Source organism: Cohnella sp. (assembly GCF_041641335.1).
GTDB lineage: Bacteria > Bacillota > Bacilli > Paenibacillales > Paenibacillaceae > Cohnella.
On sequence record NZ_JBEPYQ010000047.1, the window covers coordinates 1 to 48,971 of the forward strand.

At 58.8% G+C, this 48,971-nt stretch carries 42 protein-coding genes and 1 tRNA gene; 13 read left to right on the plus strand and 30 right to left on the minus strand.

The annotated features are described in order from the left end of the window. Together ACESLM_RS16210 and ACESLM_RS16215 are read right to left on the minus strand one after the other, a co-directional pair. The coding region (locus ACESLM_RS16210) for an extracellular solute-binding protein (RefSeq protein WP_372632626.1) at positions 1-2,316 on the minus strand (2,316 nt) is incomplete at its 3' end. Further along, positions 2,313-3,446, minus strand: a complete 1,134-nt coding sequence (locus ACESLM_RS16215; protein WP_372632627.1) for an ABC transporter ATP-binding protein — start codon at positions 3,444-3,446, stop codon at positions 2,313-2,315. The genes ACESLM_RS16210 and ACESLM_RS16215, both read right to left, overlap by 4 nt. A 240-nt stretch (positions 3,447-3,686) precedes the next feature. Here ACESLM_RS16215 and ACESLM_RS16220 point away from each other — a divergent pair, with 240 nt between their 5' ends. Next, a complete protein-coding gene (locus ACESLM_RS16220; RefSeq protein ID WP_372632628.1) occupies positions 3,687-5,078 on the plus strand; it encodes an extracellular solute-binding protein in 1,392 nt (463 codons plus the stop codon). A gap of 24 nt (positions 5,079-5,102) precedes the next feature. Continuing rightward, the gene (locus ACESLM_RS16225; RefSeq protein WP_372632629.1) at positions 5,103-5,483 is read left to right on the plus strand and encodes a RidA family protein; all 381 of its coding nucleotides are present in this window, start codon (positions 5,103-5,105) and stop codon (positions 5,481-5,483) included. 83 nt (positions 5,484-5,566) lie between these two features. On the opposite strand, the gene ACESLM_RS16230 is transcribed toward ACESLM_RS16225, so the two are convergent. The 12 genes from ACESLM_RS16230 to ACESLM_RS16285 form a co-directional block, all read right to left on the minus strand. Then, positions 5,567-6,322, minus strand: a complete 756-nt coding sequence (locus ACESLM_RS16230; RefSeq protein ID WP_372632630.1) for a LamG domain-containing protein — start codon at positions 6,320-6,322, stop codon at positions 5,567-5,569. Continuing rightward, positions 6,319-7,113 carry a creatininase family protein gene (locus tag ACESLM_RS16235; protein WP_372632631.1) on the minus strand — a complete coding sequence of 265 codons (795 nt, stop codon included), beginning with the start codon at positions 7,111-7,113 and terminating at the stop codon, positions 6,319-6,321. Before ACESLM_RS16235 ends, ACESLM_RS16230 begins: the two co-directional genes overlap by 4 nt. A gap of 28 nt (positions 7,114-7,141) precedes the next feature. Beyond that, positions 7,142-7,972: an SMP-30/gluconolactonase/LRE family protein gene (locus ACESLM_RS16240; RefSeq protein ID WP_372632632.1), complete on the minus strand. Its 831-nt coding sequence runs from the start codon at positions 7,970-7,972 to the stop codon at positions 7,142-7,144. Positions 7,973-7,996: 24 nt separating this feature from the next. Then, positions 7,997-8,746: an SDR family NAD(P)-dependent oxidoreductase gene (locus ACESLM_RS16245; protein WP_372632633.1), complete on the minus strand. Its 750-nt coding sequence runs from the start codon at positions 8,744-8,746 to the stop codon at positions 7,997-7,999. A gap of 1 nt (position 8,747) precedes the next feature. Next, complete coding sequence (locus tag ACESLM_RS16250; RefSeq protein ID WP_372632634.1) at positions 8,748-11,069, minus strand: FAD-dependent oxidoreductase; 2,322 nt, start codon at positions 11,067-11,069, stop codon at positions 8,748-8,750. A gap of 88 nt (positions 11,070-11,157) precedes the next feature. Further along, positions 11,158-13,392 carry a hypothetical protein gene (locus tag ACESLM_RS16255; protein WP_372632635.1) on the minus strand — a complete coding sequence of 745 codons (2,235 nt, stop codon included), beginning with the start codon at positions 13,390-13,392 and terminating at the stop codon, positions 11,158-11,160. A 21-nt stretch (positions 13,393-13,413) separates the two neighbouring features. Then, positions 13,414-14,517, minus strand: a complete 1,104-nt coding sequence (locus ACESLM_RS16260; protein WP_372632636.1) for a hypothetical protein — start codon at positions 14,515-14,517, stop codon at positions 13,414-13,416. A 268-nt stretch (positions 14,518-14,785) separates the two neighbouring features. Then, on the minus strand, positions 14,786-14,947 hold the full coding sequence (locus ACESLM_RS16265) for a hypothetical protein (RefSeq protein WP_372632637.1): 162 nt from the start codon (positions 14,945-14,947) through the stop codon (positions 14,786-14,788). 884 nt (positions 14,948-15,831) lie between these two features. Beyond that, entirely contained in the window at positions 15,832-16,800 is a 969-nt protein-coding gene (locus ACESLM_RS16270; RefSeq protein WP_372632638.1) for an NAD(P)-dependent alcohol dehydrogenase, read from the minus strand. Positions 16,801-16,891: 91 nt separating this feature from the next. Then, positions 16,892-19,489 (minus strand): winged helix-turn-helix domain-containing protein, encoded by a 2,598-nt coding sequence (locus ACESLM_RS16275; protein ID WP_372632639.1) that lies wholly within the window; start codon positions 19,487-19,489, stop codon positions 16,892-16,894. Between the two features lie 392 nt (positions 19,490-19,881). Further along, positions 19,882-21,588, minus strand: a complete 1,707-nt coding sequence (locus ACESLM_RS16280) for a GMC family oxidoreductase N-terminal domain-containing protein (RefSeq protein ID WP_372632640.1) — start codon at positions 21,586-21,588, stop codon at positions 19,882-19,884. Then, positions 21,581-22,228, minus strand: a complete 648-nt coding sequence (locus ACESLM_RS16285) for a hypothetical protein (RefSeq protein WP_372632641.1) — start codon at positions 22,226-22,228, stop codon at positions 21,581-21,583. Before ACESLM_RS16285 ends, ACESLM_RS16280 begins: the two co-directional genes overlap by 8 nt. A gap of 226 nt (positions 22,229-22,454) precedes the next feature. Between ACESLM_RS16285 and ACESLM_RS16290 the strand changes: the two genes are divergently transcribed. From ACESLM_RS16290 to ACESLM_RS16300, 3 genes are read left to right on the plus strand one after another with little or no spacing between them, the layout of a single operon-like run. Next, entirely contained in the window at positions 22,455-23,984 is a 1,530-nt protein-coding gene (locus ACESLM_RS16290; protein ID WP_372632642.1) for a spore germination protein, read from the plus strand. Further along, on the plus strand, positions 23,981-25,165 hold the full coding sequence (locus ACESLM_RS16295) for a Ger(x)C family spore germination protein (protein WP_372632643.1): 1,185 nt from the start codon (positions 23,981-23,983) through the stop codon (positions 25,163-25,165). Before ACESLM_RS16290 ends, ACESLM_RS16295 begins: the two co-directional genes overlap by 4 nt. Before the next feature lie 23 nt (positions 25,166-25,188). Further along, on the plus strand, positions 25,189-26,277 hold the full coding sequence (locus ACESLM_RS16300) for a GerAB/ArcD/ProY family transporter (protein WP_372632644.1): 1,089 nt from the start codon (positions 25,189-25,191) through the stop codon (positions 26,275-26,277). A 395-nt stretch (positions 26,278-26,672) separates the two neighbouring features. Here the strand turns inward: ACESLM_RS16300 and ACESLM_RS16305 are convergent, their stop codons facing one another. The 6 genes from ACESLM_RS16305 to ACESLM_RS16330 all read right to left on the minus strand — a co-directional run bounded on the left by ACESLM_RS16305 (position 26,673) and on the right by ACESLM_RS16330 (position 29,186). Then, positions 26,673-26,915, minus strand: a complete 243-nt coding sequence (locus ACESLM_RS16305; RefSeq protein WP_372632645.1) for a hypothetical protein — start codon at positions 26,913-26,915, stop codon at positions 26,673-26,675. 250 nt (positions 26,916-27,165) lie between these two features. Next, positions 27,166-27,253: transfer RNA gene (locus ACESLM_RS16310), tRNA-Leu, on the minus strand. A 157-nt stretch (positions 27,254-27,410) separates the two neighbouring features. Continuing rightward, positions 27,411-27,809, minus strand: coding sequence for a carboxymuconolactone decarboxylase family protein (locus ACESLM_RS16315; protein ID WP_372632646.1), 399 nt, complete (start codon positions 27,807-27,809; stop codon positions 27,411-27,413). 82 nt (positions 27,810-27,891) lie between these two features. Continuing rightward, complete coding sequence (locus tag ACESLM_RS16320) at positions 27,892-28,107, minus strand: hypothetical protein (protein ID WP_372632647.1); 216 nt, start codon at positions 28,105-28,107, stop codon at positions 27,892-27,894. Positions 28,108-28,194: 87 nt separating this feature from the next. After that, a complete protein-coding gene (locus tag ACESLM_RS16325) occupies positions 28,195-28,530 on the minus strand; it encodes a hypothetical protein (RefSeq protein WP_094045897.1) in 336 nt (111 codons plus the stop codon). A gap of 83 nt (positions 28,531-28,613) precedes the next feature. Continuing rightward, positions 28,614-29,186 (minus strand): xanthine phosphoribosyltransferase, encoded by a 573-nt coding sequence (locus ACESLM_RS16330; protein ID WP_094046026.1) that lies wholly within the window; start codon positions 29,184-29,186, stop codon positions 28,614-28,616. A 253-nt stretch (positions 29,187-29,439) separates the two neighbouring features. Here ACESLM_RS16330 and ACESLM_RS16335 point away from each other — a divergent pair, with 253 nt between their 5' ends. Both ACESLM_RS16335 and ACESLM_RS16340 read left to right on the plus strand, forming a co-directional pair. After that, positions 29,440-30,168 (plus strand): hypothetical protein, encoded by a 729-nt coding sequence (locus tag ACESLM_RS16335; RefSeq protein WP_372632648.1) that lies wholly within the window; start codon positions 29,440-29,442, stop codon positions 30,166-30,168. Positions 30,169-30,349: 181 nt separating this feature from the next. After that, on the plus strand, positions 30,350-31,426 hold the full coding sequence (locus ACESLM_RS16340; protein WP_372632650.1) for a YkvI family membrane protein: 1,077 nt from the start codon (positions 30,350-30,352) through the stop codon (positions 31,424-31,426). Here ACESLM_RS16340 and ACESLM_RS16345 read toward each other — a convergent pair. The 3 genes from ACESLM_RS16345 to ACESLM_RS16355 are packed head-to-tail and all read right to left on the minus strand — an operon-like array spanning position 31,410 to position 37,120. Continuing rightward, complete coding sequence (locus ACESLM_RS16345; RefSeq protein WP_372632651.1) at positions 31,410-34,619, minus strand: AAA family ATPase; 3,210 nt, start codon at positions 34,617-34,619, stop codon at positions 31,410-31,412. The two genes, ACESLM_RS16340 and ACESLM_RS16345, sit on opposite strands and share 17 nt — an antisense overlap. 18 nt (positions 34,620-34,637) lie before the next feature. After that, positions 34,638-35,921: a metallophosphoesterase family protein gene (locus ACESLM_RS16350; RefSeq protein ID WP_372632652.1), complete on the minus strand. Its 1,284-nt coding sequence runs from the start codon at positions 35,919-35,921 to the stop codon at positions 34,638-34,640. Between the two features lie 5 nt (positions 35,922-35,926). After that, on the minus strand, positions 35,927-37,120 hold the full coding sequence (locus ACESLM_RS16355; protein WP_372632654.1) for a glycosyltransferase family 4 protein: 1,194 nt from the start codon (positions 37,118-37,120) through the stop codon (positions 35,927-35,929). Between the two features lie 110 nt (positions 37,121-37,230). Between ACESLM_RS16355 and ACESLM_RS16360 the strand changes: the two genes are divergently transcribed. The 3 genes from ACESLM_RS16360 to ACESLM_RS16370 all read left to right on the plus strand — a co-directional run bounded on the left by ACESLM_RS16360 (position 37,231) and on the right by ACESLM_RS16370 (position 39,707). Beyond that, the gene (locus ACESLM_RS16360; protein WP_372632655.1) at positions 37,231-38,418 is read left to right on the plus strand and encodes a GGDEF domain-containing protein; all 1,188 of its coding nucleotides are present in this window, start codon (positions 37,231-37,233) and stop codon (positions 38,416-38,418) included. A 61-nt stretch (positions 38,419-38,479) separates the two neighbouring features. After that, positions 38,480-39,430 carry a D-2-hydroxyacid dehydrogenase gene (locus tag ACESLM_RS16365; protein ID WP_372632656.1) on the plus strand — a complete coding sequence of 317 codons (951 nt, stop codon included), beginning with the start codon at positions 38,480-38,482 and terminating at the stop codon, positions 39,428-39,430. Between the two features lie 184 nt (positions 39,431-39,614). After that, positions 39,615-39,707, plus strand: a complete 93-nt coding sequence (locus tag ACESLM_RS16370; protein ID WP_106359402.1) for a sporulation protein YjcZ — start codon at positions 39,615-39,617, stop codon at positions 39,705-39,707. A gap of 81 nt (positions 39,708-39,788) precedes the next feature. Here the strand turns inward: ACESLM_RS16370 and ACESLM_RS16375 are convergent, their stop codons facing one another. Beyond that, the gene (locus ACESLM_RS16375) at positions 39,789-40,586 is read right to left on the minus strand and encodes a Cof-type HAD-IIB family hydrolase (RefSeq protein WP_372632657.1); all 798 of its coding nucleotides are present in this window, start codon (positions 40,584-40,586) and stop codon (positions 39,789-39,791) included. Further along, entirely contained in the window at positions 40,583-41,422 is an 840-nt protein-coding gene (locus tag ACESLM_RS16380; protein WP_372632658.1) for a pseudouridine synthase, read from the minus strand. The genes ACESLM_RS16375 and ACESLM_RS16380 overlap by 4 nt, the downstream gene beginning before the upstream one ends. Before the next feature lie 149 nt (positions 41,423-41,571). Here ACESLM_RS16380 and ACESLM_RS16385 point away from each other — a divergent pair, with 149 nt between their 5' ends. Continuing rightward, positions 41,572-42,075 (plus strand): thioredoxin family protein, encoded by a 504-nt coding sequence (locus ACESLM_RS16385; RefSeq protein ID WP_372632659.1) that lies wholly within the window; start codon positions 41,572-41,574, stop codon positions 42,073-42,075. Beyond that, positions 42,075-42,530, plus strand: a complete 456-nt coding sequence (locus ACESLM_RS16390; RefSeq protein WP_372632660.1) for a PCYCGC motif-containing (lipo)protein — start codon at positions 42,075-42,077, stop codon at positions 42,528-42,530. Before ACESLM_RS16385 ends, ACESLM_RS16390 begins: the two co-directional genes overlap by 1 nt. A 172-nt stretch (positions 42,531-42,702) precedes the next feature. On the opposite strand, the gene ACESLM_RS16395 is transcribed toward ACESLM_RS16390, so the two are convergent. The 4 genes from ACESLM_RS16395 to ACESLM_RS16410 form a co-directional block, all read right to left on the minus strand. Continuing rightward, positions 42,703-44,274, minus strand: a complete 1,572-nt coding sequence (locus ACESLM_RS16395; protein ID WP_372632664.1) for a catalase — start codon at positions 44,272-44,274, stop codon at positions 42,703-42,705. A 160-nt stretch (positions 44,275-44,434) separates the two neighbouring features. Beyond that, positions 44,435-44,869 (minus strand): DUF309 domain-containing protein, encoded by a 435-nt coding sequence (locus ACESLM_RS16400; RefSeq protein ID WP_372632661.1) that lies wholly within the window; start codon positions 44,867-44,869, stop codon positions 44,435-44,437. 60 nt (positions 44,870-44,929) lie between these two features. Then, the gene (yjbM, locus tag ACESLM_RS16405; RefSeq protein ID WP_094045859.1) at positions 44,930-45,733 is read right to left on the minus strand and encodes a GTP diphosphokinase; all 804 of its coding nucleotides are present in this window, start codon (positions 45,731-45,733) and stop codon (positions 44,930-44,932) included. Between the two features lie 11 nt (positions 45,734-45,744). Continuing rightward, the gene (locus ACESLM_RS16410; protein ID WP_372632662.1) at positions 45,745-46,839 is read right to left on the minus strand and encodes a quinone-dependent dihydroorotate dehydrogenase; all 1,095 of its coding nucleotides are present in this window, start codon (positions 46,837-46,839) and stop codon (positions 45,745-45,747) included. Between the two features lie 310 nt (positions 46,840-47,149). Here ACESLM_RS16410 and ACESLM_RS16415 point away from each other — a divergent pair, with 310 nt between their 5' ends. Next, on the plus strand, positions 47,150-47,293 hold the full coding sequence (locus ACESLM_RS16415) for a hypothetical protein (protein WP_198960654.1): 144 nt from the start codon (positions 47,150-47,152) through the stop codon (positions 47,291-47,293). Between the two features lie 19 nt (positions 47,294-47,312). Here ACESLM_RS16415 and ACESLM_RS16420 read toward each other — a convergent pair whose 3' ends face one another. After that, positions 47,313-48,785: a L,D-transpeptidase gene (locus ACESLM_RS16420; RefSeq protein ID WP_372632663.1), complete on the minus strand. Its 1,473-nt coding sequence runs from the start codon at positions 48,783-48,785 to the stop codon at positions 47,313-47,315. Positions 48,786-48,971: the final 186 nt, after the last annotated feature.

A 48,971-nucleotide genomic window follows, 5' to 3' on the forward strand; every position in this document is an offset into this window, starting at 1 on the left:
CTTGCGGTACCAGTCGGTCCACTGCTTGAAGGCGGCGACTCCCTCTTCCGAAGTCAGATCCGGCCGCAAGCCGTCCTCCTCGTAAAACTCCGCTCCGTGCTGATAGAACGGGATATGGAAGTTTTTCTTCGGCAAGTTGAACGTCAGCCCGTTCTCCTGAAGCGTGGGGAGAATGCGCGCGACGTCGTCCCACGTATCCGGCGGCTTCAGGTCCAGGTCCTCGAAAATGTCGGTGCGGTAAAACATCATATAGTAGTTTTGCGTCTCGGGCAGGCCGTAGAAGCTCCCGTTATATTGGTAGGAACGCATCAGGCCCGGATTAAAGCGGTCGAACACTTCCTCGAAGCCGGGATAGCCGCTCAAGTCCTCGGCCGCTCCTCGCATGGCGAAGTCGACCGGGGTTTCCAGCGGAACGCCCAACGCCACGTCGGGCTGATCGCCGGCGACGTTGCCCAGCAGCAGCACGTTCGTATTCGGCATCAGGTTGATGTTCACCCGGATGCCCGTCTTCGGAGTGAAGTCCTGCTGCACCATCAAGTCCAGCAGATCCACGTAATCTTTGCCCCGCTGCACCCATACGGTCAGCGTTTCGTCGTCATCCCTGACGTTCGTGTCGTATTCCTGGAAGAACGAACGGACGAAATCGGCCGTCGAATAGCGCACCTTGCTCCATGAACCGGGCACCTTCAAGCCGGGATCGGCGTCGGGCGTGCGGACGACCAGGTAGTCCAGCTCCATCGCCTGCGATTCGATCGTCTGAATCCACGTATTCAGGCTCGTGCGCACCGTCCCGAATTCCGTAACGCGATTCGGAATGTCGTTAAACCGGTCGAGCAGCTTCTGCAGCCGATCCGCGTTAACGAGAAGCGCCGTAACCGAGTCGGTGTTCGCCTGGTTAAGTCCGTTCAAATACTCGCAAATATGCAGGAGCCGATCGATCAGCGCCTGCAGCTCCGCCTCCAGCCCAGGGTCGAATTTGCGCAGATCCCAAGTGCGGGCCGTATCGACGTTCTGATCGCTGCCGTAGCCGTAGTTGCCGGTAATCGCGCGAACGTCCCGCTCCATCCGGAGCAGCCGGTCTCCGATGTCGAGCAGCGATTCGGTTACCGGACGAACGGCCGATGTATCCACCACCATCTCGATCAGATGCTTGCCCTCTTCTAAATAGAAGAGATAGGGCTTGCCGTCCTCGGCGGCGATGGGAGCGATCTCGAACGCCTTGTTCGGCGCGAACCGGTAGCTCTGCATTTCCCGGAACGGAACCTCGCCGTCGATCAGCACCGTCCGGTACGCGCTGGATTTGCCGTTAAAGCCTTGATAATACTTCGCATCGATCGCGTAATAGCCCGACTTCGGCACCGCGATCTCCCATCCGACCCGTTCGCCGGGCTTGGTCCAGCTCGTGCCTCCGATTGCGTTGTAGACGATTTTCCCTTGCGGATCGGGAGAAATGTAGGGTTCGGACTTGCTCTGAAGCTGAATGGTGACGGAGGACTTGAACGCGTAGCGCTCCGCCTCGACGATGCCGTGCCAAGACTCCCCGCCGTTCGTACCCGAGGGGCGGTCCTTCAAGTAATCCTCGTAGGCGGGCGCCTGCCGCGGCGCAACCAGCTTGATCGAATGAAGCGACAACGGCCCTTGCCCGCCGACAAGCCGCAGCGTATGCTCGCCCGCCGTCAGCGCCCACCGGAGCGGCTCGGAACTGACCGCGTAATTCGCCGCCTTCTCGGCCCGCCAATCCGCCAATTCGTCCTGCACCGGCCGGATCTCGTTGCCGATCGCGTTGCGCTCGTACGGATAGACGCTATCCTTCCAGAGCCGGTCGAAGCTCACCCGCTCCGCCTCGGCGAACGGATACGCGCCGTCGATCTGAATCCCCCGCACAACGGACGAGAATCCCGCTTTAAGCGGTGTGTAGTCCAGTTCAAGCTCGTAGATGCCGTCGCGAGGCGCCTCGATCCGCCATTCGACCCAACCGCGCGAATTGCTCCAATCGAGCACGTCCGCTCCCTTCGCCTGATCGCGGCGGCGATCCAGCTGCGCTTCGGGGGCGGCCGAGGCGTAATCCTTCGCCATGACGATCGCTTCGGCGCCCTCGGCCGGCTTCAGCGCTTCATACTCCGCGCTTTCGATCCATTGAATATAAGGAGCGGGAGCGCCCTCCGAAGCTCCGATGCCGGATAACACCTTCTCCGCGCCGAAGACGGGATAGGCCTCCGTGTCCCCTGAACCGGATCGCCATAGCAGCGAGAACGCGGCTCCCAGCAGGACGATGCCGCCAACGAAAACAAGGGTCCGCGTTGTTTTCCGCCTCACGGATTTCCTCCTCCCCGCGATGTCAGGGACAAGCCGCTGTCGCGATCGAAGAAATGGGCTTTATCCATCCGAATGACGAAATTCGCCGAATCGCCCGGCTCGATCGGCGTATGGGCTTCCGCGCGGGCGGTCAGGCTCTCCTCGCCCATTCGCGCGTACAAGTAAGTATTCGAGCCAAGCGGCTCCCTCATATATACGGAGGCGCTTACACTCCATTCCGCATATCGCTGGACCGCCCCGGCTTCGCACAGCACGTATTCCGGGCGAATCCCCAGCACGACCGAGCGCAGATTGCCTTCCGCCGAATGAAGATAAGGATAGTAAGATTCCGGTATGCTCAGCTCCAGCCTCCTGCTGCGGAAGAAGAAGCGGTCGTCGATCGAGATGATCGAGCCGGAGACGAAGTTCATCTGCGGCGTCCCGATAAATCCGGCCACGAACAGATTGCTGGGCTCGTCGTACAGCTGCTGCGGCGGAGCCACCTGCTGAATCCGGCCGTCCTTCATGACGACGATGCGCGTGCCCATCGTCATCGCTTCCGTCTGATCGTGCGTGACGTAGACCATCGTTGTTTGCAGTTCCTTGTGCAGCTTGCTGATCTCCATCCGGGTCTGCGTACGCAGCTTGGCGTCCAGATTGGACAACGGTTCGTCCATCAGGAATACTTGCGGCTCGCGAACGAGCGCCCTTCCAAGCGCGACGCGCTGCTTCTGTCCCCCGGACAGCTGGCTGGGCTTCTTCGTCAGGAAGTGCGAGATTTCCAGCATCTTGGCCGTCCGGTTGACGCGAAGCTCGATCTCGCTCTTGGCCACCTTATGCAGCTGAAGCCCGAGCGCCATGTTCTCGAATACGGTCAAATTCGGATACAGCGCGTAATTCTGGAATACCATGGCGATATCGCGATTTTTCGGGGAGACGAAATTCATCAGCTTCCCGTCTATGTAGATATCGCCCTCGGACACCTCCTCCAGTCCCGCCAGCATGCGCAGCGTCGTCGACTTGCCGCATCCGGACGGGCCCACCATGACCAGGAACTCCCCGTCTTCGACTTCCAGGTGAAAGTCTCTGACCGCCGGGTCCGGCTCTCCTTTATAATATTTGTACACGTGGTTAAACGTCACGTTCCCCATCGCCCTTACCCCCACGATTTATGTTGAAAACGTTTCAAGTACGTGAAATAATGATATCAAATAAAATAACGATCGTAAACCGATATCTTTGCGTTTTTATTTTGTATGTGAATTTTATTCCTTGACATGAAAATGTTCCATGATACAATTTAAGCATGATAACCCTTTCATAAATTAAAAATGTATTCGCTGTTCGGCGCACGAGGGTTCATTATTATCCTATTCAGGGAGTGTCTGCTCATGAAATTGGGGAAAAGGTTCATCCGGCATTACCGTTTGGCAAGCTTGATCGCAATTATCGCCTTGCTGCCGCTGTTGGGCGCTTGCTCGGGCGGAGGATCGGGAGGTAACGCCTCTCCATCCGCTTCGAGTCCGCCCGCGTCCAGCTCGCCTGCCGCAAGCGCCTCCGAGTCACCGAGCGAAACGCCGGATGCCGAGCGCGAGCCCGTCACGTTAACGGTGCTGGCCTGGTTCATCGGTCCTAACCAAGCGTTGTTCGACAAGTTCCACGAAATGTATCCTTGGATTACGATCGAATCGAACACGAACATCGACAAGGCGGTCGTCAACAACGTCATCGCCGGGGAGAAGGCGGATCTCGTCTTCCTGGACGCGGGTTTGTCCCAATGGCTGTCCGGAGACCTGCTGGAAGAGCTGACTCCGTACATCGAGAAGGATCCCCGGATCCAAGGAGCGGTCATACAGGACGGCTTCATGGATGCGTTCAAGACCGGCGGCAAGCAATGGGTGCTTCCTTATGCCGACATTCCGATGTGGGTCATCGTGAACAAGGAGATGCTCCATAAGTACGGCTTGGAAATGCCCGGTCTCGACTGGACGTACGACGACTTCCTTGAGATGGCGAAGCAGGCGACGGATCCGGCCGCCAACGACTGGGGCGTCAGTGGCATGATCGACGAGTTCACGAACATCCTGACGATGGCCAACGGCAGCGCGCCGAACTATCGGTATATGAATGAAGACAGGAGCGCGAGTCTCGCGAATACGCCTGCCGTGTTGGAAGATTTGAAGTGGTCCCAGGAGCTGACGACGAAGTGGCACGTACGGCCGAGCGATATCGAGAGAGAGAAACTCGGCATGCAGGGCGATCCCGTGGAAGTGTTCCTGCAAGGCAACTCCCTGTTCACGCTCGGCGCCGACTGGTACTTGGAGACGCTCAAGAAAGCGGATTTCGAATGGGATGTGCTGCCGATGCCGGTGGGGAAAGCCAAGCAGGCTACCATTCACCAGACCGGGCTGATCTCCATTCCGAAAGCCTCCAAGCATAAGGAAGAAGCTTTCTTGTATCTCAGCTTCCTCTTCAGCAACGAAGCGCAAAAAACGATGATCGAAAACGGAAGCGGCTCCTGGGTGCAAGATCAGGAATTGCACAACTATTATGCGCAGGCGCCGGTATGGCAGGGCAAAAACGTCGACGCCGTACGCCGCAGCTCGGAAATCTGCTGTTACTCGCCCGACGCGAGCATTGCCGATCTTGTCACGCTGGTCGACACCGTCAACGGTCCGATCGCCAGCATGATTACCAAAGGCGGTGACTTCAGCAGCCGGATTCCCGCGGTTGAAGCTTATAATCTGAAAGCGGCGGAAACCAGAAAAGCGCTTGGCTGGTAAAGCGACAGGGGAGGAGCAGGTCTGTTGAATACGAATCTGAATTACGGAATGGATGAAGTCCCCTTCTCTCCCGCTACGCCGACGGATTCGCTCCTGTTCGTGTCAGGACAGGGAGCGACCGATCCGGTAACCGGGGAAGTGACCGCGGACGATCTGGAAGGCCAGACGCTGATGACCATACGGAACATTTCGAAAATACTGGCTCAATCCGGATTAACGCTGGAGGACGTCGTGAAAGTGAACATTTATTTGAAAAATCGCGCCGACTACGAATTGTTTAATCGCATATACGCCCGTCTCTTCCCTCGGCCTTATCCGGCACGAACGCTCGTCTATTGCGACCTCAACTTCGACTTGCTCGTAGAGATCGACGTCGTTGCCCAGCTTCGCAAGAGCACTGATTAATGATGGATGGATAGCACGGAGTGCATGGATCCCGAACGGGATTCATGCACTCTCTTTTTTCTATCCCGGGCGTAACCTCTCGTTCACCCGTGAAGCTGCGCAATCTCCCTCTCGCCAAGAGCCCGGTTGAATACAGCCAGACCTCCGAGCTGTCCGGCGAAGAAGTTGCCGATCTCGCCCGAACGGTCCACGGCGCCCACGGTGAAGTCGGCCCCTGCCGGGCCTCCGTCGAACAGGCCGCCTTCGTACAAATAAGGATTAAACCGCTCTCGCTCGTCCAGCTTGCCGTTCAGATAGGAACGGGCGTGTTTTCCGTCATAGGTGAAAGCGACGAATTGCCATCTGTCGAGCGGCACCGGCGTCTGGCCGATGGAGGCGTCCATGCAGTACAAGTACCCGGGCGTCGGTCCCCCGATCGACGAGACGTGGCCGCATACCTGGTCTCCGCTGTTCCAGATCGCCAAGTTCAGAAACAGCCCGTACTGCCGCTTCTCGTCCGTCTCGTTCCATATTCCGGCGATAAACTCGCAATGGCTCTGCGCCGTCCTGCGCCGCTTCACCCATGCCGCTACGGTGACCTCGACGTCGCAACCGGAGAGGTTCAAGCCTTGCGCTTGTTGGCGCGGAACCCTGAGCCAATCCCCTTCGCGCAGACTGGCGCTGTACGGGCCGAATACGCCGTCCTCCGCCCGTTCGATCGGACCGGACATCTCCAGCAGCTCGTAGCGATGCGGTCCCGGACCGTGAGAGACTTTGCTCTCCCCGGCAGGCTCCTGGAAGTCCCAGAAGGCGACCAAAGCCGAATGACCCTTAATAATAGAAGAAATAGAGTTGGTCATTGTCGCTCTCGACCCCCTTTCTCTCCTCGCTCCATCGCTTCGTAGACGTTCACGAGCCAAGCGGCCGTGCAGCGCACGATCGCTTCCACGTAACGCTCTCCCCGCTCCTTCGTCGCCCGGATCGGCGCGTCGGTATAGCCGTCCGCTCCGGTCAGCTCGCCGTGCCGGCCTATAAACGCGCCATGCGGGCCCGAATTGATCCAGGCCCGCTCCTCATGCTCGGTCGCTATCCGCCCGGAGTCGACCAGATCCTCCCGCACAGCCATCACCGCCGAAGTCTCGAAGCCTCCCGCGTGGCCCGGAACCATGCCGACCTCGTCGGCGTTTTCCTTGAGCAGTTCCTCTCGCGACAGGCTCCAATAGGAGGCCGAAGCCGTCCACACCGGATGCCTCACCGCCAGATCGCTCGCCGTCTGGTGCATGATCGGCTCGTTGCCGCCGTGTCCGTTCAGGAACGCGATTTTGCGGAAGCCGCCCGTTACGAGGCTCTCCCCGATGTCGCGCAGCATATGCAGATAAGTGGCGGAGGAGAACGACAGCGTCCCTCCGAACCTTAAGTGATGATCCGAGCAGCCGATCGTCAGCAGCGGGCAGAGCAATATCGGAATCTCGCGCGAAGCCTGCCCGACAGCGCGAACCGCCACCGCTTCCGTAATCAGACTGTCCGTATAGACGGGCAGATGCGGGCCGTGCTGCTCCGTCGCGGCCAGCGCCACGACGGCCAGACAGCCCGCTTCCACTTTTTGCTTAAGCTGCTCCCGCGTATGCTCGTGAAACCAATACGAGTTCATCGTCCATCGCCTCTCCTTGCGCCGAGAATTAAGCTTGCTTCCACATTCCCCAGCAGCGGCCGGGATGCTCCACGGTAAACTTCTGAATATTTCCGATATCCGATACGGTTACATAGCAGGTTTTACCGTCCGGGCCTCCGAAGGTCAAATTGGTGCAATCCGTCCCCTTCAGCCCGATCTCTCTGAGCAACTCTCCCTCCGGCGAGATGACGGCGATGACGCCTTTGCCGAACCGGGTAACGTACAGATTGCCGGCCATGTCGCAGCGCATCCCGTCCAGCAGATGATCGGGAAACTGGGTCAGCAGCCGCTTGTTGCTCACTTCTCCCGCGGCAGTCAGATCGTAGGCCCATATTTTGCGCTGCACCGTCTCGTTCACATAGAGCACGTCGTCTTCCGGACCGACCTCGATGCCGTTCGTCGTGCCCATGCCCGCCTCCAGCAGCTTCACCGTTCCGTCCGGATCGATGCGCCACATATTGCCGGTATGGTCGTCCCAATTCGGATCGCTCGCATAGATGACGCCGTTTCTGGCGATCGCGATGTCGTTGGGCTGATTCATCCGCGGCTCATGGGCGTGAACGGACACCTCCCGCGTCTCCATATCCACCTTAAGAATGTTGTGGCCCGTAAAATCCGCGATAAACATATCGCCCGCACGGTTAAAACGAATGCCGTTGCCAATGCTTCCTGTAGGCAATTCGACGAAGATGCTTCCTTCTCCTTGCGGAGTCACCCGGCCGATCGTCCCCGACCGCGCATAATTGACCGCGTACACGTTGCCCTTCCCGTCGCAGGCCGGACCTTCGATTCCAGCGGTAAAGCTGCCGGGCGGCGTAAGAGCTCTCGCTTCATTCATGCCGCTCACCCTCCTGTCTCGTTTCTAATGGAATCCCCCGTCTACCTTGTAGCTCGCACCGGTAACATAAGAGGAAGCGTCGGACAGCAGGAACGCGGCGACCTCGTTAATCTCGTCCGCGCTTGCGCTGCGTCCGAGCCAAGCTCTCTGCCGGATCGCGTCCCTTTGCTCCCCCGTTTGGTTCGCCACCCCCTCCTTCGTATCGAAGTCTCCGGGCACGAGCGCGTTCGCGCGAATGCCGTATTCCGCATAGTCGGCGGCGATGACGCGCGTCATCTGCTCGACTCCCGCTTTGGCCGCCCCGTAGGCGAGGCATCCCGGCGACACGACTTGCCCCAGAATCGAGGAAGTGTTGACGATGGAGCCTCCGCCGGAACGAATCAGCAAGGGAAGCGCGTACTTGTTCAGCAGGAACGTGCTCGTCAGCGTCCCCCGGATGGCGCGCTCCCATTCCTCCAGCGACATCTCGACGGCCGGCTTCCAACCGCTTGTGTATACGTTGTGATAGGTTCCGTCCAAACGGCCGAACACGCGCTCCACGTCGGCAATGACCGCCTTGACCTCCTCCTCGTCGCACATGTCCGCCTGCCTGAGCTTCAGGCGGCGCTCCCCGTAACGTTCCTGCAATTGCGCGATGTCGGGATAGCGCTCCAGCGGCGTGAGATCGCAGCCGTAAACCGTAGCTCCTCGCTCCAGGAACATGACCACAGCCGAGCGGCCAAGCGTTCCCAGGCAGCCGGTAATCAGAATCACCTTATCCTGCAGCGTGTTCATCTTAATCCCCTTCCTGTCTCTCGTTCGGAATGTCGGTATCGGGCGGATAGCAGCGGATTTCATAGATTGCGGCGGACGGGTCTCCGTTCGTCTCATGTACGACGACGCGCAGCCGTTCGGCGGCGATCGGCTGCGCGAACGGAATGACGAGCCTGCGCTGGTAGTTGTCATTCAACTCCGCAACCTTCTCCCAGCCTCCGTCGGCATTAGCCTCGATCGTCAGTTTCTTCGGACATTGCGGGTCTCTGTACAGCGCCGGGTACTGCATATACCCGCGCAGCAGATGGCCGGGCAGAGTCAGCTCGACCGAGCCTATCCCGACCGGCTCCAGCCACGTCAGCTCCAGCCATTGGGGCAGCGCTTGGGACGGATCGGAGCGCCACAGGTTCGTATAGCGGTACGGCCTCGTCACGCCGCTGAGCGCATTGGCCGCTTCGTAGCACCTTTGCGGCGGCTCGACTTGGAGGCTCATCATGACGCCGTTTCCGAGCTTGCGCATTTTGCCTTCGCCGATCTCGTAGGCGCTTACGTGTCCGGGCTCAAGCGAAGACGCCGCATGCCATTGGACATGCGGGTTAGCCAGCAGATCCAGCCTCACGTAGCGGCCGCGATACTGCTGCACGTCGAGCTGCAGCGGCCATTCGATCCACTGCTCCTGTCCGGCCGGAACGGTCAGCGAGGCCGAGGCGAGCGGTTCCCCCGGAGAGACCCGATAGTCCCACAGATGGTCTACGGCATAGAATCGGGCCTCCACCTGCTGCGGCTCGCCGGATTCGTTGCTTAAGTTCACGGCCAACATGTCGAGGCGATCCGCTCCGACCGCGATCCATTGCCCGCGCCTTGCCGTCAGCGCATCTCCTTGTCCGGGTGCGGGTTCGGAGGAAGCGAGCGCCGCTTCGCTGCTCGCGCTAGCCGTCGCCCGTCTGGCCAGGTCGCGTTCGTCCTCGTTCCTCGCGTTCAGGAGGAAGCAGCCGTCGCGCAGCAGCGTCTGCTGCACCTTGCCGATGCTTCTGTCCGGCACTTCGCGAACGCGTATGCCTTCCCGCAGGGCAATCGCCGCGGCCGTGCCGGCGGCTTGGCCCATTAACGCGGTCGTCCCCATTACCCGCACCGTGCCGAGAGCGGCATGAGTCACGCTGACGTTGCGTCCGGCCATCATCAGATTGTTCATTCCTTTGGCGATGAGGATGCGCAGCGGTATGCCGAAAGGCCCGACATAGCTTTTCGCCATATAGCTCTGTCTCTCCGGCGCCTCGACCGCGGACTTCTCGCTCACCTCCGCGAGCAGCCCTCCCGGCTCGTGCAGGTCGATGAACCAGCCTCCGTAAGCCGCCTCGTCGGGAAATACCGTTCGCAGCAGCGGGTCGTGCTCCGTCATCCAATATTCGCCGACGATCCGGCGGCTCTCCCGCTTGCCCGGCACCTGTCCGATCCAGTCCAGCGCGTAATTCCGCGCTTCCTCGCGGACGACGGGGTCGCGGTTTTTAATATAATCCCAGATGCCGAGGGCATGCCGGGTTAACTCGTGGCGCAGCGTTTCGTTGTCATGGATCGTATGCCACGGCACGGACAACTCCAGCCACCAGAAGCCGCTGTACGGATTTACCCCCCTGCCCCGCTTCCAGAAGAAATCGGGATCGGCGTAACGAACCGCCCAATCCGGAGCCGTGAACGGCACCGGGCGGCCGACGTCTTTCGCCTTGATATGGATCGAGCTGCCCATGACCGCTTCGCTGGCCTGCTCAGGAGCGTGCGGTTCTCCGAACTCATCGCGGCTTTCCGTTCCGTAGCGCCACTCGCAGCCGGCCAGCGCGGCGACGACGCCGTCCCCGGTACAGTCGATGAACGTCTCCGCGCTCAGGCGAAGCTCCGTCTCCGCATTCCCGACGCGCGCCACGACCGCCTCCACCGTCCGCTCGTCGCGCATAACGACATCGATGACGGCGGAATTTAATCTGATCGTCAAACCGGGCGTCGATACGGCCATATTGTACATGACCATATCCCAGACGCTGTTGATATAGCCGTTGTCGAACACCGGGCTCTCGTGATTGATCGCACGCTCCTCGATCAGCAGCTCGGAGATGATGCCCGTCTCGCGCGCGTAGGCATGAAAGCTAGCCGCCCCTTGCGGGGGAACGCGTATTTCCGACGAACTGTTGCCGCCGAACACGGGCCGATCCTGCACAAGACACACTTGCGCCCCATGTCTTGCCGCGGCCACCGCCGCGCAAAATCCCGCCAGACCGCCTCCGCACACGACGATATCGTAACGCTCCTCAACGATGCGCGGGCCTCCCGCCGTCCTCTGCCATGCGTTCACTTTGCTACCTCCGTGAATTCAAGATTCGACGCAGAAACCGCTTCTTAAACCGCTTCGCGATCCGATTTGGTCTGTTCGAACGGTTTCTTTATGGAAAAGAGACGCCCCGATAGCGGATAACGCAGCCGTACAGCTCGGCCGAGCCGACGTACAGCGTATCGTCGCCGCGCTCGTACGCAAGGCGGGAGAGGTGATGAATGTTGCCGAACTCGGTCGGCAGCGAGTTCAGCTCCCGATTGTCCTTGATCATACGCGGCCGACCCAGGTCGACGAATCCGCGATCGCGGGAGAAATAAAACACGTGACCGGCCTCCTGCTCCCCGCCGTAGACGCCGATCGCTTCGCCATCGCCGATGCGCACGAAATCGCGAAGCTGGCCGCTGGCGTACAGTCTGCCGTACACCGTTCGCTGGCGCAAATCGGGAGTCAGCGTAAACAGCAGGCCGTCCATCGTGCCGGCGACGATCGTGCCGTCCGCCAGTACCGTTCCGCCCGTCAGCAGCGCCTTGAACATCCGTCCGCGGATCGACGCCGCCTTCACGGCCAACGTCTCGGCCCGCTCTTCCGCGAGCGAATAGACGATCAGCTCATCGTTCTCCCCGCTTAGCAGCAGACGGTCATCGTCCAGCGGAAGCAACATCCCGTCGTTCGGCTCGATCTGCAGCCCCTTGAGTTGGCGGAATCGTCCGTCCCTGCCGATAAGATAGACGGCTCCTTCTCCGTCGCTGCCCAGCAAGCTTCCGTCCACAGTCGCGGCATGAAGCCGGATCAGCTTAGGCCCTTCATCCCCTGCCCATTGCTCCGCTCCGCCTCCGATCGGATCGACCAGCAAGATGCGTCCGTCCGTCGTCAGGACGGCTGCCCTGCCGCCGCCGAACGGAATGCAGCTCGCCGGACCTCCCCCTTCATAGAGAGTGCGAATCCGCGACGGCCGATCTTCACCAAACTCGGACTCCGTCGCAACGATGCTTCCGCGCCCTCCGAGCGTACACAGCTTGCCGCCGGAGACATGCAGATGCCGAACAGCCGTGTCCTTCCAGTCCATCGTTTGGTGCAGAGGCAGCGTGCTCGTCTCTTTCGCCTCGATATGCATGAAGGCGGCGCTGCCGACCCCGTTGTAATCCGGCTCGAAGTACGGCCGAAGCTTCGCATCCGGCGCATCCGCCCCTGGAGGCTCCAGCTTGCCGACGTCGACGGCGAGAATGTACGGAGAAAACTCCCCGCACACGTCCACCATATGAAGCAGCCCTCGATCGTCGAAAATCATCTCGCAAATGTATTGCGAATCTTTGCCGCCCCAAGTGATCAGTCCGAGATTTTCCGGTCGGCCGCCGCCGAGCAGATCCCAGCGCACAAGCCGGATCGGGCAGTATTCGTCGTGCGTCTTCAGCCCGTAGTAGAGAACGAAGTTGCCATCCGCGGCGAATCCCCCGATGCCGTAGCCGTTCACGGACGGCACGTCGGCGGGCAGAATCGAGCCGTGCCGGGTCGCCTCCAGCGTCTCCGGGTCCAGCTCGATAATCTCCCCGTCCATATTGCCGACGAGCAGCAGCGTATTCCGCGGCGTATGAAGCGCGAAAATAAACTGCCGCCGGTGCTTCGTGCCGCTCGGAGGAAGGAAACGCAGCTTCAGATCCTCGATCTCGTCCTTCTCGGGATCGTATCTCCAGAAGCCTCCGGAATAGGAGCTGCCGTACAGCCGCCCTTTCGCGTCCTTCACCAGACGGCAGGAAGAGAACTCGGAAACTTTGCCGTAATCTTTTACCTCGTTCGTCTCCAGGTCGATTCGATAGAAATGGCCTCTCATATAGCCGAGAAAATAATAGAATCGCGGATCGTTGCCGAGCATGCCCCCGTAGATGCTCTCCCGCGGCACGGGAATGCCCTTGATCTCCGCCGCGTTCGTGTCCGGATCGACGAGCATGAGAATCGAACCGGGGTACCCCTCCCACGGATGCTCGTAGTGCTGCTCGAACATCCACTGCCGATGGCCGGGCGCCGGAGCCGTATTGTGCGTCGCCATAATAAGCCGCCCGTCCGGCATGAAGTCGATGCTTGTATGGATTTTACTGGGAGGCATCTGCCGGTCATCGACGATCCATATTTTCGCCACGTCGAAAATAAGACGCAGCTCCCCCGTATCCGGATCATATTCGTACAGCAGCGCGGTCAGCGGCTTCTCGTTCTCCCCGCATACGCTGACATAGAACCGACCGTCCGGAGCGCGCACGAAATCCCAGACCGCGTTATGCCCCTCTTCGTTAGGAAGCTGCGTAAAGCGCACAAGCTCCTCCGGTATGCCGGCTAACAAATTCGTTGTCACCGTCTGTTCCTCCCCCAAGACCTATTCGTAGACGATATGAAGCTGCGGCGTCTCCAGTCTCTTCCCTGCGTGCAAGGAGTCCATCGCGGCGCAGATCATCCCGGTCGTCAGCAGCGTCCGCTCGGACGGAAAAGGCTCTCTGCCGTTGACGATGAACGCCTCGATCATGCGGGTAAGCCGTTCGAAATGAGCGAACGGCCGATCCAGATCGCTGTCGCACAGCGCCGCCGTTACCCGGTCGCCGTCGTGGCGGAAGGCGAAGCTCCACTGCTCGACCAGCCGTTGGAACTGAACGATATACCCCTGCGTCCCGTCCAAGTACTCGATCGCGAACAGCGCCGGGGCCGGTTCAAGCTCCCTCGGATGCTTGGCGGACAGCCCCGGAATCGCGCTCAGCGCTTGAAGCATCAAGTCCTCCGGCCATTCGCCCCGGTCCATCGCGGCCCAGGCTTCACCGCCCGTTCCCCGCAGCAAACTTATCGCTCGGACGCCGGTTTCTCCGCGCGCCCTTCGCTCCGTAAGCGATTGCAGAACTTCCAGCGCGTGTATGCCGTAGCCTTCCAATCCGCCCGAACTGATAACGACGGCCTCTCTCAGCGAATGCAGCAGCCGCGGATCGAAATTCGGCACGTAATCGCAATGCGGAATAGACGAGCCCCCCATGAACGGAATGCCTCTGGCTTTCATCTGCTCGTACATCCATACCGCATCGTCGTAATCGTGGGCCAGATGCTTGTCGGAAAATATCGGAACGGCCAGACCGAGTTCGTCCAGCGCCGCAAGCGTCTCCTCCAGAAACCGTCTGCGGGGATACATCATCTGCTCCTTCTCGTTGATGGGATAATCGCCGTGCTCCCCGATGATGACGACTCCGTCGATCGGCTCCGGACAATGGCTGGCCATAATAGCCTCGCGGATCGTCGCGCAGATCGGAATGCCCCGGCGCGCCGCCTCCTCCCTGCTCATATCGTTAGCGGGAACCTGATCGGTATAGAGGCTGACGACCTCAATGCGAGGACGATAGTTCAGACGGCCGAGCAGCCTGCCGACGATGACCTCCGCATGGGAATTGTGCCTGTACTCGGTGACGATCGCCGCCACCCTTTTCCTGACGCTGCCGCTCACCTTCAGACCCCCCTGACCGCCGACATGACTCATCGGCTAGCTGTTAAGTGAATTTTATCGTCGATCTCGGGTTCCGTCAATCGGTTTTTCACGTATGTGCAAATGTTTTTGTATTTTGTGTAATTTGATGAAGAGAAGATACAGATTCGTTGTATATCATTCATAGACATGAAATGGAGTAGAGTGGGGGGCGGAAGTTAACAAACGGGGAAAGGCGGGGCCAAGCGAAAGGAAAACGGGGATCGGTCAAGCCGTATCCCCCGTATTCTTATTTCATCCGTTTGATCCCGACGATGCCGAGAATGAGGCCGGCGAATCCGGCTGCGGACAAGACGATTTTCAGCCATAGCGGCGGAAGGGCCATAGAGAACCCCAAGCACAGCAGTCCGATGACCAGAAACATGACGGGGGCGTTGGAACGTTTGTTCAATTCGATAACTCCTTTTCCTGGTAAGCGTGTTAGGTTTGAATCCATTATATCACTATCCCCCAAGCTAACGCGTCCCCTGCTTCATCCCTTTTACCGATATCCCTTTCGGTCAGTTCACATCACACCTGTTCTACCGCTTTTCGCCCGCTTTTGCCGCTATCCCTTCCGGTCAGTTCGAGTCTTACGGCAATCATTCCTTAAACTTGGATGATCTGCTCCTTTTCGAACGGAACGAAGCAAATCCCTCACACTTCATAATTCCGTTCTTTTTCAAAAGATAGTCTCAAACTGAATCATTGGGATACCTCTTAAGTTGCTAAACGCTGATTCACAGCCGTGAGGATGATGTATTGAATTAATCGGGATAGCTAGCTTATCGCTAAACACTATAACCAGATTTCTGAGCTGTCGGGATACAGATAAATGGAGGATATGTCATGACCGATCTCGCAGAAGGAGTACGACCAACCTGATTAGACGGGATACCGGCAAAAGAGCGGAAAAGGCACTACATACAGATTCAGAATGTGAAGCAGACAAACTGAGTAGATGGGATACCAGCAAAAGAACGGAAAAGGCGCTACGTACGTATTCGAAATGTGGTGCTGACAACCTGACTCGACGGGATACCGGCAAAAGAACGGAAAAGACGCTACCTACGTATTCGGAATGCGGTGCTGACAACCTGACTCGACGGGATACCGGCAAAAGAAGCAGAAAACGATAATCCCGCCGCCGGGGATCTCTACACCCGCATTTCACCTTGGGTATGCCGAATCGCTCTGGCCAGTTCTCTTGAAATATCTGCTTTAGTACGTTGCCCCCATATGCCTGCCCTAACAGAAAAGCCCCGCATTTTCCGGCGAAAATGCGAGACTTCTCTCTTAACCTCCGATAACGATGACGACGTTGCCCTTCTTGCGCCCCGTGTCCACGTAGCGGTGAGCCTCGGCGGTCTGCTCCAGCGGATAGCGGCGGTCGATGACCGGCCGGAGAGCTCCCGTATCGCAGAGTTCGCTAATGTAAGCGAGGTTTTCCTTGTTCTGCATCAGCCCCGCGGTGGCGAAAATCGCCTTCCGCCCGCCGGACGCAGCCGTTCGCAGCATATTGATCAGGATGGACGCGGACGGAACCGTGGACAAATAGATGCCTTTGGGCGTCAATGCGCGCTTGCATTGCCCGTAGGTGCGTTTGCCGACCGCATCGAAAATGACGTCATAGGTTTGACCGTTTGCGGTAAAATCCTCTTTACCGTAGTCGATGACCCGATCGGCCCCCATCGTCTTGACGAGTTCCGCATTGGCCGCGCTGCACACTCCCGTAACCTCGGCCCCGAAGTGCTTGGCGAGTTGCACGGCATAGATTCCGACCGCTCCGGACGCGCCGTTGATCAGCACCCGCTGACCGCTGCGCACTTTCGCCTTATCGCGCAGAAAGGTCAGCGCGGTAAGCGCGCCGTCGCATACCGCGACCGCCTCTTCGTAGGTCAGTCCGGCCGGCTTAACGATGAGCGGAGCCGTCTCCGGCAAGCACACGTACTCGGCATAAACGCCGAACATCTTCGTGCTTAAGCCGAATACTCGATCTCCCGCTTTGAACGAGGCTACGCCGGCTCCGACCGACTCAACCTCTCCCGCCAGCTCAACGCCCAGGATCGAGTACTTGGGCTTCCTAAAACCGTAGAGGAATCGGACCAACAGGGGATCGCCTTTGCGGAAAGCGCAATCCGACGGGCCTACGGTACCCGCGCGTACTTTGATCCTCACTTCGTTGCTCTTGGGGACCGGCTTCTCCGCCTCTTGAAGCCGGAGAACGTCCGGCGTTCCGTACTTCGTGCACACGATCGCTTTCAATCCCAACACCCCCGGCATCGAATAACTGCAATCGATCGTAGTGTACCTGTAGGCAAGGAAGTCCGTGAAGCTACTTAAGTATCGTTTCCGGCTACAACAGCCCCAGTTCTCTTGCGCGCGCGACCGCTTCGGTGCGCCTCAGAACCTGCAGCTTGCCGAAAATGTTCCGGTTATGACCTTTCACGCTGCTAAGCGCGAGAAACAGCCTCTCGCCGATCTCTTGATTCGAGAGCCCTTGCGCCACGAGCCGAAGCACTTCCAGTTCCCGCTCGCTTAACGGCTCGACCAGCGGCTGAACCTTCGGGATTGCGGACCGGAACGCCGCCAGCAGGTTGGCGGTATATCCCCGTTTAATCCCTCGTTCGAACGCATCGGACAGCAGCCGCTCCATCGGCTCTCCCTCATCGACGAAAATCCGTACGAAGCCGCCCGGTTCGGCCAACGTCAGTGCATTGCGGAGCAGCTCCAAAGCTTGGTTCCCTTCCCCGGCGGCTTTCCTGGCGAGCGACTCTACGATCAACGCTCTCAGCCGCTCGTCCTCCCAGCCCGACTCCTCCATCCGTCGCCGAAGCGGCTCCAGCAAAACCAAGGCGGCAGTCCAGTCTCCCCTGGCCAAGCATAAGCGCGCCTGACAGAGGGGGAGCTCGTGCCGACGGACCAGCTCTGCGGCCTTCTCCGCATCGCCTTCGCGAAGCAGCAGATCCGCTCGCGCGGCGGCAATCTCGGGGAGCCGATGCAAGAAACCGTGCCGCTCCGCAAGAAGCTCCGCTTTAGCCACAGCCGCCGAAGCGCCTGCCTCGTCATCCTGCGCCAGCTTCAGGCGGAAGAGAAACAGCTCGCACGCCAGCTCTCTGTCGGTGTTCTCAAGCAAAGGCGCGAACCGGGCGCCAGCCCGCCAATGCCTCCAAGCTTCGTCGAGTTCGTTTCGTTGGTAGCTGATGCGCGCCAGGCCGAGATGCGCTTCGCAGACGGCCGGCAGAGGCGCTTCCCCGACTTTCCGCAGTACGGACCGATACGTATCCGCAGCCAGCTCCAGCCGATTGGCCCCTTCCTGCACGCTGCCCAAGCCGAGCGCCGACATGACGCCGATAATATAATGGCCGATCTTCTCGCTGACCGCGAGAGCTTCGGCATACGCCCGGCCGGCCGCCGCGCGATCCCCGCGCAGCTGGTATGCGTAACCTAACGCCCAGGTCGTGGCGGTGCGGACAGGCAAGTTACCCGGATGCAGATGGTCCAGAGCGCGGCGGGACTGCTCCATAATGACGTCCGCCTGATGCATCGCAACGGCTACGGTCGCCCGAATAGAGGCGATATGACCTATCAAATCGCGCCCGCGGTCGCCCAGGTCCATCGCTCGCATAGCCGCTTCGGCATCCAGCAGTCTCGGCTCCGCGTCGGCCATCCGGCCGACGAACAGCAGCGCCGATGCATACAGAACTCCGAGCGCCGGCCTGGCGCTTAGCTCCGGCTCCGGCAGCGACTTCAGCCAGTCCAGCACCGGGACCGCCGCTCCGCGAAAGATCAGCGGCATGCCCCTGCCTTCGATCAGCCGCGCGGCGCGATCGACGTCTCCGGCCGCGGCGGCATGACGGAAAGCTTCCAGCTCGAAGCCTTCGTCTTCGTACCAGACGCTCGCGCGTCCATGCAATTCCTCCTCGCCGCCAGCCAGCCTAAGGCGCCGCTGCAGCAATTCGGCGAACAGATGATGGTAGCGATACCATCGGCGCTCGTCGTCCAGAGGAACGACGAACAGATTGGTCTGCTCCAGCGACCGCAATACCGTCTGTCCGTCCGGCTCACCCTCCTTCATTCCGAGGACCGCGTCGCACAGCGAACCGCACATGCGCTCCAGAATGGAAGTGACAAGCAGAAACTTCTGCACCTTTTCCGGCTGCCGCTGCAAAACTTCTTCCATTAAATAGTCGACGATGTAAGGATGGTTCCCGGTAAAATCGCGAACGAACCCGTCCGCGTCTTGCCGGCCCCGCGACGAAAGCGCGGCCAATTGCAGTCCGGCAACCCAACCCTCAGTGCGGGCTTCGAGCAGCGCGACGCTTTCCGGCGACAGCTCGAGCTCCATGACCCGGTTGAGAAATAACGAAGCCTCAATACGGTTGAATCGCAGATCCGGCACCCGCAGTTCCGTCAGCTGGTCCCTTGCGCGCAGCTTGGCCAGCGGGAAACCGGGGGCTTTGCGAGTGGAGAGGACAAGATGCATTCCAGGGGGCAGCTGCTCGATCAGAAAATGGATCGCCCTGTGGATGGGCTCGGCTTCGATCGCATGATAATCGTCAAGAACGAAAATAAAAGAAGCTTCGAGGGAGAAGATATCGTTGATCAGCGACGTCATGATCGCTTCGAGCGGCGGCAGTTGGGGAGATTGCAGCACGCCAAGGACGCCTTCCCCAATGTTCGGGGAGACGGTTCTTAAAGCCGCGACGAAATAGGCAAGAAAGCGCGCCGGATCGTTATCCTCCTCGTCCAGCGACAGCCAGGCGGCCGGTCGGTCGCAGCCGGCAAGCCACTGTCCGGCCAGCGTCGTCTTGCCGAAGCCCGCGGAAGCCGAGATGAGCGTCAGCTTGCGTCGCAGTCCCTCGTTCAGCCGGTCGGTTAACCGATCGCGGCGGACCGCTTGCGGCCGCGGCGGGGGAATAAATAATTTCGTGGATAGAATGGGTATGGACATGGCTTCATTAACTCTCCCCATGAGTACCGGAACCGGACGATGTCATTGTCCGCACGGTCGACTGACAGCCAGGCCGGGCACTCCACAGCCTGCTCGGCCCGACGCGGTTCGTCCCCATCGTTCACGCTCTCCCGAAGTGATGCAAACCCTTTGTCAGAAATTATACCACAGGGATGGCATGCGGAGGAGTTCGATCTATTTCCCCAATGTCGCCATTCCTATTGTTTAGCGCATTTTCTTTCGGGCATTCGACGATTATTCCTGTTTCCATCGGGCAAATTATTGTGAAAGGGGGGATTTTCCATCAAACGGTTTTGGAAGGCCGTCGCATTTTTGCTGATCGTCGCTTTGTCTGGAATCGTCCTTTATTTTTCCGTTTCCATTCCCGTAGGTTAGGAAAAATAGAGTTTGGTCAGTTTCTCCGACGTACGGGTCGCAAGCGCTTGGGTCGTCAGCGTCGGATTGGGACCACCGATTCCATTGAAGTGCACGCTGTTGTCGGCGATGAACAGCCGTTTTACCTGGTACGCCTCGCAGTTCGTGTCCACAACGTACCCCATCCGCATCGTGCTTTCGAGGTGAAGCATGAAGGCGAACGGCGTATCCGAACGGATGATCGTCTTGGCGCCGGCTTCCTTGAGAGTTTCGCAGGCCAAACGGGCCAACCGGTCGCGTCTCTCCAACGTTTTGGGACTAGGGGTGTAATAGACGACCGGAATCGGACCGTTCTCGTCCTTCAGGAGCGGATCAACCTCCACCCGGTTGCTGAACATCGTTTCATCGTCCGTAAGAAGGAGATAGGTCATCGTTCGGGTATAGTTCGTCATCAGCTCTTTCAGCGCCGGACCGACTACCCTGCCGCGGATATTCCACGGTTCTCCCGTCTTCGGCGGATTGAGAGCGTCGTACCCCGCTTCGCTGAAGCCGTAAGTCAGGAAGGACATCAATCCCGGACTCAGGCAGGATACTTGAAAGATTCCGGTTCCCGGAATGTCGACTCGGGCTCCCGACGTGTGCCCCATATAGGGATAGACGGACGGCAAGCCCATGATGCTCATGAGATCCTTCTCGTCGAAAACCCCGCCTACCCAGTCGAAGCAGTGGTTGGTCAATCCTCTGCCCACCCATGCGTTGCGGGGCAATCCGGAATTCAGCCACAACCGCGGCGATTCGATGCACCCGCAAGCCATGACGACGGCTCTGGCCGTCAATTCGCCGATCTCTCCCGTCCACGTATCCCGGAATTGGACGCCCGATGCGCGAAGCCCTTCCTTCGGATCCTGCTCCGTCAAGATCTTAATTGTGAAGGAATTGGGCCGGATCGAGACGTTGCCGGTTTTGAGCGCGAGCGGAACATAGCTGACCAGCGTACTCCTTTTGGCAATGGTGTCTACCGTGGGACCGGTCGTGCAGCCGTTGACGCAATGCCCCCTCAGGGTGCAGCCGACCATGTTGGACAATTGTTCCATGGAATAGTTGGGATCCATCAGATGCTCGTTGGCTCGCAATATCGCGTTCGGATTCGGACGGTAACCCGGGGTCGTGACGTTCAACGTCGGAATGAGCTGATAGCCGGCTTTCTTGGCGCCGTAATAGAACAACTCTTCTTTCGGGGTCGTCGGCGAAAACTGCACGGGCAGCGTCGCTTCCGCTTTCTCGTAATAAGGGATCAATTCATCGTAGCTGATCGGCCAGATCCCGTCGATCGCGGACGGAAACGCTCGCGGCGATTGCGACCAATAATGCTGCGTCGTTCCGCCGACGCCGGCAAGCTGCCAGATATCTCCCTTCTGTCTCATGATCCGGTGCCAAGGTGTACGCCGCCGGTCGGCCGGCCCAAAGCGGAAAACGCCGGACACCACATCGTTCATATTGTTTTCGTATGAATTATAAATCCTCTTATAGATCCCTACATCCAAGTCGTCATAGCTGGAGCTCCATTCTCCTCCTCGCTCACTGTTCGGATTTTGCCACTTTTTATTTCCGTAGAACGGCCCGGCCTCCATCACCAGAACTTTTAACCCCATTTCTCCAAGCTCCTTGGCCGCGACGGCGCCGCCTCCGCCGGACCCGATTACGATTACGTCGGCATCATACAATGTAAGATTCCCCTCCTTCGCGTACGATCGTAAGCTGAAAACCGAGAAGCGCGCGGTACCCGAGCGATACGCCCGGATATCCGACCTGCCTCCAACTGATCGGGAAATGCTCCAGTCGTCTTTGGGTCGGCGTCGCCAGCCGGGTCGTTCCGTAAGCGGACCATTCCGAGTAATTGCCGAACATCGTCTGCCGGTTCAGAAAGTCGACGATAAATGTAACGAACCCTCCGTCGTCCCGATACGGGGGCGGCAACTCGCCAAGATCGACTTGCAGATTTTCCAGCATAGACAATGTTCGAATGCGATCCGCCGGCATGAGAGCCGCGAAGGGGACGGCGGCTTGCAGCCTGTAGTGCGCTTGGCCTGAAGCCACGAGTTGGGCCGCTCCGGCATTCAGCATGCCGGCGGTAGGAGCGGCCAATGGAATTACTTCCGGATAGTAGCCTAGTACAAGCGTAAGGCTGTGATCCATCTCCCAAATCATGTACTCGTGAATGCCGAGTTGAACCGCGCCGATCGATTGATCCGCTCCATCAACGGCCAGTACAGGCGTATTTGGGACGATCGCATCGACAAGCGCTCGAAACGTTGCAAGTGTGTACGGATCGACGGATGCGGCGTATTCGACAGCTGGATGCATCGGCAGTCTCCTCCCTCCTATTAAAGCCGTTCAATGGAGAATATTCGAGAGAGCCCGTCTATACTCACAAAAATTATGCGTTTTTAGGGAATAGAGCTCGATGAAAAAGAGGAAATACTTCTCCGCTAATCCTTATTCGAATGAAATTGGGAAAGACAGGGAATATTACGCCAGACATCTTTACTTTCCAGCTTCAACCATCTTTAGCGACGTCAGGGTGAAATCGATGAAAAGAAGAACGAATCGTCAGAGACCGATCGGCGAACTGCTAGCAGAACCTTCGTATGCGTCCGACGCCGTATTATCCGATAAGCTGGACGATATCGAAACGGAAATCCGGAAAATCTTCGACAAATGCGCAGACCTTGTCGTCCGCAGGCTTATGGTCTCGGCCGACGTGCCTGTCATGGTCGTGTATTTGAAGGCGCTCATCGACGAGGGGATGTGGGAACAGGGACTGCTCATGCCGCTAATGAATCTCGAGATCGAGAATACGCAGGACCCCGTCCCTTTTTTCGCTCGGTTCAAGGCCACGCTGCCATCCTCCAACCCGCCGAAAAACACGTCGAACATGCAGGAAGCCGTTCGCCTCATCGTCCATGGCGGAATCGTCTTGTTCTTCGAATCGCGCAAGCAGGCGCTGTCCTTCCATATCGACGACCAGCTGCAGCGCCAACTCGAGGAACCGATGACGGAAGCGGTCATTCGCGGCCCCCGCGTCGGCTTCATCGAGAAAATTACCGTCAATATGACGCTGCTTCGTCAACTGATCCGGACTCCCCGCCTAAAGCTGGAACGGATGACTGTCGGAACGATCACCGATACCGAAATTGTCGTCGCCTACATCGAGAATCTTGCGCCTCCAGCCGTGATCGAGAAAGTCAAAAAACGCCTTTCCGCTATCTCCTTGGACAGCGTGATGGGAACCGGCTATCTCGAAGAAATGATCTGCGACACCCCCTACACGCCGTTTCCGCTCATCAAGACGACCGAACGGCCGGATGCAGTGGCAGGATCTTTAATCGAAGGAAAAGTCGCGGTATTCGTCAACGGAACGCCGATGGTCATGATAATGCCGATCACGTTCTGGTACGGATTTCAATCGGTGGAAGATTACTATTTGAACTTCATTGTTGCCTCGATGCTGCGATGGCTGCGGTTTTTGTTCGCCCTTTTCGCCTTCACGATGCCCTCCATTTACGTCGCGATCACGACCTTCCACCAGGAGATGATTCCGACCAGCCTGGCGCTCAGCCTCGCGGCCGCAAGGGAAATTGTTCCCTTTCCGGCGATGGTGGAAACCTTGATCATGGAAGCGACCTTCGAAGCGCTGCGCGAAGCCGGAGTCCGTCTTCCCCGCGCGGTCGGCCAGACGATCAGCATCGTCGGCGCGCTCGTCATCGGCCAAGCCGCCGTTCAAGCCGGAATTATCTCCGCCCCCATCATTATCGTCGTCTCCTTGACGGGAATCGCGTCCTTTCTCATCCCTCAAACCGCGATGAGCCAGGCGATCAGCCTTTTTCGCTTTCCGTTGGTCCTGTGCGCGGGCATGTTCGGACTCTACGGGATGAGCGCGGGCTTGATCGCGATGCTGATCCACCTGGCGAGCCTGCATTCCTTGGGAATGCCCTACCTCTGGCCGATCGCTCCTTTCAACCGGAAAGGCACGTTGGACGTTCTGTTCCGAGCCCCGTGGCGGTTCTTGCATAAGAGACAGCAGTATCTCTTGCAGAAGAGAGAGCTGGAGAACCCATGAGGATCGATCGGAAAGCGCACCTGATCTTCGTACTGATCGTTGGCCTGGTCTTCGTCGCCGGTTGCTGGGACCGCAGGGAGATGGACGAAATCGCGCTTGTCATGGCCAGCGGCGTCGATATTACCGACGACGGCCAGCTCGAATTGTCGGTTCAGATCGCTCTGCCGACCGCCATTCCGGGCACGCTGCAAACCGGAGGAACAGATAAAAAACCCGTCCAGGTCATTTCGGTAAAAGGGAGGGCCGGATTGGAAGTATTCGCCCTACTGCAGCAGCAGCTGTCGCGGCAGCTCTTTCTCGGTCACCGGGCGGTCATCGTGTTTGGCGAGAAATTCGCTAAGGCCGGCATCGATCAGGCGCTGGATGTGCTGATCCGCATGCCTGATAGCCGATATAATAGCTATGTCTTGACAAGCTACGGTACGACTGCGAAGGAATTGTTGAATGCCCCTTATCGTATGGAAGTGATTCCCGCGATCGGCATGAAAAATATCGAAGCCGCAAAATACAGCGTTGCCGTCAAGGTCGACGAATTTATATCCGACCTGTCCACCGTCGGGAAAATGCCCGTTACCGGCGCCGCTCGGCTTTTCGAAGACGCCGCCGGGGATAAAACCTTCCAAATCGACAAAGCGGCCGTTTATCGAGGGAACAAATTGGCCGGGTTTTTATCGGGAAAATACTTGAAGGGATACAAATTGATGTCCGGACAGGCCAAAGGCATGAAAATAGCCGTTCAAGTCGAACCGGTGCGAGAGAAAACGAAGGGAATCGTAACCGTCGAAATCTTGCGGGCGAAGACGAAAGTGCTCACGCATTGGGAGAAGGATACGCCCCGAGTAACGGTCTCATTCGAAGCGACATCCAGAGCCTTGGCGAACGAATCCAGCCTGGATCTAAGCAAAGCCAACCATGTTCGGCGACTCGAAACGGAATTGACGGACAAGCTGCGAGAGACGATCTCGGACATGATCGCGAAAACCCAGCGCGAATACCGTTCGGACATCCTCGGATTCGGCAGGGAATTCCATATCCAGCACGCGAAGGAATGGAAGAAGCTGAAGGGGCAATGGGACGAGCTTTATCCAGAAATTCCGGTCGCCGTAGCCGCCGAGATGAAGATCGAACGGATCGGCAGAATCCAGGCTCCCGGACCGCTGAGCAAGGAGGAAGTCCAATAATACGCAATAGGAGGAAATAACGGATGAAGCTGACGGGGCTGCAGGTGTTCTGGATGATTATGGTCATGGACCTCGGCATGACGCTTGTCATGACGCTTGCGCCGGCCGCTCAGGCGGCGCAACAGGATATTTGGATATCCCTTCTTCTCGCCGGGCTTTCCATCCTGTTGATCACTTCCGTCGTTACCCGCGTAACCCTCCTTCATCCCGAACAGGACTTAATCCGATTCAGCCAGACGATCTTAGGGAAAGGCTTGGGCAGGATCGTAATCGTGATTTATCTTGTTCAATGGTATACGATTACGCCGATCGTCCTTCGGCAGTTCAACGATGTCTTGCATGTGATGATCAATCCGACGACGCCCAAGCTGGCCATCATGCTGATCATGGTGGCGCTGATCTCCTACGCGACCTATTCCGGAGGCATCGTCACGGTCGCGCGCTGCAGCGAAATACTCGGTCCGATCATTCTGTTGATGATCTTCCTCGTGTTGGTCGCTAGCATTAACAATGTCGACATTAAAAATCTGCTGCCGGTGTACGCGGACAGCGGCGCGGCGGCCATCTTCAAAGGCGCTCTGCCTCCGACGTCTTATCTCGGGCATGCCGTCGAGTATATGATGCTGGCGCCGTTTCTGCATCAGCCGCGCAAAGGGGCTCCCTACGCGTACTGGGCCGTCGGGATCGCTTCGTTCGCCGCGTTGATCGCGATGACGATGACCATCGCGACGATCGGCCCCAGCCTGTCTACAAAACTGTGGTATCCTTTTTTCGAGATGACCCGCAAGATCTCGCTGTTCGGCTTCATCGAAAATCTCGACCCCTTTACCATCGTCATCTGGGTTGCGAGCGTGTTCATCAAATTGGCCATCTATATGTTCATCATGGCCTACGGAACGGCCGAATTTCTGGGAATCAAAAAATGGCGAAGTTTGATCTGGTATATCGCTCCGGTCGTGTTGGGGTTCGCGCTTATCCCGCAGAACGTTTCGGAAGCGACCTCGAATTACCTGCTTAATTACTGGGTGCCGGTCGCGCTGCCCGTCAATATGATCGGGTTGCCTCTTCTGCTGCTCGCCGTCGGAAAAATCAAGCAGGCTCGAAAAGCTTAGCCTTGGACGATGGCATATTGACCATGAGACGAACATCCTCAACATAGTCCGCGTCAACGCTACCGATATCTGTGTAGCCGTCCAAACTGACTGCCACGAAGTACACGCTGTGGAATAGGATCTGATCGTCACATACCAAACGCCGTCGATCTGTAACTTCTTTGCGGCAACGAACTCAACCTTCTTCGCTGATTCGTTATAGCAGCACTAGCCCATCGATTTTACAGCAATGACTTTTGATAAGGATGACGGATCAAGAAAATTTCGATCACATCCTGGTTATATTGACTCGATGATTTCCACCAAATGCTCAGCGATCGCAGACCAACCATTTTCCTCCCGCCAAACATCCAGCCTGATAAGGGATTGTAACGCTGTCTGCTTCCAAATAATCATCATTTCCGACTGCGCCGCGCTAGCTGTTCCAGCACTTCCTGCTTGGAAAGAGACGGATTATCCGCATTCATGGCATCCAGCAACAACATTTCTTCTTCAGGATCCGTGACTTCATAGTTCCCTGACTGACTTATTTCATCAATTTCAAACAACATAAACTTGCGGCTTCCGACCTGGATATAAGTGTCGCCACTTGTGATGGCGTTGGACAGTTCTTCGTTGTTGAGTTTGAGAAGCTTCATACGTATGCCTCCCCTACGGAGTTATGAAGCAATTATAACACATTGGGACAGAAGCAAACCATTCCCAACTGGCTTATCGTGTATAGTGACGGTGACGATGGTTCGCGTTTTGGTGATCCTTTTTTCGATGATCTCTTACCAATAAGTTCACCGTTTTCAGCCATGACCTTCTTCGATTCAACTATCATTACGGTGCTGTATAACGCAAAAATAAAAAACCCTTCCGAAGAAGAGTTTGTTTTGTAAGGTATGGTGCGGTCGAGAGGACTCGAACCTCCACGGGGGGTTAGCCCACACGGACCTGAACCGTGCGCGTCTGCCAATTCCGCCACGACCGCATAATGTTGTGAGCTTCGCGCATGATCGTCTTCGCCGGTGAGGCTTGAAGTAACAGTCGCTTGTCGAAATCACGTATATTAAAATAGCATAGATTTCCGACCGAAGTCAAGCCGACTTAACAAAGTTCTAATTTTCAGTTAATATTGCTATCCTCGTTCAGAACGAAGGAGATACGTTGGCTTCCGGAAGCTCGGGCAACTCGTCGTCCTGACCGAACTCCGTATCCTCGAACGCGTTGAATTGAAGATGTCTCAGCGGGTCGGAATCCGCATGCGAGATTTCGTCCGGCAGCGGGGACGCTCCGACTTCCGCGTCTCGCAGCGCGTTCTGCACCCACGACGTACCGTTCGCTAATACCTGCCCTCTCGCGGCTGCGGCGGCGACCTGAACGGTCTCCATAAGCTGCTCGTCGCTCGCGCCCAGCGCCTTCGCTTCCTGCGCGTAAAAGTATGTATGGGCTTCGTTGTTGGCGAAGAGCGCGGCGCCCAGGCCGATCAATTGCTTCGTTCTGGCGTCCAGCGCTCCGTCCTCGAACCGTTGAACCGTTGTGTTCATGCTGACCCCTCCGTTTTCGGAATTCGTTCCGCGGCAGCGAAAGCTCGCCACTGCTTCTCAGCATTCCTCCGGACGGCAGACTTCATTCAATCGACCACTTGCGTTCCTCGCTCGCGAGCTGGATCTGGTAATTGCGCTTCGCTTTGACGACTCTCCGATTCGGCCTCCGGATCAGCACGTATTCGTCGTCCCAGGCGACGACGATGCCTACGACATCGTTCTGCTCCAGCGCGTCGCGGACAAGGCGGATCTTCGTCCCTTCCACGCGCAGCTTGTCCAACTGTTCATCGTTCAACATCGTATTTAACCTCCTTTTCCCTCTCACGCAGAAAAACCCGCAGGACGAGGCGTCGAGCGGGTTTCCCGGTATGATCGCCGGCTTGCGTTACCCGACGTGTTCTTTCGAATCGTTCGTTTCGTACCAATAGTCGAGCACTTTACTGGACATAACTCTTCCCTGCACGTATTCCGCCTGGTGGGGCGCGAAGCTTTCCGTCCACGGAAGCTCCAGTTCCTCGCACAGCTTCACGATCGTGAGCAATTCCGACCACGCGACATACCGTTTGTACCAAAAAAATTGCGGATGTTCGATCATGTAAGGGTACAGGTCGTCGAACTCTGTATGCTTGCAATCGAGCGCGCGCTCGAAATGAGTTTTAGCCTCTTCCAACTTGTTCAGGAAGAAGTCGACCGGCAAATTGACTTGATTCGAGTTGACCATTGCAGTTCGCCTCCCCATCTGCAGAATAATCCTATTATACGTTATTGCAGCTAAGATCGGAAGGACGGATGCCGCCCGATTTGCTAATCTTCGAACGTAATCGTATTGTCCTCGAGGGATTGGATTCTCACAAGCGTCTCCACGCGGAATCCGAGTTCCCGCAGCGCCTTGCCGCCCGCTTGGAACGATTTCTCCAGCACGATGCCGATTCCGTTCAGCTTCGCTCCGGATTGTTCGATAATTTTAATCAATCCGCGCGCCGCGTCGCCGTTGGCGATAATATCGTCGATAAAAAGAACCGAGTCTTCCTTGCTCAGCAGGTGACGGGATACGATCAGATCTGTGACGATACCTTTCGTGAACGAAGGAACTCGCTCGCAGTAGGCGTCGGGCTCCCCGAGCAGCGTCTTCTTCCTGCGCGCGAACACGAGCGGCACGCCGAGCTGAAGCGCGGTCGCGAACGCGACGGGAATGCCGGAGGATTCCACCGTTATCACTTTCGTAATCGGTTCGCCGGCGAACCTGGAGGCGAATTCCTTGCCCATCTCCATCGTCAATTGCGGATCGACGCTATGGTTAAGCAGAGAATCCAACTTCAACACCCCTGCATTTATGACGCTTGCTTCCTTCAAAATTCTTTCCTTGAGAATATCCATCGTCTTCCCCACCACCCGTTGTCTTTTCCGTTTAACGTAACATATCCTCTTCCCCCGCGCAACACCGGATTGCGGTTTTTTCCGGGAGGACGGACAGAAATCCTCTCTGCGAAAAAACGCGACTAAAGTCCCGACAATCTTTGACTCTATGCGACAATAGCAGGAAAATAAAAAATAATTTGAAAGGCTCGAAACTTTTCCAGCTTATGTCATGTCTTATATAGATGAAGGGAAGTCCAGGGAGGGATGAAGCATGACGATCCATATGCCTGTATTCATGCGAATTTGGAGCGTATTGCTTCTATCCGCAAGCTTGGTCTCATGCAGCTCGTCCTCTTCGGATACTTCGCCGACCTCTTCGGCTTCTCCTTCCGCGTCGGCTCCGACGGACGTTAAAGTTCCGCTTCGGGAGTCGCAGCCGTCCGAGCCCGCAACAGGGCAATCGTCGGCAACCAAGGAAGAGCTTTCTTCCGGCGAAGCGCCTTCGACGGGGCCGAGCGAACCGCCGGAACCCTCCGAGCCCTCCGTCGAAGCTTCGACGGTCCAGCCCACTCCCCCGCCGGAAGGCGGGACGTCGGAGAATCCAGGCAAGCACCGTTTTCTAGCCAATTCGCCTTCGCTCGCCCATCTGAAGCTGGGATACACGGATACGGAAGTCGTCAAGCGCTACGGCCTGCCCGAGGAAACCTATCCTCTGCCCGGTGACGAGGAAACGATCGAAATATGGGAATACGACGGCCTCTCCGTCGGACTGAACGAACGGGATAAAGTCGTCTATATCGAGATCAGCTCCAAGAAAGTAGACACGGGCATCGAAAATCTCGATTATGGCATGAAAGGCTCGCAAGCCGCGGAACTGCTCGGCCTTCCCGGGGACGGACAGATGAACGTCCTGTCGCTGGAAGTAACGGGAGGCTGGCTGAAAATCGATCTGGATCCCGATACGCAAAAGGTTCTTTCCCTCAAGCTGCTCAACCTCTAAAAATAGAAAGCAACCCGTTCCTTACAAACGCAACGCCTTCCTTGCACCGGCGCGTCCGGTTCTGGAAGGCGTTGTTTGTTTGCGCTCGGAGCGTCTCGCGTTTCCTTCCAAGGCATGCCCGTCCGATTGCCGACATAGAGTAGATTAAGAATGGACGAGTTGGGGTCGGGAGGTTCCGCGAATGAAACATTGGGCCAGAAGCATCCAAGTCGCGCTCGTATTTATCGGAACCGTCGTAGGTGCGGGTTTCGCTTCCGGCAGGGAAGTGCTGCAATTTTTCACCCGATTCGGGCATTGGGGACCGTATCTGATCATCGTCTCCACGATGTTTTTCGTGTGGATCGGGGCCAAAGTTATGCTCCTGTCCGCCAAATTGAACGCCAGATCCTACGAAGACTTGAACAAGCATCTGTTCGGCGACAGAGCCGGGCGCTGGGTCAGCCACATGATGCTGATCGTGTTGCTCGGCGTCAACGCGGTCATGCTGGCCGGCGCGGGTTCCGTCTTCTCGGAGCATCTCAACCTGAGCTACCAGACGGGACTGATCGTGACGATGTTCGCCTGCTTTTTGCTGCTGCGCAAAGGGATGAACGCCATTCTGGCGATCAATACGTTCGTCGTCCCGCTCATGATCGGCTTTTCGGCCTTTCTCGTGTTCGAGACGCTGAGGGAGCCGCTGCCGGATCAATGGTTCAGAGCGCCGAACGAGCAGTCCGCGTGGGCGGCCTGGCTGTCGCCCTTCCTGTACGCCGCGTTTAACCTGTCGATGTCCCAGGCCGTTCTCGTTCCGCTCGGCTCCACGATCGGGGATTCCCGAATTTTGCGCAAGGGAGCGTGGATGGGCGGAATCGGCATCGGGGGGCTGCTGCTCGCCGCCCACTTCGCCTTGTCGTCGCGCATGCCCGGCATTGCCGACTTCGATATTCCGATGGGCGGAATCGCCAGAGAGCTCGGGGCATGGCTGCATTGGGTGTACGTGTTCTTGATTTTCATGGAAATCTTCACGACGCTCGTCGCGGATGTTTACGGGCTTACGCTTCAATTGCACGAGAGGACGAAAGCTTCGCCCTGGATGCTGACGGCGATTCTGCTGCTGCTCTGCTTCCTCGCCGGACAGTTCGGCTTCGGCACGCTGCTCTCGGCGCTGTATCCGATGTTCGGCTTGCTCAGCCTGGGTTGGCTGTTCCTGATCAGCCGGGATCGGGCGCTCCCTTCCGGCCCCGGCCGGTCTCAGCGTCCGCCTAAGCTCCCAGCGTAATCAAGTTCGCTCCTTCAACTCCGGAGACGATCGTCCGGGCGACGTGACGGTGGCAGGTAAACAGCAGCGCCTGCCTCGTCTGTCCAAGCTCTTCGAGCACCGGCAGCGTTCGCTCCAGCCTCGTCTCGTCGAAGTGGACGAACAGGTCGTCCAGCAGCAGCGGCAGCGGGTGTTCCGGCGACGCAGCGTCGCAGAGCGCGAACCTCATCGCCAAATACAGCTGCTCCTGCGTGCCGCGGCTTAAATAAATGCTATCCAGCAAGGAGCGTTCCTTCGTCTCCGCCAGCAGTGCTTGGGAATCGCCCGGAGCCACGATGCGGATATAAGCTCCTCCGGTCATCCGCTGAAAATACCGGGAAGCCCGCAGCAGCACCTCCGGCTGCTTCTCCTCCTCGTAGACCGCTTTCGTGCGGACGATCAGCTTATCCGCGAGCGCCAGCACCGCATATCGCTCGGTCAGCTCTTCGAGTTGGTCGACGAGTTCTCCAAGCCGCTGGGTCTTATCCTCCAGCTCGGCATCCCCGCGAAGCCGTTCGAGCTCCTGCGCCAGCCGGCCGCGCCGGTCCAGCAGCTCCGAACGGCTCGTCTCCGTCTCGGCAAGCCTGAGCCGCAAATCTTGGGCAAGGGCGGCGAGAGAAGCTTCGTCGCGAGAGCCCAGCAGTTCGTACAGTTCAGCCTGCGCGTCCGCATCCCGCCCGGATTCCAGCCGAAGCTGCATCTCGCGGGCTTCCCTGCGGAGCGCACGGCAGCGCTCGTCAATGCGTATCCGGCCGTCCAGCTCGATCTCCGAACCGACGCCGAACTCGGTTAACGTCTTCCGGATTCTCTCCTCCACGCGCTCGAGCTCGGCCTCGGATTGCCTAGCCTTGGCATTCGCCGCTTCTTCTTGCGCTTCCAGCCGCTCGGCCGCTTCTTTGACGGACAGTTCCTCCGACGCCGCGCGGTACAGCCATTGCACGGCAAGCTGGGCATCCGCTGCGATTCCGGCCGGCGGAGGCCGCTTCCCGGCAAGACTCATCGCCGCGCGATCGAAATCGCCGATCGCGAGATCCAGCGCGCGGACGCGCTCCTTAAGCCGATCCCTCTGCCGCAGGGCGGCTTGTCCCCGCTCCGCAGCCGCGAACAGCTCGGAAGCCCCTGCCGGCGTCAGATGAAGCGGCAGCTTGCGCTCGGTCAGCCACCGCTTCCACCGCTCGCGAAGCTCGTCCAGCAGCTTCAGCTGCTCGTCGGCCTCTTCGCCGGCCAGCTTCCGCTCCTTCAGCAGCTGCTGCATCCTTCCCTGCCATTCCTGCCTGCGCGCGTCTTCGCGGTCGCTGCGCTCCCACAGCTCCAGCTGCTCGTGCACCGCCTCGCGCAGATTGCGCCAATAAGCGTCCGCTTCCGCCGCCGTCCATTCCGCGCCGGCCCGAGACGATTCTTCGTCCAGCAGCGCCGCAGCCGCGGCTTCGGTATCGGCCAGCAGCAGCCTCAGCTTCTCGTTCATCTTATCGCGGCTGGCATGATAAGCTCCGGAATGCGCCTCCGGATTGCCTGGCGAGCGGGAAGCTTCGTTCCCGCGCCTGCTCCAGACGTATGCGGCCAGACCGGCGGAGAGAGCCAGCAAGCCTGTGGAGACGAGCGCGGATAACGGGGAGAGCCCCCCTTCCCGCCCTGGCAACAACGGCCACAGGAACGCCGTCAGCGCCGCGGCCGCCGCGACCCAGATGAACCATCCAGGGGCGCTCCGCTCACGTCCTCTTCCGGAACGCGACAGGGCGGCGCGCTCGGAAGGCCTGGGTCCGTTCGAAGCGGCTGACCGTTCGAATTCCCGGCGCGCATCCTCCGCCTGATGCCAGGCTTGCAGCAGCTCGGATTTCGTTCCCGGAGCAAAACCGACAGACAGGAGGGATTCGGGCATCGCATGCAGCACGTCATCGCCATCCGCCTCTTCGTCCAGCAGCGCCTCGCGCTGACGATCCAGCCTGCGCAGCTCGGCTTGCAGCGTCATGGTTGCCCTTTCCGCCTCTTCCCACGATTGCCGCAGCATACGCACCTGCTCGCGTTCCGCCGCCAAGCCGCCGAACGCGGCCAGCTCGGCCTCGCCCCACTCCGGCGAGATCAACGCGAGCGAGCTGCGCACCGCGTCGTCCAGAGAGATCAGCTCGGTCTCCAGCCGAGTCCGCTCCTCCCGCTTGGCCGCGATTCCTTCGCGCATCCCCTCCAGTCTCTCCAGCTCGGGGAACGCCGCGAGCCGTTCTTCATCCCAATGCAGCCGCACCCGCTGACGCCGCAGCTCCTCAAACTCCTCCCGCTCCGAAGCCAGCCTGTCCCTGGCGGAACTGCGAAGGCTTCTCAGCTCCGTCCATATTCCTGCCGCGTCCTCGGGCAGCAGAGCGGCGGAAGGATCCGGCAGCTCCGCACGCAAGTCGGCGATCTCCGCGAGCAGCGCTTCCCGATTCAGCCACCATTCCCGCAGCTCCAGAGCCCCTTGCAGCTTCGCCGTCTCCAATCTAAGCGCGGGCAACTCAGCGTCCAGCTGCCCCAACCGCTCTTCGATCCGCTCAAGTTCCCGCGTCGTTTCCGCGTAATCGCGAATCCCGTCCCGGCTTCGGCGAATGTCCGCCTCCAGCTCCTTCATGCTCGCAAGCAGACGATTCATCTCCTGGGTCGATCCTTTGGGACGATACAGGCGATCGAGCTCCGCGCCGATCTTGCGGCGCGCTTCCGTAATCGATGCGCCTCCGGCCAGTCCGGCATGATATAAATAGTTGCCCAGCTCTTCTCCCTGCAGCGTCCTCAGCTCGTGCAGCTCGTTAAGCGACACGGCGAATAGCTGCCGGAACAGCCGCTCGGACAAGCCGCCCAGCAGCAGTCTCTCCCACTCGGACTGCCCGACGGTCCGTTCCGTTCCCGAATCGTCCCTCAGCCGGATCTCTCCGCCCCGTTCCGCATGGCGTTCGATCCGCCACTCCCGTCCCTCCCTGTCCGCCAGCACGAGCCGACCCCCGTGTCGTCCGCCGAATACGGGCTCTCCCCGCTCCACCGGGTCCTTGCGCGTTGGGAAGCCGTACAGCATGCTTCGCACGAACCGGAGCAGCGTGCTCTTGCCGGCCTCGTTCGGTCCGTAGAGCACGGTGATCCGCCCTTCTCCGAGCGAAAGACCGAGACCGTTCAGCGCGCCGTATCCGTCCACTTCGATTTCCCGTATGTACATGTCCGCTCCTCCTTGCGCCTACCCCGCATCGTCGTCGCGCAGCAGCGAAGCGCTCAGCTCCATCGCCCGGCGGATCCACCGCTCGCGTTCCTCGCGCGTTCGCCCGTCCAGCCACTCCCGAACGCGGGGCAGCTTGCGCAGCGATTCCGTCGCTTCGTCCAGCATCGCCTTCGCTGCCTCCGGGTCGGCCGAGGCCAGCATGCCGCGGCGGATCAGCTCGCCCAGAAATCCGTCTTCCTCGGCGACACGCTCCAGCTGCAGTTCGCCGGAAGTGCGCACGAGCAGCGATTCCGGCCAGATCCAATCGTCCGTCTCCTCCGGGGACGCGAGACAATCCCGCACTCCCTCCAGCCACTCCTCGGCCGCTCCGGCCCGAAGCAGCAGCTCGTGCATCGGGCCGCGTCCCTCCAAGCGCAGCCGCGCGACCGTCGGCCGCCCAGAGGAGTCCCGGCGCGCGTCCTCCAGCGCGGACAGCATCGCCTCTTGAAGCTGCTGCTCGCGCTCCAGTCCGTCGATCGGAACGGCGATCTCTCGCCAGACGACGTCCGCCAGATCGTGAAACCGCATGTCCACCGCGCCGGAGTCCGAGACGGACACGGCGTAGGCGCCTTTGCCGCCGGCCTCCCGGACGCTTCTCCCCTGCAGATTGCCGGGGTAGACGACATGCGGATATTCGCTCAGCACGCGCCGGTCGTGCACGTGTCCGAGCGCCCAGTAGTCGAAGCCGGAAGAAACGAGCTCGTCCAGCCGGCAAGGGGCGTAGTCGTCATGTGCCGGGTCGCCGTCCACGTTCGCGTGCAGAACGGCAATATGAAAAGGCGCTCCCTCCCGTTTCCTGAAGCGAAGCGCCAAATTATCTCCGACGGCCCGCGTCGGGTAGGAAATGCCGTAAATATGAGCGGCGGTTTCGCCGCCGCGGGCATATGCCGCACAGCAATCGACCCGGGAAGATCCGAAGACGTGGACGCCCTCCGGCCAATCCAGCTGCGCCTGCCTTCCGCTCTCGTGGTCGTGGTTGCCGTGCACGATATACGTGCGAACGCCTCGCTTCGCCAAGTCTCCCAACGAGCGCTGAAGCCGCAGCTGGGCACGCAGCGAGCGGTCCGCCGCGTCGAACAGATCGCCCGCGATCACGACGAAGTCGGCGCGCTCCCGCACGGCCAGCTCGGCCAACCGGCCGAGCGAGGCGAAGGTCGACTCGCGCAGCCTCTCCCGCACGGCGGCCGGCGCCTTCGCCAGCCCCTTGAACGGGCTGTCGAGATGCAGGTCCGCGGCATGAATGAAGGTAAAGGGCATGCCCATTCCGTTCACGCCTCCTCGTCGCCGTCTCCCGCGTCCGCGGCGGTCTCGGCCTCGCTGTCCGCCTCGGCTCCCTCCGGGCCGAAGGAGATGTAAATGCGCTTGAGCTCGCTGATTACCCGGTTGAGCGAGTAGATTTTCTTCGCTTTGTTCCAGCCCGCCCGCGCCATCTCGTAACGGAAATGAGGGTCGTTGATCACCGTCTCCAATGCGCCCGCCAGGGCGATCGGATCTTCCGCCGGCACGAGCAGCCCGTTCGTTCCGTCTTCGATTTGCTCGGCGATGCCCCCGACGTTCGTGCCGACGAGCGCGAGCAGACAGAGCGCCGCTTCCGCGAACACCGAGCCGAACGCTTCCGCGCGCGATGGCAGAACGAACACGTCAAAGAACGGCATCAGCTCTTCCGGGTGAAGCATGTATCCGTAAAAAATCGTATCGTCGTAGATGCCGAGCCGCTGGGACAGCTCCTCCAGCTCCTTGCGGATCGGGCCGTCCCCGATGATGTGCAGCACGAACCGGGAATCGCGCTTGCGCAGCTCGGCGCAAGCCCGGAGAAGAATGTCCAGCCCTTTCGCCGGAACGAGCCGGCATACGGTGACGAGCTGGGTCACTTCGTTGTCGTGCGGCACCGGCTTGAATCTTCTCTCGTCGTATCCGTTAGGAATGACGATCGTGCTGTCAGGTTCTTGAAGGTACGTGCCGATATATTGAGCAAAGGACTTCGACACCGTCATCAGGCGATCCGCCTGGTGTTCCAGCTCTCCGTAGATCGAAGTCAGAAAACGGTGCTCAGGGCCGCCCTCGGCGATTCTTCCGTTCAGAATAAGCTCGCGCTCGTAGCTGGAGTGAACCGTCATCAGCAGCGGCGTGTCGGGATAGATCCGCTTCATGGCGAGCGCGGCGATCGGATGGTGGGCGTGGATCAAGTCGAAGCGCTGCCCGGACAGGCGGAGCTTCACCCACCAGATGTAGTCCTTGTAAGTCTGAATGTATTTGTCCACGATGGCGTTGCCCGCGTAAGGCCGCCAATCGAACGTCGCGAATTCGATCTCTTCATGGCCCTTGTTGCGAATTCGCTTGGGGAGCGAGAACATCTCCATCTCCCAACCGATCTTGCGGAATCTCTCCCCGATGTAGGGAACCATGGACGAGACGCCTCCCGGCTGCTCCGGGGGGAAAAACAGCGCCTGCAAGATGTTCAACGGCGTTACCTCCTCGTTCCGACGTTCTTAATGCTAGCCTCTCACAAAATATGATATATTAGAAACATATGTTCTGCAAGTTTCATAGACCGCCTTTAAAGGAGACCCACATGTTCCTGATCACGCTGACTTCCGACAATTTCGCGCTGCTGTTCTCGTCGGCGATGGCCGTCGTCATCGTCTCGCTCATGCTGTTCATGTCCTATCGGCTGTACGCGAGCAACCGGCGGCACGCCTATCGGTCGCTGCTGACTTCGCTTACATTTATTTTGATCCAGCAACTGCTGCAGATGGCGATCTCCATGGAGATGACGCCTAACTCCCCCGTTCTGGTCTTCATCGGGAAGCTTCTACAAGTATATGCGTTTATCGTCATCAATTTCGCGGTTTTCGAATTGTACCACCGCAAGCGTCCGAGAACCCGGCTTTGGTTTGTCGGCTTGCTCGCGACGGGCCTGCTCGTGGCCGCCGGGGACATCCTGCCCGAGGCGCTCTCGACGGATGGGCCCTGGATCGGCGGCTTCGGCTCCACGCCGGCGCTCGACGGCTACTTGCTGCTGCTCGGCCCGCTCTTCGTGCTGATGTTCGCCCCCCATATCGGTCAGCCCCGCAAGTATATGACCAGCCTGTGGATCGCCTTCACGATGCAGCTGTCGAGCATCTCTTCCGTCTACTGGGCGCCTGAGGCGGCGATCTTCAAGACGATCGCGGGCTTGCTGCCGGTCTTCTATTATATTCTGCTCTTCGCCATCATTTTCGAGCGGGTCGTCGAAATTTTGCAATCCGTCTACCGATCCTCCATCACGGACGGCTTGACCAACCTGTACAATCGGAGGTACTTTATGGGCAGGCTCGATCCGCTGTTGAAGAGCGGCAGGCCGGTAGGGGCGATCTTCTGCGATATCGACAATTTCAAAAGGCTGAACGACACGCAGGGGCACCATAAGGCGGACGGCGTTCTGAAGCAAGTGGCGGCGATGCTGATGGAAGAAACGGACGGAATCGGCCTGGCCGGAAGGTACGGGGGAGAAGAGCTCGTCGCCTTCGTCGTCGGACCGGCATCCGCCGTGGCGCAAGCAGCCGAGAGCATCCGCTCCCGTACCGAGAAGGAGACGATCGTCACGATCAGCGTCGGCTACAGCATGGCTTCTCCCGGCGATACGGCCGAGTCTTTGATGAAGCAGGCCGACGAAGCGATGTACTACAGCAAGACGAACGGCAAAAACCGGGTCACCGACTTCGCCGCAATGGGGCGTTCCGCGAACCCGGCCGCCGTCCCGCAGCGCCGCAAAGGTTGATCGCGACACACGATGCGCTCGACATTCGTTCCAATAATTCAACTTGAGGAGAGACACGGCCATGCCGACTTTACTATTGCTTTTCCCGCTCAAACCCGAACAAATCGAGCAAGTCCGCCAGCGAATTCCGGGATGGAACATCGTATCCGCGAGCGACGCCGCGATTACCGAACAACAATACCGCAACGCCGAGATCGTGCTCGGCTGGAACGCCGCGATGGACGCCGCCTTCGATTCTGCCGCCAATTTGAAGTGGGTGCAGACGAGCTCCGCCGGCGTGGACAGACTGCCTCTGGCTCGGCTTCGCGAGCGCGGCATAGCGTTGTCCAGCGCCAGCGGCATTCATCCCATATCGATGGCCGAGACGCTGTTCGCGATGCTGCTCGCCTTCAGCCGCAACCTGCACCATGCGATCCGGCAGCAGAGCCGCGGGGAATGGCGCGTATCGGAGCGCTATTACCAGCTCGCCGGACGGACGATCGGCATCGTCGGGGTCGGCGCGATCGGAACGGAGATGGCCCGGCTGGCCAAAGCTTTCGGCATGACGACGCTCGGCGTGCGCAAGAGCGCCCGGCCTGTCGCCGAGGTCGACGAGATGTACGGCATGGAGCGGCTGGACGATGTTCTGTCCCGCAGCGACATGGTCGTCAACGTGCTGCCCTACACCGACGAGACGCATCATCTTTTCAACGCGGAGCGGTTCGCGGCCATGAAGCCCGATGCCCTGTTCTTCAACTTCGGACGCGGCGCATCCGCCGATACGGCCGCTCTCGTCGCGGCATTGGAGCAAGGCACGATCGGGGGAGCCGGACTTGACGTATTCGAGGAGGAACCGCTGCCGTCCGACCACCCGCTCTGGAAGATGGACAACGTCATCGCGACTCCGCATATCGGAGGCTGGACGGACCATTACAAAACGCGGGTAACGGAAATTTTCCTCGACAATCTGGATGCGTACTTGTCTAAGGGGCAGCCGGTGCGGAACGCGGTCGACTTCGATCGCAATTATTGACGCGCGGCTTGCCGCTTCATCCGCCTATCTCCGCATTTACCCAAAATCGTTTGCCCCGGGGTAAATGTCCAATCCGCGCTCATGCTTCTTCATAATATAGGTGTAGACCGAGGCAGAGGGATAGCGCAAGAAATGCACCCGCTTCGGCAACCCCCACTATTATCTACATGAAGGAGGAGTTTGCATGTCTGGTGCAGTCGGCGGATACTATGCATCGGCAGCCTTCGTGCTGGTCTTGTTCATTCTGCTGGTCATTATCTTGCGCGCTGGTTACTGAGTTCCGGGAAGCGACTCCTGCACATTTCGCCAGCTAAGCGCGTAGAGCAAGCCGGGTTTACCGGCTTGCTCTTTTTTCCCGTTACGCCTGCTTGATTACCAGACGTTCCAGGACAACCGCGACGCCGTCCTCGTTGTTGGAGACGGTCACTTCGTCCGCGGCGGCTTTCACCTCGTCGGGGGAATTGTCCATCGCCACCCCCCATCCCGCAAACTCGAGCATTTCCATATCGTTAAAATAATTGCCCATCGCCAGCACGCTCTCGCGCGGAATTCCCCTTTGCTCGGCCAGCCAGCGCAGCGCCTGCCCTTTGCTCGCATTCGGATGCTGTACGTCGATAAAATAGTCCCCGCTCCGAATCGTCTGCAGCTCGTGCGTCCAGCTCTTCCATTCCAGTTCGACCTCGTCCAGCACTTCTTTCGGCGCATAGACCGACATTTTCACCAACCGTTCCGGCAGACTTTCCGCAAAGCTACTCCGAATCGGCTGGGCCAGCAGGTTGTCGTACATCGCCGCCGCGTCGTCGTTCAAGTCTTCCACGAACAGGTCGAACGCCGTATTCAGATCGAAGTGAATGCCCCGTCCCTTGAAAAAGTCCATGTAGCGACGCGCCCGTTCGTGCGTAATCGCCGTATCGTGAATCACTTCCCGCGTCTCGCTGTCGACGACGGAGGCGCCGTTATGGGTAATCATCGTGCCTTGCAGGCCAAGCTCCTTCAGTACGCCCAGCGCGCTCGTCGAGCCGCGGCCCGTGCAGATGACGATCTCCGTCCCTTGCTCCGCCGCTTCACGAACCGCCTGTCTGACTCTCGGCGTAAGCTCGTGATCGTCGTTCAGCAGCGTGCCGTCCACATCCAATGCAATCAAGCGATAGTTCATTCCTGTCCATCCTTCCGGTAATTTCTCAAGTTGTCGACTTCGTCTTCCGTCAATTCGCGCCATTCGCCCGGAGCCAATGCGGGATCGAGCTTCAGCGGTCCCATCGCCACGCGCCGAAGGTAGAGCACCTTCTTGCCCACCGCTTCGAACATCCGCTTTACCTGATGGAATTTGCCTTCGTGAATCGTCAGCTCGATCCAGCTCAGCGGCGGCGCCTCGGGACCCGAGGGCGCGAAGTCGAGCACGGCGGACATCTCCGCAGCGTCGTCCGGCTCGTCCGCCTGCATGGTTCCTCCGGCGCCAGAGTCGACGGATGCGAGCACCCGCAAATGCGCCGGCATCGTCACGTAGCCGTCATCCAGCTCCACGCCTCTCCCGAACGCCTCCGCGTCCGGTTCGCCGACGGCACCGGCCACGAGCGCCCTGTACGTTTTCGGGACGTGCTTCTTCGGCGAGAGCAGCTCGTGCGACAGCTTTCCGTCGTTCGTAATGAGCAGCAACCCTTCCGTATCCTTATCCAGTCTCCCTACCGGAAAAGGCGACAGCACCGTAATGTCCTCGTCGAGCAGGTCGATCACGGTCCGGTCGCGGTAATCCTCGGTAGCGGAGACGACGCCGGCCGGCTTGTGCATCAGCACGTAGACCGTGTCGCGGTAGCGAATCGTTTCTCCGTTGAGCGTCACCGTATCGTCGTTGGGACGGATTTGCTTTCCGTGATCCTTGACGGTCTCCCCGTTCACGGTAACCGCTCCCTGCTTGATCCATTGCTTGATCACGCTGCGCGTTCCGTATCCCAAATTTCCGAGCATTTTATCGAGTCTGATCGTCGCTTTCATTTTTATACCTGCTTTCTTTTTGACAGTTTCATGTCATTGGCGTGCCCCCCGTTTTGTTCGGCGGTTTTATTAGGTATAATGTAAGAGAGTTCGCAGAACTTGTCCATGACTTCCATACATTATACCAATCCGAATTGGGGGAATCGTTAATGAACGCCAAGAAATTATCGATCTTCTTCGGCATTCTGGCCGTGTTGATCGTTGCGCTCGTCGTATTGAACAATATGAAGCCCGACACCGTATACGGCAAACCGGAGGACAAGCTGTGGCCCGAGACGCGCGCCCAGTTGAACGATCCGAACTACAGCAATCTGATTCTCCCGGACGAATTGGAGACGAAGCTGAAGAACAAGGAAAGCTTCTTCGTCTACTTCTACGCTTCGAACTGCCCTCACTGCCAGGCGACTACGCCGAAGCTGAAGCCGCTCGCGGAGGAGCTCGGCGTCAACATGCACCAATTCAACCTTCGGGAGTTCGAGAGCTATTTCAACAAAATGAATATCGAAGCGACTCCTACGTTAGTATACTTCAAAGACGGCGTGGAAAGCGACCGGATGAAGGGCGGCCTGAAGGAGTCGGAGACGACGGCGGGCTATTCGCTGGACGATTTCAAAGCGTTCTTCGAGAAGCATAAAGCGGAAGGTAACGACTGATGAACGCCAAGTGGCTGCTCGCCCTGCCGACCGCGCTGCTCGCCGGAGGGATACTGCTCGTCGCTTGCGGAGGGGGTTCCGGCAACAGCGAACCCCACCGTCACGGAAATGAAACTTGGGAAGTCGAAGCGTCGCTGTCGAAGATGCCGTCCTTCCTCAGCAACTATTCGGGAAGAACGAACCACCTCTACTCGATCGTCGGCAAGTACGAGGACATTATGAAGTCAGTCAAATGCTATTGCGGATGCATGAACTACGAGGACGATCCGCATGCCTCCCTCTTCCGCTGCTACGTGGCGGACCAGAGCGAGGACAGCGTCACCTGGACCGATCACAGCGGCACTTGCGGCATCTGCACGGAGGAGCTGCTCAAGATTGAAGAGTGGAGCAAGCAGGGCAAGACGCCGGAGCAGATTCAACAGCTGATCGAAGACAACTTTAATCCGAACGCATAGCGAAAAAACCGTCAGAACGCTTGATTGACAAGCGTCCCTGACGGTTTTTTTCTGGTTGCCGGAGCGTCGGAATGAGCCTTGGTGCGACCCGCATTCCGCCAAGGCACTTTTGTGGCCTTCGCATCAGATACCATGCGTTGGACTAGGGCCAGGCGGCGCCTGCCTCCCCAACTCAATAAGGAGAAGCGCTGTGCCCGTCCCGCTCGGCTTCGAGCACGGCCCGGGCCGCTTTGGCCGCGCCCATCGGGCCGCCTGTGCCGTCGCCGGGGCCGCGCGCGTCAAGCCCTTCCTTCACGCGCCGACCGTACTCGGGGTCGCACTTCGTGAAGTGCTCCACCATCTTGCTCCGCACGACCTCCGGCGCAGGGGCCAGCGCATTGACCAGATTCGCGATCAGCTCCTCGCGCTCCCAATCCTCGAACATGCGGAAGCGGTCTCCCGCCTGCTCGTAATTGTTCGGCCGGTCGATCGGCTCGCGCACGAGGTTTCCTTCGATTCGAGGCGTATATTCGGGATCGCCCCTGTCCGCTTCCACGATGCCGCCAAGCGAAGTCGGCTCATAGTTGACGTGCGGATTCGATCCTGGAGGAGAGTCGACGAACAGCGCCATCTGGCCGTCCCGCTGGTTCGTCGCCACCCGCTTTTTCGGCGCGTTGATCGGAAGCTGCAAATAGTTGGAGCCGACCCGGTAACGCTGCGTATCCGAATAAGAGAACGTTCTGCCCTGCAGCAGCTTGTCATCCGAGAAGTCGAGGCCGTCCACGAGAGCGCCCGTCCCGAACGCCGCCTGCTCGACTTCGGCGAAATAGTTTTGCGGATTGCGATTCAGCACCATGCGCCCGACCGGCAAGAACGGAAACTGCTCCGGCGGCCACAGTTTCGTCGGATCGAGCGGATCGAAGCTCAGCTCCGGATGATAGTCGTCGCTCATGATCTGCACGCACAGCTCCCATTCCGGGTAATCGCCCCGTTCGATCGCCTCGTACAAATCCTGCGTCGCGTGGTTGAAATTTTTCCCCTGAACACTCTCCGCCTCGGCCTGAGTCAAGTTTTTGATGCCCTGCTTCGGCTCCCAATGGTACTTGACGAGCACCGCCTGCCCCTCGGAGTTCACCCACTTGTACGTGTTCACGCCGGAGCCCTGCATTTGCCGGTAGTTCGCCGGGATCCCCCAGGGGGAGAACAGGAACGTGACCATATGCAGCGCTTCCGGCGAGTTGCTCACGAAGTCGAAGATGCGCACCGTGTCCTGCCGATTCGTCACCGGGTCGGGCTTAAACGCGTGCACGAGGTCCGGAAACTTCATCGCGTCCCGGATGAAGAACACCTTCAAGTTGTTCCCCACGAGATCCCAGTTGCCGTCCTCCGTATAGAACTTGACCGCGAAGCCGCGAGGATCGCGCAGCGTCTCCGGCGAATGACCGCCGTGGATGACCGACGAGAACCGCACGAACAAGGGCGTTCTCTGCCCAGCCTCCTGGAACAGCTTCGCCCGCGTATACTTGGCGATCGGCTCCTCGCCGACTTTGCCGTACGCTTCGAAATAGCCGTGCGCTCCCGCTCCGCGAGCATGAACGACGCGCTCCGGCGTCCTCTCCCGGTCGAAATGCGTGATTTTCTCGAGGAAATGATAGTTTTCCAGCGTGGTCGGCCCGCGATTGCCTACCGTTCGCAAATTTTGATTGTCGGCGATCGGGTGACCCTGCCGGTCGGTCAGCGACTGCCCGGTCTCCCGTTCGGTCATTCTTTGATCCGCCGCGCCTCCCGCTCCGGTTACCGATGTTCCATCGTACTCGTTCATTGAGATCTCCCTCTCGGTGATTCATTCCAAAATCCCTCAAGGTAAAATTTCCTGAACGAGCGAATATTATCCCCGTCACTCAGTCTTTATCCGATTTGTCCTCTTACTCCGCCTCTAAGCGACGCTCCTCGTTCCACCGCTCTGCCGAGATCCGAAGCCCGTCGTCGATGATGCGAAGCTCGAACGCCCGGAAGGGAGCGTCCAGCGGCCGCCGGGCCAGCGCCTCCAGGCTCTCTTCCAGGCTGCGCCGAAGCGCCGCCAGATCCAGACCGAGCGCGACGCTGCCGTCATGCGCGCCCAGCTTCTCCAGGGCAGCCGTCATCAGCTTCACGGCCCCCGAACGGTTGCCGTTATCCCAATGGTGCAGGCCGACAGCCGCCTGAAGCAGTCCTTGCAGCAAAGAGCTGCGGCCGTTTTCCAGCCACAGCTCTTCCATGACTTCATGACATTCGAAATAATCGCGGTCCCGGTTGAAATAGACGACATAGGCCAGATAGCGCGAATCGCCCATGACCTCGTTCCACCTTTCGCTTCTCATGCCGACCCGCTCCTTAAGCGTTCCCGCCTTTTTCCGCCGTTCCTCCCGCCTCGCCTCAGCTTACGAGTGTCCGCCTTTTCCCGCGCGCTTAAGCGCCGCCTGCACCTCGGCAGACAGCTCCTTAAGTCCCCACAGATCGTCCTGCTCCCACAGTTCGTTGAAGCGGCGCTGAAACTGCGCGGCCTCCCTGACTCTGCGGAAGAAGTACAGCTCCTGAATCTCGTTAAGCACCCGCCTCACGACAAGCGAGCTTTCCTCGAAGTCCTGCTGCGCGTCCACGATCTCCTGGCGGATGCTCGACATCTCGTTGTCGAGGGAAAACGCCGCCTCCGCCGCTTTGCGAAGCCTCTCCCGAACGTGCGCGGGCAGCTGGTTGCGGTACTTGTAATTCAGCGAATGCTCTATCGTCGCCCAGAAATTCATCGCCAGCGTCCGGATCTGAATTTCCGCCAGCACCGGCTTGGAGCCGAGCGACGTCTGTACCGGGTACTCGACGATCAGATGATAGCTGCGATAGCCGCTGTCCTTGTAATTCGTGATGTAGTCTTTTTCATACACCATCGTCAAATCTTTGCGCTGGCGGATCATCTCCGCGACGCGATAAATATCGTCCACGAACTGGCACATGATGCGGATGCCCGCGATATCCTCGATTCCGACTTCGATCCGGTCCAGAGGAACGGCCAGTCTGCGCGACTTCTCCAAAATGCTGGAAACCCGCTTCACCCTGCCGGTGACGAATTCGATCGGAGCGTATTCGTCCCTGGCCTTAAGTTCGGATCGCAGCGACTTCAGCTTGACCTTCAGCTCTTCCACCGCTTGCTCATAGGGAAGCAGGAACTTCCCCCAATCCATTCCGTCCATCGACATTCCTCCTAACGAACGCCCGCTCCTACCGCCTGAGTGATCCGATTGAACCCGTCCTGCTTCAGCCTTCTCAGCAGGCCGGCATGAATGTCCTTTAGCAGTCCCGGTCCCTTGTAGATCATGGCCGTATAGACTTCTACTAGACTGGCCCCGGCGAGAATTTTCTCGTAAGCGTCATCCGCCGTGAAAATACCGCCCGACCCGATTATCGGCAGCTTGCCCTTCGTCAGCTTGTACAAGCTCCGCACGACCTCGGTCGAACGCTGCGTCAGCGGGCGTCCGCTAAGTCCCCCGGTCTCTCCGGCATTCCGATGCGTCAATCCGTCCCGTCCGATCGTCGTGTTCGTCGCGATAATGCCCGACATGCCGCTCAGTTGGATTGCTTCGGCCATGTACTCCAGCTGTTCCTCCGTGTTGTCCGGCGCGACCTTCACGAGAATAGGCTTCGGCAGCTCCCCATGACGCTCCGCCTGCTTGCCCATCTCGTCCTTCACCGCGTCAAGCAGGCTCCTCAGCTCGTCTCCATGCTGCAGCGCGCGCAAGTCCGGCGTATTCGGCGAACTGATATTGACCACGAAGAAATCCCCGTACGGAAAAAGCTTGCTCACGCACGCCCGGTAGTCGTCGGCGGCGTTCTCGTTCGGCGTTACCTTGTTTTTGCCGATGTTGACCGCCAGCGGAATGCGGCGGCGTCCCAGCCTGGAGAGCCGCTCGGCCATGACGTCCGCTCCGTCGTTGTTGAAGCCCATCCGGTTGATCAACGCCTCGTCCGGCGGCAGACGGAACAAGCGCGGCAGCTCGTTGCCCGCCTGCCCCTTCGGCGTTACCGTACCCACTTCCATGAACGACAGGCCGATCCGGGATAAGCCGGTCACTGCTTTCGCGTTTTTGTCCAGTCCGGCGGCCAGGCCTACGGGATGCTGGAAGTGCAGGCCGAACAAATCCACGGCAAGCTCGGGAGAAGCTTTGGTTCCCCAGATCGCGGACAGCAGTCCGGGCATGCCCGGGACTTTGCCGGCGGTTCCCATCCCGTCGATGATCAAGTGGTGGGCGGCTTCCGGGTCCATTTTGAAAAACAGCGGTTTAACCATACGATACAGCAATGAGTTCGACATCCTTTCGCACAAAAGAAAACCTTTCGGCTACCAGTTTAGCCTTTTCCAGAGGAAAAGAAAAGGGCAACCTGCCTTTCGGCCTATCCGTCCGCCTCGTGGAGTTAACCGAATTTTCATAATTGTAAGCAAACGCGTCCTTCTCGGCATTCGGATGCGAAACGACGCAAGTTTCGGAGGAGAAGGACGGCAAATCGCTTCGTTTGTTCCAACGATATCGCGAGGCTTGTCTGGCATTTCACAGGGAAAACGATTACAATAGAAGGAGTTCGCGAATCATAGGATAGAAAGGTTGATATTCATGAGCACACACAAAAAGAAACCGCCGGTCACGTCACGTCCAAAAGAGAAGGAGCAGGTCAACAAAAAGGCGCTCATTTGGATCGGGGCTGCCGTCGGTCTCGTCATTGTGGTCATGGCGGTGCTGCTCGCGCTGGACATTTAAGCCGCGACCGCCGTTATCATTAACCTAACCAATCATACACTTTGTGGGGGTTTGTCTCGTTCTGCGTGGTCGGCAGCCGGAAGCGTTCCGGCGGCGCCCGCAGTTCGTCGGGCAAACCTCCTTCTGCTATCGTGACCGGCGTTCCCATCGGAACGAGGTCGTACAATTCCTCGATATCTTCCGTCTTCATCCTCACGCAGCCGAGAGACTCGTCCTTGCCCATGCTGTCCGGCTCGTCCGTTCCGTGAATGCCGTACCGCGTGTGGGAGAGCGTCATCCCCCTGCTGCCGAATGCGCCGGTGCTGCTGCCGTTCGGGTCCTTGACCTTCTCCGAAATGAAGAACTTGCCTTCCGGCGTCTTGTCTCCGCCCAGGCCGACCTCGTAATTGCGCAAAATAACGTCTCCGCTGACGACGGCCAGCCGATGATTGCTCTTGTCGACGATAATTTCCATCGGATGCTCCGCCATCGGAGCGAGCGTTCCGGCAGGCGCGCCGTGCCCCGAGCCGGGGCCTGTCTGGTCGGGCCAGCCCGCGGTCTGCGGAATTTTGCCGTCCTTCTTGTCCGCGAGCACGGCCTTTAGTTCGTCGAACCAAGGCGACATGCTCTCCGACCAGCCGGCCATCGTGTTCTTCGGATAATCTCCGGCCATCGCTTCGGGCGAATCGGGCCACTTGCCGGTTTGCTCCTTATATCGAATGACGGCGGAACGCAACGCCAGCTTCTCCTCCTGCAGCGGCTTCCAGCCTTCGACGAGCTTGGCCGCGGCTTTGCCGTCCTCCGGCTTGCAGTCGCACCATTTCGGATCGAACCACTGGATGCCGGCCAACCCCGACTCTCGGTCCGACGTGACCGTCGCGATCGGCTTGCCGCCCTTGACCCAATCGTTCCACTTCCCGAGCTTCGGCACGGCAACCACCAGACGGGGCTGGCGGGAAGGCTTGCTCGTCAGCGTCTCTCCAAGCACGCTTCGTCCCTGATCGTCCGGGCCGGGCGCCCCCGCAATCTGATCAGGCGGGATAACGCCCGCAGGCAGCGGAGCCGGCTTGCTCCCGACCGCCGGTTTAGGAGCTGGGCTCGCCCGTGCCGACGCGGCAGGAGACTCCGGGACGTTCGTCTCGATCGCCGCCGTATCGTCCGCCTCCGGAAGCAGCTCCCGTATGGCTACTATCGCTCCTCCCACGAGCAAGAGCGGAACGAGCAGCACGGCGGTCCATTTTTTCCACCCGGATTTTTTCTTCGTTTTATTTTCAGGGAGATGAGGAGCCGGCTTCGATTCGAACGCCTCGTAGATCTCTCCGGCCTGCGCGAAGCAATAAGTCGCCTTCGCCGAATCTCCCTTGCCCTCGTATTCCTTGCCCAGCAAATACCAAGCCATGCGGCTGTCCTCGTGCTTAAGGAGGTATTCCTTGAGCGGCAAAGCGTCTCCGACATTGGGAACGTTGTCATAGAAGTGCTGGATCTGTTCGTCAATGCGAGATTCTTTGCTCATGGCGTCACCTCCGCGACTGTTCGTTTATCCCTCCATTATTATCGGATTTTCTCGGCCGGTTCTAAAGTACAAACAGAACGGAGCTTTTCCGCAAGTCAGGCAGCTAAAATCATCGAGGAATAAGAACGGGGTTGTCCCATAAGTAAAAAGAGACGTACCGAACAATTATCGATGAATGGTTGTTTA

Excerpts from the sequence above, each read along its gene's own strand:
- ACESLM_RS16215 (WP_372632627.1), bottom strand. The coding sequence starts at position 3,446 with ATGGGGAACGTGACGTTTAACCACGTGTACAAATATTATAAAGGAGAG.
- ACESLM_RS16220 (WP_372632628.1), top strand. The coding sequence starts at position 3,687 with ATGAAATTGGGGAAAAGGTTCATCCGGCATTACCGTTTGGCAAGCTTG.
- ACESLM_RS16230 (WP_372632630.1), bottom strand. The coding sequence starts at position 6,322 with ATGACCAACTCTATTTCTTCTATTATTAAGGGTCATTCGGCTTTGGTC.
- ACESLM_RS16235 (WP_372632631.1), bottom strand. The coding sequence starts at position 7,113 with ATGAACTCGTATTGGTTTCACGAGCATACGCGGGAGCAGCTTAAGCAA.
- ACESLM_RS16240 (WP_372632632.1), bottom strand. The coding sequence starts at position 7,972 with ATGAATGAAGCGAGAGCTCTTACGCCGCCCGGCAGCTTTACCGCTGGA.
- ACESLM_RS16245 (WP_372632633.1), bottom strand. The coding sequence starts at position 8,746 with ATGAACACGCTGCAGGATAAGGTGATTCTGATTACCGGCTGCCTGGGA.
- ACESLM_RS16275 (WP_372632639.1), bottom strand. The coding sequence starts at position 19,489 with ATGTCCATACCCATTCTATCCACGAAATTATTTATTCCCCCGCCGCGG.
- ACESLM_RS16285 (WP_372632641.1), bottom strand. The coding sequence starts at position 22,228 with ATGCATCCAGCTGTCGAATACGCCGCATCCGTCGATCCGTACACACTT.
- ACESLM_RS16290 (WP_372632642.1), top strand. The coding sequence starts at position 22,455 with ATGAAAAGAAGAACGAATCGTCAGAGACCGATCGGCGAACTGCTAGCA.
- ACESLM_RS16295 (WP_372632643.1), top strand. The coding sequence starts at position 23,981 with ATGAGGATCGATCGGAAAGCGCACCTGATCTTCGTACTGATCGTTGGC.
- ACESLM_RS16300 (WP_372632644.1), top strand. The coding sequence starts at position 25,189 with ATGAAGCTGACGGGGCTGCAGGTGTTCTGGATGATTATGGTCATGGAC.
- ACESLM_RS16305 (WP_372632645.1), bottom strand. The coding sequence starts at position 26,915 with ATGAAGCTTCTCAAACTCAACAACGAAGAACTGTCCAACGCCATCACA.
- ACESLM_RS16315 (WP_372632646.1), bottom strand. The coding sequence starts at position 27,809 with ATGAACACAACGGTTCAACGGTTCGAGGACGGAGCGCTGGACGCCAGA.
- ACESLM_RS16320 (WP_372632647.1), bottom strand. The coding sequence starts at position 28,107 with ATGTTGAACGATGAACAGTTGGACAAGCTGCGCGTGGAAGGGACGAAG.
- ACESLM_RS16325 (WP_094045897.1), bottom strand. The coding sequence starts at position 28,530 with ATGGTCAACTCGAATCAAGTCAATTTGCCGGTCGACTTCTTCCTGAAC.
- ACESLM_RS16330 (WP_094046026.1), bottom strand. The coding sequence starts at position 29,186 with ATGGATATTCTCAAGGAAAGAATTTTGAAGGAAGCAAGCGTCATAAAT.
- ACESLM_RS16335 (WP_372632648.1), top strand. The coding sequence starts at position 29,440 with ATGACGATCCATATGCCTGTATTCATGCGAATTTGGAGCGTATTGCTT.
- ACESLM_RS16340 (WP_372632650.1), top strand. The coding sequence starts at position 30,350 with ATGAAACATTGGGCCAGAAGCATCCAAGTCGCGCTCGTATTTATCGGA.
- ACESLM_RS16345 (WP_372632651.1), bottom strand. The coding sequence starts at position 34,619 with ATGTACATACGGGAAATCGAAGTGGACGGATACGGCGCGCTGAACGGT.
- ACESLM_RS16350 (WP_372632652.1), bottom strand. The coding sequence starts at position 35,921 with ATGGGCATGCCCTTTACCTTCATTCATGCCGCGGACCTGCATCTCGAC.
- ACESLM_RS16360 (WP_372632655.1), top strand. The coding sequence starts at position 37,231 with ATGTTCCTGATCACGCTGACTTCCGACAATTTCGCGCTGCTGTTCTCG.
- ACESLM_RS16365 (WP_372632656.1), top strand. The coding sequence starts at position 38,480 with ATGCCGACTTTACTATTGCTTTTCCCGCTCAAACCCGAACAAATCGAG.
- ACESLM_RS16370 (WP_106359402.1), top strand. The coding sequence starts at position 39,615 with ATGTCTGGTGCAGTCGGCGGATACTATGCATCGGCAGCCTTCGTGCTG.
- ACESLM_RS16375 (WP_372632657.1), bottom strand. The coding sequence starts at position 40,586 with ATGAACTATCGCTTGATTGCATTGGATGTGGACGGCACGCTGCTGAAC.
- ACESLM_RS16380 (WP_372632658.1), bottom strand. The coding sequence starts at position 41,422 with ATGAAAGCGACGATCAGACTCGATAAAATGCTCGGAAATTTGGGATAC.
- ACESLM_RS16385 (WP_372632659.1), top strand. The coding sequence starts at position 41,572 with ATGAACGCCAAGAAATTATCGATCTTCTTCGGCATTCTGGCCGTGTTG.
- ACESLM_RS16390 (WP_372632660.1), top strand. The coding sequence starts at position 42,075 with ATGAACGCCAAGTGGCTGCTCGCCCTGCCGACCGCGCTGCTCGCCGGA.
- ACESLM_RS16395 (WP_372632664.1), bottom strand. The coding sequence starts at position 44,274 with ATGACCGAACGGGAGACCGGGCAGTCGCTGACCGACCGGCAGGGTCAC.
- ACESLM_RS16400 (WP_372632661.1), bottom strand. The coding sequence starts at position 44,869 with ATGAGAAGCGAAAGGTGGAACGAGGTCATGGGCGATTCGCGCTATCTG.
- yjbM (WP_094045859.1), bottom strand. The coding sequence starts at position 45,733 with ATGGACGGAATGGATTGGGGGAAGTTCCTGCTTCCCTATGAGCAAGCG.
- ACESLM_RS16415 (WP_198960654.1), top strand. The coding sequence starts at position 47,150 with ATGAGCACACACAAAAAGAAACCGCCGGTCACGTCACGTCCAAAAGAG.
- ACESLM_RS16420 (WP_372632663.1), bottom strand. The coding sequence starts at position 48,785 with ATGAGCAAAGAATCTCGCATTGACGAACAGATCCAGCACTTCTATGAC.